The 54,948-nt window shown below is 72.4% G+C and carries 45 protein-coding genes and 1 pseudogene; 20 read left to right on the forward strand and 26 right to left on the reverse strand.

The features are described 5' to 3' along the window. Nucleotides 1–617: 617 nt before the first annotated feature. From AR3_RS14860 to AR3_RS14870, 3 genes are all read right to left on the reverse strand, one after another. A complete protein-coding gene (locus tag AR3_RS14860; protein ID WP_083951536.1) occupies nt 618–1,568 on the reverse strand; it encodes a beta-propeller fold lactonase family protein in 951 nt (316 codons plus the stop codon). Between the two features lie 547 nt (nt 1,569–2,115). After that, nucleotides 2,116–3,189 carry a YVTN family beta-propeller repeat protein gene (locus tag AR3_RS14865; RefSeq protein ID WP_390098855.1) on the reverse strand — a complete coding sequence of 358 codons (1,074 nt, stop codon included), beginning with the start codon at nt 3,187–3,189 and terminating at the stop codon, nt 2,116–2,118. Nucleotides 3,190–4,289: 1,100 nt separating this feature from the next. Further along, the gene (locus AR3_RS14870) at nt 4,290–5,297 is read right to left on the reverse strand and encodes a beta-propeller fold lactonase family protein (protein ID WP_067914603.1); all 1,008 of its coding nucleotides are present in this window, start codon (nt 5,295–5,297) and stop codon (nt 4,290–4,292) included. A 1,311-nt stretch (nt 5,298–6,608) separates the two neighbouring features. On the opposite strand from AR3_RS14870, the gene AR3_RS14875 reads away from it, so the two are divergent. Together AR3_RS14875 and AR3_RS14880 are read left to right on the forward strand one after the other, a co-directional pair. Then, nucleotides 6,609–7,382, forward strand: a complete 774-nt coding sequence (locus AR3_RS14875; RefSeq protein ID WP_067914605.1) for an IPT/TIG domain-containing protein — start codon at nt 6,609–6,611, stop codon at nt 7,380–7,382. A gap of 104 nt (nt 7,383–7,486) precedes the next feature. Next, on the forward strand, nt 7,487–8,254 hold the full coding sequence (locus AR3_RS14880; RefSeq protein ID WP_083951537.1) for an IPT/TIG domain-containing protein: 768 nt from the start codon (nt 7,487–7,489) through the stop codon (nt 8,252–8,254). Between the two features lie 501 nt (nt 8,255–8,755). Here AR3_RS14880 and AR3_RS14885 read toward each other — a convergent pair. Next, nucleotides 8,756–10,012, reverse strand: coding sequence for an NAD(P)-binding domain-containing protein (locus AR3_RS14885; protein WP_083951538.1), 1,257 nt, complete (start codon nt 10,010–10,012; stop codon nt 8,756–8,758). Nucleotides 10,013–10,042: 30 nt separating this feature from the next. After that, entirely contained in the window at nt 10,043–11,344 is a 1,302-nt protein-coding gene (locus AR3_RS14890) for a carboxylate--amine ligase (RefSeq protein WP_067914682.1), read from the reverse strand. A 131-nt stretch (nt 11,345–11,475) separates the two neighbouring features. On the opposite strand from AR3_RS14890, the gene AR3_RS14895 reads away from it, so the two are divergent. Next, nucleotides 11,476–12,690, forward strand: coding sequence for a glycoside hydrolase family 26 protein (locus AR3_RS14895; RefSeq protein WP_067914609.1), 1,215 nt, complete (start codon nt 11,476–11,478; stop codon nt 12,688–12,690). On the opposite strand, the gene AR3_RS14900 is transcribed toward AR3_RS14895, so the two are convergent. The 9 genes from AR3_RS14900 to AR3_RS31130 form a co-directional block, all read right to left on the reverse strand. Further along, a complete protein-coding gene (locus AR3_RS14900; protein WP_067914611.1) occupies nt 12,687–13,919 on the reverse strand; it encodes a glycosyltransferase in 1,233 nt (410 codons plus the stop codon). The genes AR3_RS14895 and AR3_RS14900 overlap by 4 nt on opposite strands. Then, entirely contained in the window at nt 13,916–14,665 is a 750-nt protein-coding gene (locus AR3_RS14905; RefSeq protein WP_067914613.1) for a YveK family protein, read from the reverse strand. The genes AR3_RS14900 and AR3_RS14905 overlap by 4 nt, the downstream gene beginning before the upstream one ends. A 181-nt stretch (nt 14,666–14,846) precedes the next feature. Then, nucleotides 14,847–16,010, reverse strand: a complete 1,164-nt coding sequence (locus AR3_RS14910) for a glycosyltransferase (protein WP_067914615.1) — start codon at nt 16,008–16,010, stop codon at nt 14,847–14,849. Continuing rightward, nucleotides 16,007–16,684, reverse strand: coding sequence for a polysaccharide deacetylase family protein (locus AR3_RS14915; protein WP_067914617.1), 678 nt, complete (start codon nt 16,682–16,684; stop codon nt 16,007–16,009). The genes AR3_RS14910 and AR3_RS14915 overlap by 4 nt, the downstream gene beginning before the upstream one ends. Beyond that, on the reverse strand, nt 16,656–18,383 hold the full coding sequence (gene murJ, locus AR3_RS14920; RefSeq protein WP_083951539.1) for a murein biosynthesis integral membrane protein MurJ: 1,728 nt from the start codon (nt 18,381–18,383) through the stop codon (nt 16,656–16,658). The genes AR3_RS14915 and murJ overlap by 29 nt, the downstream gene beginning before the upstream one ends. Further along, the gene (locus AR3_RS14925) at nt 18,370–19,887 is read right to left on the reverse strand and encodes an O-antigen ligase family protein (RefSeq protein ID WP_106258133.1); all 1,518 of its coding nucleotides are present in this window, start codon (nt 19,885–19,887) and stop codon (nt 18,370–18,372) included. Before AR3_RS14925 ends, murJ begins: the two co-directional genes overlap by 14 nt. Next, nucleotides 19,887–21,377, reverse strand: a complete 1,491-nt coding sequence (locus AR3_RS14930; protein ID WP_067914624.1) for a sugar transferase — start codon at nt 21,375–21,377, stop codon at nt 19,887–19,889. The genes AR3_RS14925 and AR3_RS14930 overlap by 1 nt, the downstream gene beginning before the upstream one ends. Before the next feature lie 62 nt (nt 21,378–21,439). Then, the gene (locus tag AR3_RS30600) at nt 21,440–21,592 is read right to left on the reverse strand and encodes a hypothetical protein (RefSeq protein ID WP_157406676.1); all 153 of its coding nucleotides are present in this window, start codon (nt 21,590–21,592) and stop codon (nt 21,440–21,442) included. 294 nt (nt 21,593–21,886) lie between these two features. Further along, nucleotides 21,887–22,120: a hypothetical protein gene (locus AR3_RS31130; RefSeq protein WP_169803841.1), complete on the reverse strand. Its 234-nt coding sequence runs from the start codon at nt 22,118–22,120 to the stop codon at nt 21,887–21,889. Between the two features lie 393 nt (nt 22,121–22,513). Here AR3_RS31130 and AR3_RS31135 point away from each other — a divergent pair, with 393 nt between their 5' ends. The 6 genes from AR3_RS31135 to AR3_RS14965 all read left to right on the forward strand — a co-directional run bounded on the left by AR3_RS31135 (nt 22,514) and on the right by AR3_RS14965 (nt 27,671). Continuing rightward, complete coding sequence (locus tag AR3_RS31135) at nt 22,514–23,080, forward strand: class E sortase (RefSeq protein ID WP_067914628.1); 567 nt, start codon at nt 22,514–22,516, stop codon at nt 23,078–23,080. Then, nucleotides 23,077–24,246, forward strand: coding sequence for a matrixin family metalloprotease (locus AR3_RS14945; RefSeq protein WP_067914630.1), 1,170 nt, complete (start codon nt 23,077–23,079; stop codon nt 24,244–24,246). Before AR3_RS31135 ends, AR3_RS14945 begins: the two co-directional genes overlap by 4 nt. Before the next feature lie 384 nt (nt 24,247–24,630). Then, nucleotides 24,631–24,864, forward strand: coding sequence for a hypothetical protein (locus tag AR3_RS14950; RefSeq protein ID WP_067914632.1), 234 nt, complete (start codon nt 24,631–24,633; stop codon nt 24,862–24,864). A 288-nt stretch (nt 24,865–25,152) separates the two neighbouring features. Further along, nucleotides 25,153–26,388, forward strand: a complete 1,236-nt coding sequence (locus AR3_RS14955) for a glycosyltransferase (protein ID WP_067914634.1) — start codon at nt 25,153–25,155, stop codon at nt 26,386–26,388. 238 nt (nt 26,389–26,626) lie between these two features. After that, nucleotides 26,627–26,854, forward strand: a complete 228-nt coding sequence (locus AR3_RS14960; RefSeq protein WP_146150161.1) for a DUF6401 family natural product biosynthesis protein — start codon at nt 26,627–26,629, stop codon at nt 26,852–26,854. A gap of 412 nt (nt 26,855–27,266) precedes the next feature. Next, nucleotides 27,267–27,671 (forward strand): ChaB family protein, encoded by a 405-nt coding sequence (locus AR3_RS14965; RefSeq protein WP_067914638.1) that lies wholly within the window; start codon nt 27,267–27,269, stop codon nt 27,669–27,671. 178 nt (nt 27,672–27,849) lie between these two features. Here the strand turns inward: AR3_RS14965 and AR3_RS14970 are convergent, their stop codons facing one another. From AR3_RS14970 to AR3_RS14990, 5 genes are read right to left on the reverse strand one after another with little or no spacing between them, the layout of a single operon-like run. Beyond that, nucleotides 27,850–29,346 carry a cytochrome P450 family protein gene (locus tag AR3_RS14970; RefSeq protein ID WP_217998562.1) on the reverse strand — a complete coding sequence of 499 codons (1,497 nt, stop codon included), beginning with the start codon at nt 29,344–29,346 and terminating at the stop codon, nt 27,850–27,852. Further along, complete coding sequence (locus tag AR3_RS14975) at nt 29,343–29,912, reverse strand: GTP-binding protein (protein WP_217998569.1); 570 nt, start codon at nt 29,910–29,912, stop codon at nt 29,343–29,345. The genes AR3_RS14970 and AR3_RS14975 overlap by 4 nt, the downstream gene beginning before the upstream one ends. Before the next feature lie 46 nt (nt 29,913–29,958). Next, entirely contained in the window at nt 29,959–30,315 is a 357-nt protein-coding gene (locus tag AR3_RS14980) for a DUF742 domain-containing protein (protein ID WP_227022939.1), read from the reverse strand. Further along, a complete protein-coding gene (locus AR3_RS14985; protein WP_067914644.1) occupies nt 30,312–30,716 on the reverse strand; it encodes a roadblock/LC7 domain-containing protein in 405 nt (134 codons plus the stop codon). The genes AR3_RS14980 and AR3_RS14985 overlap by 4 nt, the downstream gene beginning before the upstream one ends. Further along, nucleotides 30,713–32,089: an ATP-binding protein gene (locus tag AR3_RS14990; protein WP_067914647.1), complete on the reverse strand. Its 1,377-nt coding sequence runs from the start codon at nt 32,087–32,089 to the stop codon at nt 30,713–30,715. The genes AR3_RS14985 and AR3_RS14990 overlap by 4 nt, the downstream gene beginning before the upstream one ends. 1,460 nt (nt 32,090–33,549) lie before the next feature. Here AR3_RS14990 and AR3_RS14995 point away from each other — a divergent pair. The 3 genes from AR3_RS14995 (at nt 33,550) to AR3_RS15005 (ending at nt 35,238) form a co-directional block, all read left to right on the forward strand. Then, nucleotides 33,550–33,984: a hypothetical protein gene (locus tag AR3_RS14995; protein WP_106258126.1), complete on the forward strand. Its 435-nt coding sequence runs from the start codon at nt 33,550–33,552 to the stop codon at nt 33,982–33,984. 146 nt (nt 33,985–34,130) lie between these two features. After that, nucleotides 34,131–34,277, forward strand: a complete 147-nt coding sequence (locus AR3_RS15000) for a hypothetical protein (RefSeq protein ID WP_157406678.1) — start codon at nt 34,131–34,133, stop codon at nt 34,275–34,277. Nucleotides 34,278–34,371: 94 nt separating this feature from the next. Further along, entirely contained in the window at nt 34,372–35,238 is an 867-nt protein-coding gene (locus tag AR3_RS15005; protein ID WP_067914653.1) for a class I SAM-dependent methyltransferase, read from the forward strand. Nucleotides 35,239–35,816: 578 nt separating this feature from the next. Here the strand turns inward: AR3_RS15005 and AR3_RS15010 are convergent. Continuing rightward, a complete protein-coding gene (locus AR3_RS15010; protein ID WP_067914655.1) occupies nt 35,817–37,712 on the reverse strand; it encodes an ABC transporter ATP-binding protein in 1,896 nt (631 codons plus the stop codon). Between the two features lie 159 nt (nt 37,713–37,871). Between AR3_RS15010 and AR3_RS15015 the strand changes: the two genes are divergently transcribed. From AR3_RS15015 to AR3_RS32205, 3 genes are all read left to right on the forward strand, one after another. Continuing rightward, complete coding sequence (locus AR3_RS15015) at nt 37,872–39,044, forward strand: aminotransferase class V-fold PLP-dependent enzyme (protein ID WP_067914657.1); 1,173 nt, start codon at nt 37,872–37,874, stop codon at nt 39,042–39,044. A gap of 109 nt (nt 39,045–39,153) precedes the next feature. Continuing rightward, nucleotides 39,154–39,942, forward strand: a complete 789-nt coding sequence (locus AR3_RS15020; protein WP_067914658.1) for a bestrophin-like domain — start codon at nt 39,154–39,156, stop codon at nt 39,940–39,942. A 150-nt stretch (nt 39,943–40,092) separates the two neighbouring features. Continuing rightward, nucleotides 40,093–42,261, forward strand: coding sequence for a D-alanyl-D-alanine carboxypeptidase family protein (locus AR3_RS32205; RefSeq protein ID WP_067914660.1), 2,169 nt, complete (start codon nt 40,093–40,095; stop codon nt 42,259–42,261). Nucleotides 42,262–42,280: 19 nt separating this feature from the next. Here the strand turns inward: AR3_RS32205 and AR3_RS15030 are convergent, their stop codons facing one another. The 6 genes and pseudogenes from AR3_RS15030 to galE all read right to left on the reverse strand — a co-directional run bounded on the left by AR3_RS15030 (nt 42,281) and on the right by galE (nt 48,647). Beyond that, nucleotides 42,281–43,762: a pyridoxal phosphate-dependent decarboxylase family protein gene (locus AR3_RS15030; RefSeq protein ID WP_067914662.1), complete on the reverse strand. Its 1,482-nt coding sequence runs from the start codon at nt 43,760–43,762 to the stop codon at nt 42,281–42,283. Nucleotides 43,763–43,803: 41 nt separating this feature from the next. Beyond that, nucleotides 43,804–44,472 (reverse strand): TetR/AcrR family transcriptional regulator, encoded by a 669-nt coding sequence (locus AR3_RS15035; protein WP_227022938.1) that lies wholly within the window; start codon nt 44,470–44,472, stop codon nt 43,804–43,806. A gap of 56 nt (nt 44,473–44,528) precedes the next feature. Further along, the gene (locus AR3_RS15040) at nt 44,529–45,824 is read right to left on the reverse strand and encodes a PucR family transcriptional regulator (protein ID WP_106258124.1); all 1,296 of its coding nucleotides are present in this window, start codon (nt 45,822–45,824) and stop codon (nt 44,529–44,531) included. Nucleotides 45,825–45,958: 134 nt separating this feature from the next. Beyond that, entirely contained in the window at nt 45,959–46,585 is a 627-nt protein-coding gene (locus tag AR3_RS15045) for a LysE family translocator (RefSeq protein WP_067914666.1), read from the reverse strand. 96 nt (nt 46,586–46,681) lie between these two features. After that, nucleotides 46,682–47,332, reverse strand: a complete 651-nt coding sequence (locus tag AR3_RS15050; protein WP_067914668.1) for a TetR/AcrR family transcriptional regulator — start codon at nt 47,330–47,332, stop codon at nt 46,682–46,684. 298 nt (nt 47,333–47,630) lie between these two features. Continuing rightward, a pseudogene (gene galE / locus AR3_RS15055) lies at nt 47,631–48,647 on the reverse strand (UDP-glucose 4-epimerase GalE). Between the two features lie 314 nt (nt 48,648–48,961). On the opposite strand from galE, the gene AR3_RS15060 reads away from it, so the two are divergent. The 5 genes from AR3_RS15060 (at nt 48,962) to AR3_RS15080 (ending at nt 54,857) form a co-directional block, all read left to right on the forward strand. Further along, a complete protein-coding gene (locus AR3_RS15060) occupies nt 48,962–49,624 on the forward strand; it encodes a response regulator (protein ID WP_067914670.1) in 663 nt (220 codons plus the stop codon). Nucleotides 49,625–49,754: 130 nt separating this feature from the next. Then, the gene (locus tag AR3_RS15065) at nt 49,755–51,209 is read left to right on the forward strand and encodes a GumC domain-containing protein (protein WP_146150160.1); all 1,455 of its coding nucleotides are present in this window, start codon (nt 49,755–49,757) and stop codon (nt 51,207–51,209) included. Between the two features lie 8 nt (nt 51,210–51,217). Further along, nucleotides 51,218–52,381, forward strand: coding sequence for a DegT/DnrJ/EryC1/StrS family aminotransferase (locus AR3_RS15070; RefSeq protein WP_067914687.1), 1,164 nt, complete (start codon nt 51,218–51,220; stop codon nt 52,379–52,381). Between the two features lies 1 nt (nt 52,382). Next, nucleotides 52,383–53,579, forward strand: coding sequence for an SDR family NAD(P)-dependent oxidoreductase (locus AR3_RS15075; protein WP_067914674.1), 1,197 nt, complete (start codon nt 52,383–52,385; stop codon nt 53,577–53,579). A 39-nt stretch (nt 53,580–53,618) separates the two neighbouring features. Beyond that, nucleotides 53,619–54,857 (forward strand): glycosyltransferase, encoded by a 1,239-nt coding sequence (locus AR3_RS15080; protein ID WP_067914676.1) that lies wholly within the window; start codon nt 53,619–53,621, stop codon nt 54,855–54,857. The last annotated feature ends 91 nt before the right edge of the window (nt 54,858–54,948 follow it).

Below are 54,948 nucleotides of genomic sequence, written 5' to 3' on the forward strand. Positions count from 1 at the left end.
AACGTAGGTGACCTGCTGTTGCTGCTGCCGCTGGGCAGCGGTCGTGGCCGGCGCCGGCCCGGCCATCGCCATCGTCATGCCGACCAGAACGGCCACGGCGATCAGCAGGCGCCTGGGCCCAGACCGCCATCCCCGCCGGTGAAGGCGGCCCGAGCCGGCTTCCCCTCTCGCCACCTCGCGTGAACGTGCCATCTTGAAGACCTCCTTTGCGCCGGGGCACTTCCCGATTGGAAGGCCCATAGTCCGTTGATTTACATGCATGGGCTACGTTCTAGTCAATCGACAGGTCACATGTCGAATGGGACCGGGGAAGGTTGCAAATGATTGAGTTGAGCGAGACGGTCGACAGATTTCAACGACATCTGTCTAGCTCCGGTCCGAACTGTAGCGGCCTAGGTCGGTTTCCTGACTGTCCTTCCCGCAGCGGTGACACCTTCCGGCCCTGCGCCCCTCGAGACCTCGCGATCCCGATCTTTCGAGGGCCGGAAGGCCACCTTCCCCGCTGCGTCGGGGGCATTCGCCGACGGCTGGTGAGCTGAGATCAGTTCAGGATCTCCGTGTGCGTGCGCGGCGATGCTCGGGTGACGGGCTGCGGTACGCCAGCCGCCGCCGGCGGCTCATTCAGAAATGAGCCCGCTGTCCGCCGCGGTGGGCTCCGTGCCGACGGTGACGGTTCCGATCACCGTGTTCGACGCCGTACTGATCACCGACACATTGTCCGAGCCGAAATTGGGCACGTAGACGCGGGTGCTGCCCGGAGTGATCGCCAACATGCGCGGATTGATACCGACGGTGATCGTGTCGATCACGGTGTTCGACGCCGTACTGATCACCGACACATTGCCGGAATCGTGGTTGGCCACGTACACCCGAGTACCACCCGGAGTCACAGCCACACCCCCTGGCCGGTCACCCCCGGTGATTGTGTCGATCACCGTGTTCGACGCCGTACTGATCACCGATACATTGTCGGAATCGGTGTTGGTCACGTATACCCGAGTACCACCCGGAGTCACGGCCACCCCCACCGGGTTGGTGCCCACGGTGACCGTGTCGATCACGGCATTCGACGTCGTGCTGATCACAGACACGTTGTTCGAGGCGAAATTGCCCACGTAGACGCGGGTGCCCCCCGGAGTGACCGCCAACCCCTGTGGATTGGTACCGACGGTGATAGTGTCGATCACCGTGTTGGTCGCCGTGCTGATCACAGACACGTTGTTCGAGTTGAAATTGGTCACGTAGACGCGGGTGCCGCCCGGAGTGACTACCAGTCCTTGCGGATTGTCACCGACGCTGATCGTAGCCGTCACGGTGTTGGTCGAGGTGTCTATCACCGACACATTGTCCGAGTCGGAGTTGGCGACGTAGACCCGAGTGCCCCCAGGGGTGATCGCCAGTGCAGCAGGATTGTCGCCGACGGTAATCGTGTTGATGACCGTGTTGGTCACGTTGTCGATCACCGACACATTGTCCGAGCCGGAGTTGGCGACGTAGGTGACCTGCTGTTGCTGCTGCCGCTGCACAGCGGTCGTGGCAGGTGCCGGCGCGGCCATCACCATCGTCATTCCGGTCAGGACGGCCGCCGCGACCAGCAGGCACCTGGGACCGGACCGCCATCCCCGCCGCTGGAGACGGCCTGGGCCGGCCTCCCCTCTCGCGACCTCGCGTGAATGTGCCACCTTGAAGACCTCCTTTGCGAAGGGGACAGGACATTCTCTGATAGCAATGGATTTAGTTGGTTCAATGGAACGCGCGGGCGCGAATCACTCAATGGATGAAATGGACGGATCTGATGCCGTGAGACACAGAGATAGGGCACTACTGGTTGAGTTCGACCAGCCGATCGACGAAATCCACCACTTTCGTCTAGCTCCCGTTCCAGTTTATGGAGGCCAACTTCGGTTTCCTGACCGTCCTCCTGCAGCGGAGGTGCCTTCCGGCCCTGCGCCTCTCGAGACCTCGCGATGCCGTTTTGAGGGCCGGAAGGCCACCTTCCGCGCTGCGTCAGGGCATTCGCCGACCGCTGGTGAGCGAGATCAGGTCAGCTCTCGACGTCTGTGCGCAGGGGTGCACGAAGTGACGGGCTGCGGTACGCCAGCCGCCGTCGGCGGTTCACTCGGGAATGAGCCCGCTGTCCACCCCGATGGGGGCGTCCCCTACGGTGATGGTTCCGGTGACCGTGTTGGTCGCCGTACTGATCACTGACACATTGTCCGCGCCGGTGTTGGTCACGTAGACCCGCGTACCGCCCTGAGTCACCGCCACACCCTGCGGATTGTCACCCACGGTGATGGTCGTGGTGACCGTGTTGGTCGCCGTACTGATCACGGACACATCGTCCGTCCCCTGATTGGTCACGTAGACCCGCGTACCACCCGGAGTCACCGCGACCGCTCGCGGGGCGTCACCGACGGTGATCGTGTCGGTCACCGTGTTCGTCGCCGTACTGATCACCGACACGTTGTCCGAGCCGGAGTTGGCCACGTAGACCCGGGTGGCGCCCGGAGTGACCGCCAGCTCCTGCGGATTGTCACCGACGGTGATCGTGTCGGTCACCGTGTTCGTCGCCGTACTGATCACCGACACGTTGTCCGAGCCGGAGTTGGCCACGTAGACCCGGGTGGCGCCCGGAGTGACCGCCACCCCTATCGGGGCGTCACCGACGGTGATCGTGTCGATCACGGTGTTGGTCGAAGTGTCGATCACCGACACATTGTCCGTGTTGGTATTGGCCACGTAGACGCGGGTGCCGCCGGGAGTGACCGCCAGCCCCGTGGGATTGGCGCCAACGGTGATCGTGGCGATCACGGTGTTGGTCGAAGTGTCGATCACCGATACGGTGCCCGAGGTGGCGTTGGCCACGTAGACCCGAGTGCCCGCCGGGTTGATCGCCAGCGCGCTGGGACCGTCGCCGACGGTGATCGTGTCGATCACCGTGTTGGTCACGGTGTCGATCACCGAGACGCTGTCCCCTCCGCTGTTGGCGACGTAGGTGACCTGCTGTTGCTGCTGCTGCGTAGTGGTCTTGGCCGACGCCGGCGCGGCCGTCGCCATCGTCATGCCGGCCAGGACGATGACGGCGACGAGCAGGCGCTTGGGACCGGACCGCCATCCCCGCCAGTGGAGACGGCCTGGCGAGGCGGAGCCGGACGCCCCGCCCGCTTTCCTGATCGAAGGGGTCATCATGAGACCTCCTTTGTGGTAGGACAAATCGTTTGTACTCTTCGAATTAGAGTTCGCCATAGCTGATCTACCGAAAGCGGACCGTAATTTGGTCAAACCGTGTGGCGCATATGCCGCTTAACGAGCGTCACGGGCACAATCAACACATTGAGGGCATTTGGCGCAAAAAGTACAAATGTGTCGTCATCGGTTCGTTGCTCCGTGGACTCAGCGCGTCCGCTGAAGAGACGTCCGCATGATCCATTTCGCGGGTCGGGTCCACGCGCAGCGCTCAGTCGCGTGATCCGCAGATCATGGTTGCGACCTCTGCCCACGGCCATACCGTGAGCGAGCCGAGCCTGCCGGGACGCATTCCCAGCTTCGCCTCTTCCCGGCCACTCCCCCTGCCAAGGCGCTTCAGCCCGTGTCGTCTCGGTGCCATGGCCACGTGACGGGGCAGGTGGACGTGCTGCTTGGGAACCGGTGGTCTCGCAGCAGTGCGGGCGGGCTGCCACGCCCTACGTAAGTCGAGTTGAAGCAGCGTTCAAGCGTCCTCTGTGGTCGCAGGCCCGATGGATCACAGTGATCGGCCCGCTCCGAGAGCAGCCGCATCTCATGTCTTTCGGTGTCGGCGACGTGCCGGGCGTGCAACGACGCGTCGATGTTCTCTAGCTGCGTCGGCGCAGGCCCGGGCGGCCTGCGTCATTCGGCGGAGGTTGTGTCGAAAGCCCACCGGGAGAAGCGAGTGCGCAGGAGCCGCCACTCGGTGGCGCTCGGACACATCACACCAGCCACTGGGAGACGGTCCACTGGCCGCCTCTGGGCGGCTTGTCGTCCAGGCGGGTCACCCCAAGCGACGTCGATGCCGGCGGATCTACCTTCACCGCCTGGTTGTCCAGGGCCTCGGCAAAGCTGCTGTGGTGGTTGCAGAAGAGAGGCTTCCGGCCCTGGTGGTCTGAACTTCCGCGTTTGTGACACTCCAGGGCCGGAAGACCTCCATGAGGAGAAGGCTGGGGCTCTGCGCTCGCCGTCAGCGTGCCGAGGACGCTGTGATCTCCCAGCAGTCGAGAGCCCCGAGATCTACGTCGGTATTCGGGTGCTCCTGTCCCGCCGCGGTCGGCGGCTCATTCGGGGACGAGCCCGCTGTCCACCCCGAAGGGTCCGTTGCCGAGCGCGATGGTGCTCGTCACCGTGTTGGTCGACGTGCTGATCACTGACGCGTTCCCCGAGAGATCATTGGCCACGTAGACACGAGAGCCGCTGGGAGTGATCGCCAAACCTCGGGGGCTGTCGCCGACGGGGATCGTGGTGCCCACGGTGCCGGTCGCCGTGTTGATCACTGATACGTCGTTCGAGCCGCTGTTGGCGACGTAGACGCGAGTACCGCCCGGAGTGACATCCAGTGCACGGGGCGCGGCGCCGACGGGGATCGTTCCGGTCACGGTGTTGCTCGCAGTATTGATGATCGAGACGTCGTCAGAGATGAAGTTGGCGACGTACAGGCGCGTGCCGCCCGGGGTCACCGCGACCTCCACGGGGCCGTTCCCGACCGGGATCGTGGCCGTCACCGCATTGCTCGACGTGCTGATCACCGAGACGTCGCCCGACGAGAAGTTGGCGACGTACACACGAGTGCCGCCTGGAGTCACCGCCAGCCCGCTCGGAGCGCTGCCGACGGGGACGGTACCGATCACCGTGTTGGTCGACGTGTTGATCACGGACACGGTGTTCGAACTGAAGTCGGCGACGTAGACGCGCGCGCCGCCCGGGCTGACCGCGACGTCCAGGGGCGTGCCGCCGACGGGGATCGTGGCGATCACGGCATTGCTCGACGTGTCGATCACCGACACGTCGTTGGAGTCGGCGTTGGCGACGTAGACGCGTGTGCCGCCTGGGGTGAGCGCCAGGCCCGCGGGGCCGTCGCCGACGGGGATCGTGGCGGCCACGGTGTCGGTCGCCGCGTCGATCACCGAAACGGTGTCCGAGTCGGAGTTGGCGACGTAGGTCACCGTCCGCTGCTGCTGCCGCTCGGCGGACGCGGCCGACGTCGGCGGCGCCATCGTCGCCGTCATTCCGGCCAGGACGGCCGCGGCGACCAGCAGGCGCCCGGGACCGAAGCGCCGTCCCCGCAAGCGGAGACGGCCTGACGATCCGGGACGGGGCGCCCCGCCCGCTTTCCTTATCGAAGGGGCCACCTTGGAGACCTCCTTTGCGATGAGACGAATCTTTTGTACTCTCCAGATGACCTCAGGAACAGTCGATCTACCATAAGCGGATGAGAATTTACCTTGACACTGGACGCGGCGACCATGAGAAGTGAAGCGCGATTTGCGCCCGATCAGGACATACCCACATAAACATCAACTGCGATCTTCAACAGATCACGCGCCCGCCCGCTGTCTGCTGATTCACCTCGCAGCTGCCCCGAGAGCACACGCTGATCAGACCGCGCTGTTCGGCGACATCCGCTTTCGAGCGACCGCGTCCATGCAGCCTGCCGGTGAATGACCGGTACAGGAATTTTCGTCGCTCCCCTTATCAGCTCGACGGCTTCACGGACACGCCAACCGTCCATTTTCGGTTGAGACCTCGAGGGCTGCGGGATCGTAGTAGTCCGCACGATCTGCTCGGCGGTCTGGGACGCCCCGGCCGTCACAGCGTCGCGTCACCTCCGAGGACGACCATTTGCGGCGCCCGAATGTCCCTATGGTCGCCAGGCACCTGTCTGAGGCGCGATCTCTTCATGGGCGCGGACAGGACGGAGTGAACGCGGGGCGGCATGCATGACCTGCGCGGTGGCACCCGCGTCCGCCGGCGACGGCTTTTGGTCGGCGCTGAGGCGTGCCGGCCGCAGATCGCCGAGCGTGGGGGCTCGGCGGCCGGCAGACCGGGCACCGCCTTGGGACGCCGGGGGCTGAGACAGGCCGGCGCCGCCACAAAGATCGTTCAACCGCCCCCTCGAACGGACAGCACGGGCCATTCAATTGAGATCAATCGACCAGCGGGACGGAACGGCGCCGCATCAGGAAATGACCTTCATCTGAAGGTACGACGCTGTGATCAGATCACCCCGACCGATCAATATCCGATCCGGACGGAGGTTTTCAAGATTCATTTGCGGAATCTCAGAAGAATCAGTTTGCCCGCCTTCGGCGGCGGGAATGTCGCCGTCGTGGGCACACTGGTCCGATACGAGTTGAGGTGAGACTCTTCGATAGCAGGTGAACAAATCACCTCTCGCCCCTTCGGGGCGGTCTCATCCAACCGGCGGACGGCACAGACGACCCCCGCGTCCCGCCGCTCCGGCGGGATTCTCCGCCGATCAGTGCCGCGCGCCGGGTTCGCCGCGGCGGCGATCCCGGCGCATCGCCCCGAACAATTCCAGGACGCGTCATTCGATCGCGTTCGATCAGTTCCGTTCTACCGGAAAAGGAGAACCCCTCATGGCCGTCATCACATCCCTCGCCTGCGGGCCGCAGGCGACGAACCAGGGGAACGCGGGACAGACGCTGCTCATCAACGGCACCGATCTGACGGGAGCCACCACCGCCAGGATCGGCAGCAGGACGGTCCCCGCCACGGTCAACGGCGACGGCACCCAGGTCACCTGCACCGTCCCCGGCGGCTGCGGCATCCAGAACGTCACCGTCACCGCCACCAGCGGCACCAGCAACGCGCTGCCCTTCTACTACATCGCGGCCCCCGTCCTCAGCGGCGTCAGCCCGGCCGAGATCTCGGCCGAGACCCCGGGGTCCGTCACCATCTCCGGGAACGGCCTGCTCACCACCAACCAGGTGTCCTTCAACGGCGACCCGACCGCCGCCACGCCCACGATCAACAGCGACGGCTCGGTCACGGTGACACCGGACGCCCTCACCCCCGTGGGCGCCAACCCGTGGTTCCAGCCCGTGAGCGTGGCCGTCCGGACCGCGGGCGGCACGGCGACGCTGGCGAACGCGGCGACCGCCTACGACACCCCGGTGATCGACTCGCTGGACCCCGCCACCGGTCCCGCCGGGATCGAAGTCGAAATCGAGGGCGAGGCCTTCGTCAGCGACGCCATCCAGGTCACCTTCGACGGCGTCCAGGCCGCCTTCACCGCCGTCTCCGACACCCAACTCCTCGCCATCGCGCCCGCCGGGCCGACCGGAGCGGTCGACGTCGTGGTCATCACCCCCGGCGGGACCAGCGCCCCGGCCACCTTCACCTACACGTAGGCCACGGTCACCGGATCGTGCGCGAGCACAGAACCCGACGCAGCCGCGTCCCGGCCGCCCGCCGGCCGGGACGCCGGTTCCACGGACAGGACGCGAGGTGCAGCATGGCCCGACCCGTGGTCAGCGGGCTCGACCCCTCCCAGGGGCCGGTGAGCGGGGGCAACCTGGTCGTCATCACCGGCAGCGGATTCAGCACGGTGGGGCGGGTCGCCTTCGGCGCCGCCTCCGCCCCCTTCATCATCAACTCCGACACCCAGATCACCGCCGCCGCTCCGCCGGCCACCGGGCCGGCCACCGTCAACGTGACGGTCAGCGGCCCCCTCGGCACCAGCACGGACCAGGCGCCCTATACCTACGTCGCCGTGCCGCCCCAGCCCGTGGTCACTTTGATCGCCCCTGACGCGGGCCCGGAGCTGGGAGGCAACACCGTCACGATCCGCGGCGTCGGGCTGAGCCAGACCACCGCCGTTCACTTCGGGACGACGCCCGCGCAGTCGTTCGCGGTCGTGTCCGACAACGAGGTGACGGCGACGGCGCCCGCCGGAACGGGCACCGTCCAGGTGACGGTCACGACACCTGCCGGAACGAGCCGGACGGAACCGTTCACCCTCTACAGCTATCTGGGAATACCGACGGTCGTCAGCGTGCAGCCGACCCAGGGAAGCTCCTTGGGGGGCGAGTCGGTGCTCATCGTCGGCTCGTCGTTCACCCATGCCGCCGACGTTCTGTTCGGCAGCGCCCTGGCCGTCTTCACCGTCGTCTCCGACACGCAGATCGTCGCCAGGACTCCCGGCGGTACGGGCACGGTCGCCGTCACGGTGCTCAACGTCCTCGGCGAGGGGTCGTCCACGGCGACCTTCACCTACGTGTGAGCCGACGCCAAGGGCGGAAGCGGCGGCCGGTCGGGCGAAGTCCCGTGTCAACGCCGTGTCAATGTGCGTCCCGTGAGAGGCCCTCACGGTACAAGCCGGAAGAAACGACGTGCGTCCGTGGTGACAGGGTCGCGCCGCTCGGTGGCGTTCCGGCGCGCGCCCCAGGATGCTCTCGGGCAGATGGCGAAGATGCGGCTCTGCCCGAGAGCTGGGAAGTGACCGCTCCGGGACCCTGGTGTCGGGCACCCCTGCCCGGCCGAGAAGCCGTCCGCTGTAACGCACCGCGGACTCACCAGGCAGGGGCGCGTCACCGATGCACCTCCACGGCGGCCTCGCTGACCGGCGTGGCCGAGTAGCGGGTGGCAGCCTCGAGCCTCGTGAGATCCAGCGACCAAGCGATGTCAGTCACGTGCAGACGGACCTCCCTTGTCAGAACGCCTGCCTGCCTACGAGCGGCAGCACGGTACGGCATCACCAGGCAGGGGCGATACGTTCGACGCGTTACCGATGCACCTCCATCGCGGTTTCACCGACCGGTGTCATCGTGTCACCGGAAGGAGACCCGGCGTGCATCGTCGCGGTGAGGTGGCCGACGATGCGGCGGGCCGCGAAGTCGGCGCCGTAGACGAACCGCATGACCGGGCCGAACGTCGCCGCCGCGGTGAGCCCGGCGAAGTACAGGCCGGGCAGCGACGACTGGAAGTGGGCGTCGAGCGTCGGCGACAGCCCGGTGCGGCGCAGGCGCCGCCGCAGGTCCGGGTCGAGGAGAGCGATGCGGTTCACGTCGGGGACGTAGCCGGTCGCCGCGATGACGTGGTCGGCGCGCACCTCGGTGCGGTCGCCGTGGCGGTCCTCGGTGACGATCCGCACCCGCCCGTCGTCCAGCCTTGCCGCGTCCACCACGCGCCGCCCCAGCAGCCGCGTCACCCGTCCGTCCAGGCGGTCGCGAAGCCACCAGGCGCCGGCCGGGCCGAGCGTGTTCTCCACGAGCCGCTGCCGGGTGCGGACCGGCAGGTAGCGGACGACCTGCGGGCGTTCCGACAGCACCCAGCTGCGCCACCCGCGGCCCAGGCCGTGCCGGGGTCCGCGCACTACGGAGGTGAGACGTTCGGCGCCCTTCACCGGCAGGTCGTTCCAGGACAGCTTCGGAGTGCGGGCGAGCAGGACGGGCCGGGCGCCGCAGTCGGCGAGAAGCACGGCGGTCTCCAGGGCGGACTGCCCGGCGCCCACGACGACGACCTCCTTGCCGCTGAACCGGTCGAACTCCCGGTGGTCCATGCTGTGCGACACCAGTGACGGAGGCAGGGCCGCCAGCTCCGCCGGGACGTGGCAGAACGGGCCGACCCCCACGCTCACCACCACGGACCGGGCTCTGACCTCCTCGCCGGTGGACAGCATCACCCGGTAGCGGGGGCCCGGCGTGTGCTCGACGCGCAGCACTCGGGACGGCTCCGGTTCGGGAACGGCGTGCTCGGTGAACCACAGGCCGTAGGAGACGAAGGTGTCGACAGGAATGGGCAGCCCGTCCGGCCATCCGCCGCTGTACTCGCGGAAGCCGAGGCCGGGGACCGGACTTCCCAGGCTGGAGGCGAACGGTTCGGACTTCAGAAACATTCCGGCCGGCATGTTCTCGCGCCAGAACTGCATGGGAATGCCGATGACCCGCACCTGCAGGCCCGCTTGACGCGCGTAGGCGCCCACGGAGAGGCCATAGGGGCCCGCCCCGACGACGAGCACGTCAATGACCGAGTCGTCCATTGATTTCCCTCTATTTCCGATGTCGTCTTCTCAGTCGCCCGGAGGGTCGGATGCCGGGCACCGCCGCTTCTCGGGTGCCTTGCTCTTACCCCGGCGGGAACGGGCGATCCGCGAAGTGCGCAGCTTTTCCGCCGCGCGTACGACACTTTGCGCACCCATAACGAGGAATGGTGCGGGATCGTCTCGGCACAGCCACGCGTACTCGTCGGCCTTGCGCAATTCGTGTGCTCTGGACGCGCCTTTGAAGGAGCGCAGCACCGACGGGCGCAGATAGTGGTTCTCGACGACCATGGTGCGTCCGTAGTCGGGCCGGACGTACGGAACGGGCCGTCCGGACAGGTCCAGGTGCATGACGCGCGCCAGGTCGAGTCCGCGCCGGTCGGTGAACAGCCGGAACTGCGCGCCGAGCCGCGGGTTGAAGTCGAGCAGGAAATAGGTGCCGGTCTCGGGCAGCAGCCGGAAGTCGAGGTCGACCACGCCGCGGTAGCCGAGGACGCGCCCGAGGGTGCGGCCGATCTCCTCCAGTTCGGGATTGGGCGTCCATTCCCCCAGGACGGTGTGTCCCGACTGGGGCGGGCAGGCCAGCTTCTTGCGTCCGGTGCCGGCGAACAGGCATCGCGACGCGTCGTCGAAGTACCCGTGGAAGAACCAGTCGACGGCTCGCGGGGAGGCGATCCGCTGCTGCAGGATGAGCGGTCCGGCGCCGGACGGGTCCGCGGCCATGGACATGAGCTCGTGGGCCTGCTCCCGCGTGTTCACCACGGACGTGCTGCGCCGGCCCGGCCGAAGCCGCCAGGGGCGCGCCCATTTCGCGATGATCGGCAGCCCCCATTGTTTGAGCGCTTCGTCCACGTCGTGCGCGGACAGCGGCAGCCGGCTGTCGGGGCAGACGACGCCGGCCTCGGCGCATTTGTCCGCGAGGGTGGACTTGTCCGCCAGCGACCGGGGCAGCGCGGGCTCCTGGCGCGGGAACACGAAGTGCTCGGAGAGCGCGACGGAGTTCTCGGCGATGAAGATCGCGCCGCCGTCGTCCATGGGCACGAGCAGGGCGCGGCGGCCGATCCGCCGGGCGATGCGTTCCAGATGCGCGACCAGCGCGGCCGGGGCGCCGTCGGGGGCGGGCGGCCCCCAGGGATGCCGTTCCCGCAGATAGCGGGATGCGGCGGCGGGAGCGCCGGGCCCCTCCAGGACCGCGTGCACCGGCACGCCGGCGCGGCCGAGCGAGCGGATCACCCCCAGGGTGCCGTGGTGGAACATGTTCCGATCGGTCCGCAGCACCAGAACCGGGAGGTCGGCGTCGAATTCCCCGCCGACCGGGTCGCGGCCCCTCATCGCCACCACCCCGAACGGACAATTGCCGGACACTTCACATTCGGCCGCACATTCACTCCCAAAATGCTGGACGGACAGGGAATCGGCGTCGTGTTGTTTCGCGCCGTCGACGCCTAGGGCATAGATCAGTTATGACTTTCGGTACAGCCGGCCGTGACGACGGCTCTTTCCCGCGGACCCGCGCGCGGTACGTTCTGCCGAAACTCGGCTGCGCGGCGCTCGCCGCGGCGACGGCCGCCGTGGTCTGGGCGGCGTCGACGACCGCGATCCGCTACCACAGGCACGCGTCCGCAGTCCGCACCGGCGCCACCGGCACGCTGCCGCCGACCGAGCTGCCCCGCCCGCCCGTCCCGCTGGGCGCGTTCGTCGGCTCGGGACCGGAGGCGGTGGAGCGGCTGGAGGGTTTCGAGAAATGGCTCGGCACTCCGGTCACCGTGGGCCACACGTATCTGCCCGGGGAGACGTGGCGAGGCATCGAAGGACCGGCCGATCTCATCAAAGCCTGGGGGAAATGGCGCGCCGCCGACCCGCGGCGGATGCTGGTGATCAACGTGCCCATGCTGGCGCCGAACGAGGTGTGGATGCCGGACGTGGTGGTGTCCGCGCTGCTGCGCGGCGCCGCGTCCGGTTCCTACGACGTGCACTTCTCCCGGCTCGCCGAGCGGCTCGTCGCCGCGGGCGCCGGAGACGCGATCATCGTCCTCGGCTGGGAGATGAACGGCATCACCTACACCGGCCGCTGCGCGCCGAACCCGGCCATGTGGAAGATCTACTGGCGGCGCATCGTGGCGACGATGCGGTCGGTGGACGGGGCGCGTTTCCGGTTCGACTTCACGCCCAGCAGGGGACGGGACGCGATTCCCTGGACCGACTGCTATCCGGGCGACGACGTGGTCGACATCATCGGCATGGACTCCTACGACCAGCCGACCGGGATGACCTTCGCCGACTTCGTCACGGAACCCTACGGACTGCGGGCCCACGCCGACTTCGCCCGCGCGCACGGCAAGCCGATCTCCTTTCCGGAGTGGGGCCTGTTCCGCAATTCCGACAACCCCGAATACATCCAAGGAATGCACCGATGGTTCGCTTCCCATAACGTGGTCTACCAGACCATTTCCGACTACTGCCCGCACGGGGTGTGGCGGTGCGCCGACAATCCCCGGTCCTCGGCGATGTACCGGCTGCTGTTCGGCAAGCCGCCCCTCCCTTCGCCCGGCATGCCGCCCGTTCCTTCCCTCGGCGGCCCTTCCGGCCCGTCCTCGGGTCCGCGCGGCTCCGCCGCGTCGCCGACCGTGCCGACCGTCTCGCCGACCGTCTCGCCGACTGAGTCCGGCATCCGCTAAGGCCCGGGGTCCGCGTCCATGCCCGGCGCCGGCCCCGCCGCGGCGATAGCGGGGTCGGCGCCGGGCGCCCGCTCCGACAGGCGGGCGGTCCTTCGCGCGGTCGCCACCGGGTACGCGGCGGTGGCGAGGCCGTACGTGATGGCGGCCAGACGGGCGAAGGTGCGTGTGGCGTCGAACTCGAGGGCGCGGCGGGCCGCCGCCTGGCCCTCGGCTTCGGCGAGTTCCCGGACGAGCAGTCTGCGGGCCACCTCGGCGGCGAGCGCCGAGGGGTCTTCGGCGGGGACGAGCGCGCCCACGCGCGGGGTGACGACCTCGATGAGTCCTGGGATGGCGGTGCCGACCAGGGGGCGGCCCATGGCGAGGGCCTCCAGGGCGACCAGCGGCAGCCCTTCCCAGCGGGACGGCATGACCACCACGTCCGAGGCGGCGAGCCAGGGGCGGGGGTCCTCCACCGCGGGGACGAACCGTATGCCGTCGGTGGCGTACCCGCGGAGCCGGGGCAGCATGTCGCCGTCGCCGACCAGCACCAGTCGGGCGTCGGGGCAGCGCGCCCTGACGCGCGGCCACGCGGCGATGAGGACGTCCTGGCCCTTCTGGCGTGTGACGCGGCCCAGGCACACCGCCAGGGGCGCGTCGGACGGTACGTCCAGCAGCTTGCGCGCGGCGAGCCGTTCGGACGCGTCGGTCCGCGTGAACCGTTGCAGGTCCACGCCGTTGCGCACGACCGTGTAGAGGGCGTCGACTCCGGCCGTCTGCCCTTGGTGGAGTTCGCCTTGCCCCACGCAGATGACCGCGTGGGCGCGGCGTGCCGCGAAGCGTTCCCAGGCGATTCCCGCCGTGCGCTGCGCGCCGCGCGTCGCGAGCCAGGACCATCCATGCGGCTGGAACATCACCGGTATGTCGGGGCGGGGGCGCAGGCGGCCCGCCAGGCCGGCCTTGGACGAGTGCAGGTGGACAATGTGCGGGCGGTAGCGCCGGATGATGCGGTGCAGCCGTCTGCACTCCGCCAGTGTCCCCGGCCCCGGCGAGCGTCCCGCGGCCCAGGCGATGTGCGGCACTCCCTGGGCGTGCAGCCGCCCCGCCAGGGAGCCCTCTGCGGGGCATGCCACCGCCACTTCCCAGCCGCGCTGAAGCTGGTCTTGGGTCGCCTGGGCGATGTAGCCGGCGACACCGCCGTGCGTGGGCTGCGACACGTGGAGAACGCGGATCGGTTCGGCTCGGCCGGTCACTTCTGCCTCCTGGACTTGCGGGACTTCCGTGTCGGCGTGTGGCGCTGCCGTGCCGTCGCGCGGCCCACTCGTGTCGGCGTGGGGACCTCTCCTGCAGAAGTGTTGTCCCGCGGTGCCGTGGACGCGTCGACAGGCGGCTCAGGGCCCGTGTCGGACGACGGCCGGGGCTCCTCCGAGTGGAGGCGGCGGTATTCGCGGAACTGCCCGCGTATCCCGGACGCGATGGCGCCCGCCAGCCCGGCCAGGAGAACCCCGGCGGCCGTTCCGACCGCCAGGCTCAGCGGCAGGTCGGGCGACGTGGGGCGTGTCGGACGGTCCGCCGGGCTCATGAAGGCGACGCGGACGCCGGTCTCCCCGGAGAGGCTCGTGCCGTAGCGGACGAGCGCGTCGGCGGCCGCGTTGGCGTACTGGACGGCGCGCTCGGCGGTACGGGCGGACCCGGTGAGCTGGATCAGCGGGGTGTCCGGCGACGTCGACGCCTTCACGTGCTTGGGCGCGTCCGCCCCGCGGCTCGGCGGCACGGGGTCGACGGCCCAGGCGAGGGTCTGCCGTTTGGCGGCGAGCCGTCCGTACGCCTGGGCGAAGTTGACCGCCATCCGGTCGGGCCCCGAATTCGTCGGCACCACGATGACGTGGGCGGTCGCCGTGTACACCGGGGGCGCGTTGAGCGCGTAGACGAGCCCGCCCAGTGCGCCGAGCAGGACGATGAGCAGGTACGGGACGGCGCGCAGGGTCAGATGCAGCATGAACCTCCACGCGCCGGGCCGCCGCGCTCCGGAGCGTCTCGTCTTGCGGCGCGCGGACCGCCGCTCTTTCCGGCGCAGGGGCCTCGGCACCGTCGCCAGGCGCGGCCTCGGGACGTCGGTCGACTGCTTGGACGACGGGGTCGGCAACGGCTTGAAGGCGGCCAGTTTGAGGCCGAGTGACCTAATGTCCGGCATTCTGCGCCCTTTCCTGCTGCAGTGCCACGACGGGTTCCGGCCGCGGGCCGGTGGCCGACCGGTGGCTGCTCTCGTACAGTTCGGCGAGCGTCTTGGCGTGGACGCTGATGTCGTAGTGCCATACGGCATCGGGCGGGACCGTTCTTCTGCGGCCTTCGCTCATGCATCGGGCCAGCGCCTCCTGCCACTCAGGCAGCCGGGCGGGCACATGCCGGGCGCTGTCGGGGACCATGCCGGGCGGCAGGTCGGCCAGGGCGGGGCACTCGGTGTAGAGGACGGGGAGCCCCGCCGCGAGTCCTTCGACGACGGAGAGGCCGAACGTCTCCTGCTCGGAAGGCGCCGCCAGCGCGTCCATGGCGCTGAGCACGCCGGGCACGTGGCCCGACTCCCCCATGAAGATCGTCCGGGAGGCCGCGCCGGTGCGGGCGGCGAGCTCCTGCAGCTCGCCGCGCTGGGGCCCGTCCCCCACGATCAGCAGCGCTCCCTTCTCCAGCCGGGCGAACGCCCTGATGAGCAGGTCGAAGCGCTTGGTGGGGACGAGCCGTCCGACGGCGCCGAAGACGAACTCGTCGGGGGCGATGCCCAGTCGGCGGCGGACGCCCAGGCGGAGTCCGGGATCGAACGCGAACGCCGCGGCGTCGATGCCGTTCGGGATCACCACGATGCGGTCGGCGGGGACGCCCCAGTCGAGCAGGCGCCCGGCGACGGTCGGTGACACCGCGACGGTCACCGTGCCGAGGCGTTCGGTCGCGATGTACAGCCACCGCACCGCTGCCGATGTGGAGCGGCCTTCGATGTGTCCGTCTCCCAGAGAGTGCTCCGTCGCGACCACCGTCCGCACCCCTGCCAGCCGGGCGGCGATGCGGCCGAAGACACAGGCCCGGTAGAGATGGGTGTGGACGACGTCGTAGCGGCCGTCCCGCATGAGCCGCGCGAGTCTGGGCAGCGCCGACAGGTCCCGGTTGCCCCGCATGCCGATCTCGTGCACGCGCACCCCCTGCGCCCGCAGGGCGGCGGCGACGGGCCCCGGCCGGGTCAGCACCGCGACCTCGGTGTCGACCGAGCCCGGCATGTGCCGCACCAACTGCAGGAGCTGCTGCTCGGCGCCGCCGCGTCCGAGCCCGGTGATGACGTGCAGGACCCGCGTCATACCCGCGTCCTCCACCGCAACCGGTGCTGCCAGAGCTTGGCGTGCATCCGCAGCGCGCCGTCCCGCTGGCCGATGTAGGCGCGGGCCAGGGCGTGGTCTTGGGGCTCGTCGGGCCAGATGGCGCACGCGTACTCGTACCCGGCGGCCCGGACCGCCTCGATCTCGCGGCGGCCGGCGTGCCCGTACGGGTAGGCGAAGCCCGTCACCGGCTCGTCGAGGATGTCCTCGAGGAGGGCGCGGCTGCGGGTGAGTTCGATGGACAGCTCGTCGTCGTCCACGTCGGGCAGGGAGACGTGGCGCAGCCCGTGCGAGGCGACCTCCATGCCCACGCCGCGCACCTGGCGGAGCTGGTTCGCCGTCATGAGCGGCTTGCGCGGGCCGTCGTCCCAGACGTTGTGGGAGCCGATGCACTCGGCGACCACGAACACCGTGGCGGTGAACTGGAACCGCAGCAAGGTGGGCACCGCCCGGACGGCGAAATCGGCGTAACCGTCGTCGAACGTCAGGCCGACCAGGCCGCCCGCCTCGCCCTTCTCCTCGGCGGCCCGCAGCTCGCGGATGCTCACGCCGCGCAGCCCGCGCGAGGCGAGCCACCGCATCTGCCGCATGAACCGCGCGGGCGACACCGTGATCCGATGCGGATCCTCATTGGTGTGCGCCACCGAGTGGTACATCAGTACCCACGGCACCCTGTCGCGCGCTCTGCGCGTCGGCTGTGTCTGGATCACTGGTCTTCCCCCGATCGAAACGGCTGATGACACGGCTGGCGGAGCGGATGACGAGGGGGCAGAAGAGCTCCAACGGGCTCGCGTCCTGCCCCGCTGCCGTCGCCGCATGCCTCGCCTTGGTGAGCCCTCGGCACGCGCACGCCATCATGAGGGTCGTGCCGTACACCGCCAGGACGGCGATCCCGCCGATCGGCAGCACCAACGCGGGCGGTGCCTTGTCCGCGAGTCCGGCGTGGACGAGGAGCCCGGTCGCGGTGGCGACGGCGGCCGCCATGGCGAGCGTGAGCAGGTCGTGCGCGACGTGGCGCAGCGAGATGGCCGCCAGGCGTTTGCGCAGGCCCACCAGCAGCAGGGTGGCGGAGACGCTGACGCCCGCGGCGTTGGCGGCGGCGAGCCCGCCGACGCCGAAGCCCTTCACCGTGGCCACGCCGATGGCGGCGGTGGCGCCCAGCCCGAGGGCGACGCACGAGACCGGGTACCAGGACGGCGTGCCGCGGGCGAAGAAGCCGCGTCCGGCCACGGCGACCATGGCCTGGGCGAGCAGCCCCACCGCGTAGATGCGCATGATGGACGCGGTGCTCTGGGTGTCGCCGCCCGTGAAGCGGCCGTGTTCGAACAGCACCGTGATGATGGTCGGGGCGAACGCCACCACGAAGGCGGTGGCGCAGAGCACCATGCCCCCCACCGCGACGATGTCGCACTCCATCCGCCGGCGCACCATGGTCAGGTCGCCCGCGGCCGTCGCCCGCGCCAGCCGCGGGAACGTCACCGCGACCAGCAGCAGCGACAGCATCACCGGCGCCTGGGCCACCCGCTCGGCGTAGTTGAGGTGGGAGATCGACCCCTCGGACAGGGACGACCCCAGGAAGCGCTCCACCAGGACCTGCCCCTGACGGAGCAGGCTCCACAGCACGATGGGCGCGATGGCGGCCAGGCCGAGCGCCGCGGCCCGGCCGGCCTCGCCCTCCAGCGCCGCCCGGTGGGGCACGTGGGCGGGGGCCAGGCAGCGCGCGAAGACCGGGGCCTGCACGGCGATCATCAGCAGGCTGCCGAACGCGACGCCCAAGGCCGCGCTGGTGACGCCCAGCGGCTCGTGGAACACCGCGATCATCGTCAGGATGCCCGTGTTGTAGGCGGCGTAGATGCACGCGGGCGGCCCGAAGCGGTGGTGCGCGCGCAGCGTCGCGCTCATGAAGCCGACCACCCCGAACGTCAGGATGGTGAGCGAGGTGAGCCGCACGCAGCGCACCGCGTCGTCCGGTCGGCCGATGCCGGGGGCGAGCATGCCGACCAGGACCGGCGCCGCCAGCGCCGACAGCAGCGCCGCGACGGCCAGGACGGCGGCGAGGCGGGGCAGCGCCGAGGCCACGAACGCCCGGGCGTGGCCGCGCCGGTGCAGGGCGAGGCTGACGGCGGGCACCACCGCCAGCGCCATCGCGTCCTCGATCAGCAGCGACGACACCGTCTCGGGGATCGTCCAGCCGACCAGGAAGGCGTCGGTGCCGCCGCTGGCCCCGAACTGGTGCGCCATGACGAGATCGCGTACGAACCCCAGCGAGGTGCCCGAGGCCGTGAGGAGGGCGGTGACGGCCGTGGCGCGCCCGATCGACACTCTGCGCGCCGGGGCGGCCTCAACGGCTGTCATGGGCGCCTCCCGTCGTGCGGCGGCCGCGGGGCCGAGCGGATTCGGCGTCGGATGCGGGGACGGTTGCGGGGACGGTCTCGGGGACGGTCTCGGGGACGCGCGGGACGGGGCCGTCCGGGCCGCGCGACGGCCCGAGCGCGACCACGGCGGTCACACCAAGCATTACCGACGTCAGCACGGACGTCGGCCCGCCGAGGTCCCCGTACAGGAAGTCCACCAGCACCACCGTCATGAATCCCGTCGCCACAAGCCACACGGCGTCCCTCCGCGCGCTTCTCCCCGGCATCGCCGGCGGGCGCGCCAACCCCGCTAGCAAGAAACCCAAGAGCACGGCGAACCCGGCGATCCCCACAAGGCCCTGCTCGCTGAGGACGAGCAGGTACTGGTTGTGCGGGGACAGCAGCTCCTGCCGGACGTAGCCGTTGACCGGGTCGCTGGTGTCGCTGGCCCCCGACAGCTGGATCGGCGCGTATGTGTCGCGGTAGGCGGCGAAGTTCTTGACCCCGACGCCCGTGGCCCTGTGGTCGCGCCAGATGTGCAGGGCCGTGCTCCACAGGCTGTACCGGTCGACCACCGACTGGTCCGGCGTGCTCGTGGACGCGGTGATGGAGCGGGCGCGTTCGACGACCGTCTGCGCCCCCGGCCCGAGCGCGCCGCCCGCGACGACCGCGACCGCGCCCGCGGCGACCGCGACGCGCAGGGCCAGCATCCGGTCGCGCAGCACCGTCATCAGCGCCGCCGCCGCGCCGACGGCGATCCAGCTCCCCCTGCTCAGCGAGAGGACGAGCGCGGCGGCCTGCACGGCCAGGACCGCCCACAGCAGGGCCGTGACCGCGGCGGGTCGGCCGCGGGACGGCCTGGCCAGCAGGAACGCGAGCGTGACGACCGTCCCGTACCCGACGACGGTCGCCAACGCCATGACGTCCAGGGCGCCGAACGTCCCGACGGCGCGCACGTTGCGCCCCTCGTACGACGCCCCCGTCCCCGTCGCGGCCTGGACGATGCCGTACCCGGCCTCGAACACGGCGGCCGCGACGACGGCGGCGCAGACCGGCGTCAGGTCGCGGCGGTCCCGCACGAGCGTCATCACCGCCAGCGGCACCAGGACGAAGATCTGCAGGAAGCGGACCGCGCCGGGCAGGCTCGCGGCGACGTCCGTGGAGCACACCGTGGTCACGCCGACCGTGACGATCACCGGGCCGAACGCGAGGAGCGCGCGCGGGGGCAGCCGCCGGCGCGCCGCGACCACCGAGATCGCCGCGACCGCGACGACCACCGCGCTGGCCACGTCCGCCGGCGTCACCTTGACGGCGCCGTCCGAGGCGCCCCGCCCGGCGGGCGCGCACACGCACAGGACGGTGACGGCCACGAGCGCGCCGGGGCGGACGACCGGCGCGCGCAGCCGTCCCAGGCCGCGCCGCCGGACGCCCTCCGCGTTTCCCGCCGCCGGCGCCCGCGGCGGCGCCGGCATGCCGTGAGCGGACGGTGCGGACAGCGCTCCCATCACGGCGCCTTCACCATGAAGACCGCCTGGATGGTCAGCAAGAGGATCTTCAGATCGCCCCAGAAGGACCAGTTGTCGATGTAGTGGTTGTCGAATCTGGCGCGGAGGGCGATCGAGGTGTCGCCCCGGAGCCCGTGGACCTGCGACCAGCCGGTGATGCCGACCGGAACGCGGTGGCGCATGGCGTAGCCGCTGTACTCGTTGGAGAACCGCTCCACGAAGTGGGGGCGTTCGGGACGGGGCCCGACCAGGCTCATGTCGCCCCGCAGGACGTTCCACAGCTGCGGCAGTTCGTCGAGCGAGGTGCGCCGCAGGAAGCAGCCGACGGGCCCCATGCGCTCGTCGCCGTCCACGCTCCAGCGGGTGTCCGCCTCCTCCTCGTCCGCGGGCTTGAGCGTGCGGAACTTCAGCAGCACGAACGTTCGTCCTCCCATCCCCACGCGCCGCTGCCGGAACAGCACCCCCGGGCCGCCCTCGATCCGGACGGCGATGGCGCAGGCGACCATCAGCGGCCAGACGACGGCGAGGGCGAGAGCGGCCGCGACCACGTCGAAGGCGCGCTTGGCGTACCACGTCGGGCGTCCCTGCGGACCGTGCGCGAGGGTGACGCAGGGGATGCCGCACAGGTGCTCGGCGCGCTCCCCGGCCCCGGAGAGCAGCTCGACCGCCGTCGGCACCAGGAGCACCTCGCAGCCCAGGGCGCCGCAGAGGCGTGCGACGACCTCGACGTGACGGCGCGGCACCTCCTCGCCCACGATGACGACGTCGGTGACGCCGCGCGTCCGGATGACCCGGCGCAGCTCCGGGAGTCCGCCGAGGATCGGGCCGCTCGCCTCCCGGGGCGGCACCGATCCGGACGGATGGATCCGCCCCACCGGCTTGAGGCCGAGTTCCGTGTGCCGCCGCAGCATGTCCAGCACATGGCCGGTGAACGACCCGCCTCCGATGACGAGCGCGGACGGCGGGGCGTTGCGCCTCCTGCGCCAGGCGCGGACCGCGACGTAGCACAGGGACCGGCCGGTGAGCGCCGTTATGAAGTAGAGGACGGCGACCCAGAAACCGATGGCGCAGGAGTCCGCGAGGGGCGTCCACGGGCCGTCCAGGAACGCGAAGGCGACCAGCATCCCGGCGACGAGGGCGGGGATCAGCATCGCGCCCGCGTCGTCCAGAACGGAGAGCACGCGGCGGCGCCGGTAGAGGCCGCCCGACGCCGCTCCCGCGGCCACGGTCAGGGCGGCCGCGCCCAGCGCGGCGGCGGGGCGCCCGGCCCCCGCGGCGAGCGCGGCGGCCGCCATCGACGCGCCGTCGACCAGCGCGAGGACCAGCGGGAACGCGCCTCGTCCGCGGTGAGCGCCGCGCGGGGGGCGCGAGGCCTCCGGGACGGCGAGCGCCGGGACGTCGGTCTGGACGTCCTGCGGCGGCGCGGTCAGCGGGACCGCCTGGCCGGAGGGGTGGGGTCCGGTGCTCGCACTCAGCCCTTGGGCTCCCATCTCGCGCTTCCCTTCACAGACAAGAACTCACCGGCGAGTGACGTCCACAACCGAGTTCAAGATCACATACGAATGCCGTACAAAACGCTGCCGTCGCGCGTGTCCGGCGGTGCTCGCACCGTTTCGTTCGGCACCGTCGTCAGGATGACACCGGAGCGGCGAAGTACTCCTTCCGGCCAGGTTTCTTTAACAAGGAGAACCGTCTGTTTGATCAAGCGGACCGCCCGCTAAGGCGTCCGTTATCGGAGACTACGCCGACGGCCACGGCGCCCCTTTTCCAGATTTCTCGAAATCGAACCGTCGCCGCATGCTCCTCATTCTGGGTGAGCACGGCGGCTCCCCCTGGCACCGGACATTTTTCTCGCCGCCCCCGAGGCCGTCCAGCCGGACAGAAACGGAAATCCGCACAGCTCGCCGGATCTCCCGGAAAAGGGCGCGCCGGATCATTCCCGCCACGAATGCGAAGCCGCCGGAATTTGCTCGGCTGCGGACGCCCCGGACGCGTGCGCTCAGACCGGGCCGAGACCGTCCAGGTCGGCGACGTGCCCGTTGCCGTTCCACAGCACCCGGGCGGCCGTGCGTTCGACCAGCTCGGCGGCGAGCGCGCGGGCGAGCGGATCGTCGGCCGCGCCGATCGAGTCGAGGAACGCCAGCGCCTGCGCCAGCTCGTCGGCCGTCAGCCGCCGCAGCGGTTTGCGCGCCCAGCTGAAACGCTCCAACCGATCAGGGTCAAAGCCGTCCACGCCGCGTCCTTCCGCGCCTCGGCCGGGATCGCGTCCCCGCCTTTCCGTCGCCCGAGCGCAGATCGGTCCGACCCGCCCCAACATTTGTTCTCAGCTTCATTCGGCAACACCCGCCCCGCTCGTCGCGGCGCCATACGCTCCCCAACCCCGGCAATCAGTCCGCCAACAAGGCGCCAATGCGGCCGAGCCGCCCTGGATCATGGGTACGTCCATGCACGCCAGGTCCGGCGTTCGGGAACCGGCCGCCGGATTCCGGTCGGTTCCCGCGAACCGACGGACCATTTCAGGCTAGTGGCATCGCACCCCGTGATCGGCGACCCGGACGGCCGGTGCGTGCCGCCGCTTTCTTCTCGCGTTCGGGTTGGAAGTCCCCGGTTGGATGTCCCATTGTCTGTGCACTGGTTGGTCAGGCTCGGCGTCGCGGCCGCCCTGGTCTGCTCGGGCGCGGCGGTCGTCGCGCCGGCCGCGTCGGAGGCGGCCGCGCCGGCGGTGACCGCGGCGTCCGCGACACGGGCGGTCGCGCCGTCCCGCGGCGCGCCCCGCCGCGCCTCGAGGACGTTTCTCACCATTCCGCGGCTGCACGCGAGGCTGCGCGTCAGACGGGGCGTGTCGCAGCGCGTGCTCGCCAAGGGCCCGGGCTACTTTCCCGGCACCGCGCGGCCCGGGGAGATCGGCAACATGGTGATCCTCGGACACCGCACGACGCATTCGGCGCCGTTCCGGCGCCTCCACCGGCTGCGCCGCGGCGACCGGCTCATCGTGTCGGCGCGCGCGCGGCGGTACGTCTACCGGGTGGACGGGAAGCGGATCATCTCCGCGCGGCGCCGGTCGGTGCTCGCGCCGGTGCCGTTCCGGCCGCACGCCGAGCCGCACGCCCGGAGGCTCACGCTGATCACGTGCCATCCCCCGGGCTCCGACCGGCAGCGGCTGGTCGTCCTGGCCAGGATGGGCGCGCGATGAGCGGGGGCCTGACCGCGCGGCGGCGCCTCGGGGGCGCGCGGGGGCTCTCCATCGCGCTGGCCCTGACGGCGCTGGCGCCGGGCGGCGTCGCGGCGGCGTTGGGGCCGACGCCGCGCGCGCCGGCGACGGTCGGGTACGCGGCGCGGGCGCCGGGCGCCGCGGCGGGCTCCGCGGCCATCGCCACCGAGCCGTGCGCCGCGGGGACGCTGCTGGTCACCCGCGTGCCCTTCGTCATCGACATGACCCGGTGCGACCCGCGGTCGATCCTGCTGAAGGGGCCGAGCGGCCTGGGCGTGATGGTGCCGCCGGACGGCAGCTCGGTGGAGGCGTCCGTGCTCGGCGGGCGCGGCATGCAGTCGCTGGTCGTCGACGTCGACCTCACCGAGAAGCGGGTCACCGTGTCCGGCGACGAGCCCGGCGGCCCTTGGGACGCGCTGCCGACCACCCTGGACGATCCGACGGGCGGCAGGGCGCACGCTCCCCTGCCTCCGCCTCCGGCCCCCTCGGCCGCGTCCTCCCGTGAACGGTCGGCCGCCGCCCCCATTTCCCCGTGCCGGGACGCGGCGTACCGCAGCGACGGCGCCCCGCTCCCGTCCAAGGGGCGCCGCCGGCCGGTCCTGAAATGGTGGTACTACCCGGGGTGGGGCCCGGTGGCCTATCTGAACGCCAGGCAGCGCAAGCGGGCGTTCCTCCGCGGCACCCGCATCGCTGTGCGAGGACAGAACAACTGCCGTCTCGGACGGGTCTCCATCCGCCAGGTCTACAAAGGGTCGACGTGGCGTCCGCCCGGAGTCCTGAGGTCGGGCGCCTGCGGCAGGGCCGACGGACGCAACGTCCGAGGCTGGATGCGCTTCCGCCCCGGCGAGACCATGCTCGGCCTCACCTGCAAATGGTTCCGCAGGGGCAAGATGGTGGAAGGGGACATCGCGCTCAACGCCAGCGGAGCGCGCTGGGCGACCAGCAAGAAGCGCTGCCGCGCCGACGCCTATGACGCCGTCGGCGTCGCGGCCCACGAGACCCTGCATCACCTGGGCCTGGCCCATGTCAAGGGCGCCCGGCACCGCAAGCTCACGATGTTCCCGGCCATCGACACGTGCGAGTTCCACTGGCGCACGCTGGGCCTCGGGGACTTCCTCGGGCTGAAGAGGCTGTACGGCAGGCGCTGAGGAGGGCCGCCGCACCGGGCGCGTCACCGGCGGGTCACGCGCAGACCGATCACGTCCCAAGCGCCTGCCGAGAGGGACTCGCGGACCGGTTGCGCGTCCCCGCCGACCGGCGCGGCGACGCGAGGGGCGGAACCTGCCGGACCGCGCGGCGGGACGCCAGCACCCCCGCCCGCCCTTAACGAAGATCGGCCCGTAACCTGGCGCTCATTTTGATCCGTAACAGTTTGAACACGACCCGTCACAGAAAGGTATCTGGCGCGGGCCTCGTTCACTCTTCGATCTCGCTTGATCCCGGAACCGAGGCCGTAACCGTCCACTTCCGCCACGGGGGCGTGGCCGTCATGCCCTGCGTGCGGACAACCCTGCTCATGAAAGGGACGCGCGATGAAGGCGAACAAGGCACGCAAGTCGTCGAACCGGGCTCGCAGGCAAGGGAGGGCGTCGCGGTTCGGCAGGGCGGCCAAGTGGGGCGCCACGGCCGTCACCCTGGTCGGTTCCATCGCGGCGATCGCATTGCTCCGGTCCTGGTTCGCCCGGCCGAGCACGCAGCGCCGCGACTGGGCGGCGGCCACCACCCAGGGCGACCGGCGGGACGGCGCGCACCGCGCGTCCATGTGAGCGCACCGGACGGCGTCGCGGGACAGCGTCAATGCGCAGGGTCGGGTCGATGCGCAGGATCGGGTCGATGCGCAGGGTCGGGGTCGATGCGCAGGGTCGGGAGCGTCTTCCGTGGTTCCGTCGCGGTGCGCCGTCATCCGCACCCCCGCACATTGCGAAAGTCCTTTCCTTCCCCATCGCGGTGACCGGCCGACGGTGGCCGACCGGTCGGGCGGCCGCCGTCGGCCGGGCCGGCGGGTGACGGCCCGGGCCGCGCGACTGGGGCCGACTGCTCCCGGAGGTGACCCCGTGAAGATCGCCATGATTTCCGAACACGCCAGCCCGCTGGCCGCCCGCGCCCGCCCGGGCGAGCAGGACGACCCCGGCGACTGCGCCGCCGAGCTCGACGGGCTGAGCGTGTTCGTCGCCGATCTGGCGGCCGGCCTCGGCGCGCAGGGGCACCACGTCACCGTCTACACCCGCCGCGACGACCCGGACCTGCCCGCGCGGGTGCGGCTGGAGCCCGGGGTGACCGTCGAGCACGTGCCCGCCGGGCCGGCCAAGCCGATGCCGCGGGACGAGCTGCTGCCCTGGATCCCCGACTTCGGGCACTACCTGCGGGAGCGCTGGGCCGACGATCCCCCCGAGGTGGCCCACGCGCACTTCTGGATGAGCGGGCTCGCCACCGTCCAGGCCATCCGGCATCTCGACGGGCGCCGCGTGCCGATGGTGCAGGCCTACCACTCGCTCGGCACCGTCGAGCACCGCCACCACGGCGGCGCCGGACCGGCCGGACGCATCCGGTTGGAACGCGCCATCGGCCAGGCCGCCGACGCCGTGATCGCCGCCAGCTCCGAGGAGGCCGAGGAGGTGGTGCGCATGGGCGTGCCGCGCGACCGCGTCACCATCGTCCCCTGCGGGATCGACCTGGAGTTCTTCAGCCCCGACGGCCCGGCCGACCCGTCCGGGCGGGGGCGGCGGCTGCTCATGCTGACGCGGCTGCACGAACGGCAGGGGGTTGACACGGCGATCCAGGCGCTCGGCCGCGTGCCCGGCGCGGAGCTCATCATCGCCGGCGGCCCGCCGTTCGAGCGGCTCGACGAGGACCCGGACGTGCGGCGGCTGCGCCGGGTGGCGGAGGAGGCCGGGGTCGCCCGGCGCGTGGCGTTCCTGGGACGGGTGAGCCGGGCCGAGGTGCCCCGGCTCCTGCGGTCGGCGGACCTGGTGGTGGCCCTGCCCTGGTACGAGCCGTTCGGCATGGTCCCGCTGGAGGCGATGGCCTGCGGCGTGCCCGTCGTCGCCACCGCCGTCGGCGGCCACCTGGACACCATCATCGACGGCGTCACCGGCGTCCACGTCGCGCCCCGCACCCCCGAGCAGACCGCCCGCGTCATCCGCGCCCTGCTCGCCGACCCGACCCGCCGCGCCGCCATGGGATTCGCCAGCAGCGACCGCGCCCGCTCCCGCTACTCCTGGGACCGCATCGCCTTGGAGACCGTCAAGGTGTACCGTCGGGCCGTGGCCCGCTCGAGAGTGCCCGCCTGAGCCGCGCCACCCCGATCAGGTAAAAATTCAGGTAAAAATTGCCCCGGCCTCGGGGAGACGCGCAGAGCGCGCCATCCCCCGTCCGCACGGGGGCTTCGCACGCGGCGCCTCTGACACGCGCGCCGGAAAGTCGGTCAAGCGACGGACAAGACTTGCTAACGTCGACGCCATGCGAGACAAGCCGTCGCATGCCCTGGTCGACGTGGCCCGGAGCGTGGGGACAGCCGGGGTGACCGCCATGGCGAGCATACCCGGGCTGCTGGCCGCGGTGGACCAGCACGCCGCCGCGGTGCGCGACCTTCTCTCCGCATCCGGTCAGACGCTCGACGCCGAGTCGCTCGGCGAGTACCTGGTCAGCTTCACCGAGTCCGCGCTGCAACGCGGCTGGACCCCGGGCGACACGCGCGACTGGGAGTTCGTCCGCATCGTCGCCATCTGCTGGTTGATGACCCGCCACGACTACTGACGCGCCCGCCGGGCGGCGTCCGCTCCCCCCGACTCCGCCGCGCGATCACGCGACCGCTCGTCGCATGTTTTCATCCGCTCGTCGCACGTGACCGACACCGCGTAACCCTACCGGGGCGTAGTGCCTATGTTCGTGGCAGCCGCTCGGCGGCCCGGCCGCAGGGGCCCGCGGGGGGAGGCACCGCCGGCACCGCCGGCAGATGACCGTCCCACATCGGTGCCTACTGGGCCCGCAGGCCTGGTCGCCGCGGCCACGTAGGGGGGAGGGGGCACGTCCCGCACACCGACCCGCGGACGTGCCTCCTCCGCCGCAGCGCGGCGCGCCCCCGCCGACGCGCACGGTTTCCTCTGATCCCTCCCGGTTTATGCCCGTCTTTTGTGGATAGCGGGACGCTGAGGAGGAACGAGGAGTCATGCCGAAAACCACGAAGACCGGCAAACCGCGCAAGGACGAGTTGCCGAGCACCCTCCAGCGTTCCGACAAGGAGGCGCAGGAGACCTTCGCCAAGGCCCACGACAGCGCGGTCGAGACGTACGGCGAAGGGGAGCGGGCGCACCGCACCGCGTACGCGGCGCTCAAGCACAAGTTCGAGAAGAGGGGCGACCGGTGGGTCAAGAAGGCCCGCAAGGGCCCCTCCGACCCCCGCGCGAAGAACCCGAAGGCCCGAGAGAACAAGGGGAAGAGCTTCGGCGGCGTCGACGTCGAGGGCCGCTCCAAGCACGACCTGTACCAGCAGGCCGCCGAGCTGGACGTGCAGGGGCGCTCGCGGATGTCCAAGCAGGAGCTGGCGGAGGCCATCGCCCGCAAGCAGGGCTGAGAGCGGCCATGCCGATGGCCGAGCGCGCCAAGGCGGCGGTGCGCGCTCCTGGACCGCCACCCCCGCGGATGCGTCGCCGAGGAGACCGGCGCACGACCGCATCCGCAGGGCCGCCCGGGTCTGACCCCGGTCCGCCGTCCGGAGCCTCCGACCCGGGCGGACGCGCGGGACGAGGGTCCTACTCGCCGTTCCACCAGCGGGTGATGGCGTCCATCAACCGCCGGGGAACGGGACCGGACGGCGCGGGCGCCGCCTGCTGGGCGGCTCCCGCGGCGGCGGGCACGGCGGCGTGCTGCGCCGGCGTCGCCTCCGCCTCGGCCTCGCGGTCCTGCTCGTCGTTCTGCGCGTGCCACGCCTGGTCGGGGTCCCGGACCGGCGGGAACGTCACCGGAAGCGCCTTCAGCGACCGGTGGAAGGGGCCGGGCCGCCACTCCAGTCGGTGCTTGGGCACGGCGAGCTGCACGTCGGGCAGGCCGTCCAGGAGCCGTTCGATGGCCACCGACGCGATGAGCCGCGCGTGGCTCTTGGCGGGGCAGGCGTGCGGGCCCGCGCCCCACGAGACGTGGGCGCGGTTGCCGACCCGCTGGTCGGTGGCCTTGGACGGGTCGGTGTTGGCCGCGGCGAAGCTGATGACGATCGGCTGGTTGGCCGGCAGGACCGTGCCCATGTACTCGGTCTCGCGGTCCAGGAAGCGGGCCGCGTAGTTGGCGATGGGCGGGTCGGTCCACAGGACCTCTTCGATGGCGTCCTCGACGGGGACGCTGCCGCCGGACAGGTCGCCGGCGAACCGGTCGTCCGACAGGAGCAGCAGCAGCCCGTTGGCGATGAGGTTCTGGGTGGGCTCGGTGCCCGCGCCCAGCAGCAGCACCAGGTTGTGCAGCAGCTCCTCGTCGTTCAGCCGCGCCGGATGGGCGATCAGCCACGACGTGACGTCGGCGCCGGGCCGCTCCCGCTTCATCTCGATCAGCCGCCGGGCGCCGTCGCTCAGCGCCGCGTTGCCCTTCTGGACGTCCTCCACCTGGAAGATCGCGCTCACGCCGTACATCAGCTGCTGGGCGATGTCCGGCGGGCAGCCGAACAGCTCCATGAACACCAGCAGCGGCAGCACGACCGCGTAGTCCTTGAGCAGGTCCGCCTCGCCCATCGGGCCCATGAGGCGGATGAGCTTGTCGGCGTTGCGCTCGACGTAGCCGCGCAGGGTGGTGGTGTCGATCCGGGCCATCGCGTCGGTGATGGCGCCGCGCAGCCGCGCGTGGTGGGTGCCGTCGGTGTGCAGCGCGTTCGGCCGGTACCCCATCATCGGCAGCACCGGGCAGTCGGGCGGCACCGTCTTCTGCCAGCCGCGCGGGTCGTGCTTGAACGTCAGGTCGTCCCGCAGCACCTCGAGGACGGCGTCGTACCCGATGGCGAGCGTCGCGGGGACGCCGGGCGCCAGCTCCACGGGCGCGAACGACCCGTAGCGGCGCAGCTTGGCGTAGGTGGCGTGCGGGTCGGCCGCGAACTCGGGGCCGTACAGCGGCGTCCGGCCGGTCGTCGTGCGCGCCGCGCCCGCCTCGTCCCGCGTCGGCGCGACGGGCTGCGGCTGGGCGCCGGTCTGCGCCGCGGCGAACTCGGGCTCCCCTCCGGCGGGTTCGGACGCGGCGCCGGTCTCGTCGTCCAGGCGTTCGGTCGTCATGACTGCTCCCGTTCGGTGGCGATGAGATGGTCCACCAGGGCGATCAGCGCCCGCGCCGACGACGCGCGGTCGCGGGCGTCGCAGGTGACGAGCGGGGTGGCGGGATGCAGGTCGAGGGCCTCGCGGACCTCCTCGTCGGGGAACACCGGGGCGCCGTCGAAGGCGTTCACGGCCACCGCGTACGGCAGCCCGTGCCGCTCCACCAGGTCCATGATCTCGAAGGACTTCTCCAGGCGGCGGGTGTCGACCAGCACCAGCGCGCCCAGGGCGCCGAGCGACAGGTCCTCCCACAGCCGCTTGAAGCGGCCCTGCCCCGGCGTGCCGAACAGGTACAGCACCAGCCGGTCGCTGAGGGTGAGCCGCCCGAAGTCCATGGCGACGGTGGTGTGGGTCTTGTCGGGGACGCCGGTCAGGTCGTCGATGGGCGCCCCGGCCTGCGTCATCCGCTCCTCGGTGCGCAGCGGCCGGATCTCCGACAGCGTGCTCACGAACGTCGTCTTGCCGACCGCGAAGTGCCCCACGATCAGCAGCTTCACCGACCTGCGCACCGTGTCGCGCACGTACATGCCGCCCGCGGCGGCGCCCGCCCCGGGGGCCGCCGGGGCGGAGCTCTCAGAGGAGAGCACGGAGTCCATCGAGCACCTCCTGCAGGAGCTCCAGCTCCTCGGGCCGCGATTCCGGGCCCGCGGCCCGGGTGGTGATGTGGCCGCTGTCCACCAGGTCGGACAGCAGCACCTTGGTGACGCTGACGGGAAGCTGCAGATGGCCGGCCACCTCGGCCACCGACAGGGCCCCGCCCCGGCACAGCGTCACGATGCGGCGCTTCTCCGGGCTGAGCCCGGTCAGCGGCAGATCCCCCGCGGCCGTCACCAGCGTGACCAGGTCGAAGATGTTGCGGCTCGGACGCGCCCGACCGCCGGTCACCACGTGCGGCCGGACCAGCGCCCGCCTGTTGCGCGGCGTCATCATGCGTCGGCGCTCCGCGGCGGCGAGGACAGCTCCTTACCGAGCCGCTGCACCAGCTCCTGCAGCCGGAACGACACCGCCTCCATGTCCACGTTCGGGGTCGCCGAGACCGCCAGGTACGCGCCGGGCCCGGCGGCGACCAGGAACACGTACCCGTCGTCGAACTCGCTGACCGTCTGCCGCCACGTGGTGCTCGGGTTCCCGCAGAACTCGGCGGTGCTGCGGGCCAGCGACTGCAGGCCCGCCATCCCGGCGGCCTGCCGCTCCGCCTCGTCCCGGTCGATCCGCGCGGAATGGGCGATCAGCAGCCCGTCGGCCGACAGCAGGATCGCGTACCGGGTCTCCGGCATGCGCAGCGCGTCATCCAGCATCCAGCCGAGCTTGTTGTCCATGAAATCGGTCATGACCGGCTGTTCCCTTCACTGTCGGCTTCGTGCTGAGCGGACGGCCCCTCCGCCCCACCGGAGACGGACGCGGCGCGACCGGACCGGGTTCCGCGCTGCCAGGCGCCCAGGCCGGCGGCGCTGCGGCGCGACGGCGGCTCCGCCCCGACCCGCGCCTCGGGCGCGGCGCCGCTCCCGGCGGCGGGCTCGCGGGGCCCCTGCCCGGGCGCGGCGGCGCTGACCCGGCGGCGCTTGGGCAGCCCCCCGGCGGTGGTGGCCCCCACGGCGGCGGGCTCCTGCTGTCCGGCGGACGGGTCCGGCGCCGCGGCGCCGGGGGCGGACGACGCGTCAGGCTCGGGCGACACGGCGGGTCCCTCCTGCTCGTTCGTCGGGACGGCGGTCAAGAGCGCGTTCGGCAGGAACACCACCGCGCGCACGCCTCCGTACGGCGACCTGGTGTCCACCGACACGGTGAACCCGTAGCGGGCCGAGAGCACCCCGGCGACCGCGAAGCCGACCTGCGGCGGGTCGCCGATCCGGTTGATGTCGACGCTTTCGCGTCCGTTCAGCAGCCGGGTGGCGCGCTGGATCTCCTCCCCGTTCATCGCCACCCCGGCGTCGTCGATCATGATGGCCACGCCGTTGTGCGCCATCTGGAAGTTGACGTCGACCTTCGTGTTGGGCTGCGAGTGCCGCGTCGCGTTGTCCAGCAGCTCCGCCAGCACCAGCACCACCGGCTCCACGGCGCGGCTCACCACCGCGACGTTGACCTCCGAGCTGATCTGCACCCGCAGGTAGTCGCGGATCCGGGAGATCGCGCCGCGCACCACGTCCGACAGCGCCGACGCCTGGCGCTGCTGGCCCGGCCAGGACCCGCACAGCACCGCGGTGGCCTGGGCGCGCCGTCCCAGCTGGGCGTTCATGTGGTCCAGGCGCAGCAGGTCGGCGAGCACCTCGGGGTCGTCGTGCCGCTCCTGCATGTCGCTCAGCGCGAGCTGCTGCTCGTTGGCCAGGCTCTGCACGGTCCGCATCATCGACCGCAGCGTGACCTTCGCCGAGCGGTCGGCGCGGACCCGGGCGCGCTCCACGCTCTCGGTGAACAGATCCAGCACCGCCTGGACGTCCTGCCCGAACGGCGTGCCGGTCAGCCACTGCTCGTGCAGCGGCTTGGACACCGTCACCGGCCGCCCGTCGAGCTGGTCGCGCAGCTCGGGAAGCCGGGTACCGACCAGATGCCGCAGTTCCTCGTCCCGCCGCCGCAGATCGTCAAGCAGCGCCTCGACCTGCCCGCGGTACCGCTCGGTGATGTGCCGCTGGCGCATGTGCACGACCGCGAGGACGACGATGACGATAGCCGCGCCGGCGAGCGCCGCCACCAAGAGGGGTTGCTCCATCAGGTCCTCAGTAGGGGTGGAATGGTCCAACGTGGCGATTGGGCGATTATGTCGCGAATCACAGTGGTTCGCGGGCGAAACGGCGCGTGTCCTCGCCCAGGACCGCGAAGCGGTTCCGCGGTCCTCCCGCGGCCGGGCCGTGCCGCACCGCCCGTCCCCGCCTCGTTTGCGCATGTGACACCGATGTTCCGCGCGGTCGGCCGCGTCGCCGCAACGCTACCGATGCCACCTGTCTCCTTCCCGTGCCCGGGGTTCCGCCCATGACGTTGTACGGCCGCCCGCCGGAGTCCCGCCTCACAGGGCGCGGACGCGCTTCACCACGGCCGGGCGAGCCGGCGCGCCGCGGGGACGCCTTCCGATGACGCGCCCCGGGAACGCAGTTCGTCACCGTACCGGTCGCGGAACTCGTCCTCATATGCGCCCCACGCTTCCCCCGCCCTCCCCCACCCACATACCGCCCGACCACTCCCCCAAGCCCCGCCCCCAATCCCCCGCCGCACGCCCGTCCACTGCGCCAGCCCATCCGTGACGTTCGACGGCCCCGCCCGCGCTCGCCGCCCTGGCGCGAACCGGCAGAACCCGCATGCACGGGAAACAAGCCATAGGCCGCCGAGTCGAAGTTCTGACCGCCGCGCGCTGCTAACCGCAGCGAGACTTCGCCCACTCGGGGCGCACCACCCCCATACATGACCCACCTCATCAGCCGCGACCGCGTCCACACGTCAACCCCACATCCTGACGAGGCCAGTCCCCCGCCTACATGAGGAAGCCACCAACACTGTCCCGCGCCCGTCGACCGACCAATTCCATCCGTGACGTTCGACGGCCCCGCCCGCACTCGCCGTCTGGCGCGGACCAGCAGAACCCGCATGCACGGGGAGCAAGCCGTAAGCCGCCGTGTCGGGGTCTTGACTGCCGCGCTGCTCACCGCAGCGGGATTCAGTTGAACGGCGCAACCCCCCAGCGCGAGTCGACACAGCGACCGCGTTCAGACACGTCAAGCCCACATCTGGCCAGGGCCACTCCCGTGGTCGCGCGACCGAAACCACCGGCATCGTCTCGAGCCAGCCCACCAGGCGAGCCAATCCGTGACGTTCGACGACCACCACACGCGCTTGTCGGCCCCAGCGCGAAATCACACAGGCCGTACACACGATCGCCGGGAAGCAAGCCATAGGCCGCCGCGTCGAAGTTCTGACCGCCGCGCTGATCAACGCAGCGGGTCACCACCAGACCGGCACAACCACCCGTATACGCAACCCGCCGCATCGGCAAGCGCGTTCGGGCACATCAGTCCATGTTCCGCTCCACCCCGCCACGGATCGAAGCCCCGACATCGTCCGGCGCCCGTCAACTGGGCGGGCCGATCCGTGACGTTGGGCGCGTCTCCGCCTGTCACTGATCGTCGGCTTGGTGCGAGACTGGGGGATGCCGGACGGACGACCGCTGGGGAGCAGCCTTTGACCAGTCGCAGGCCGCGGGCCGCGTCGGTGATGTGGTGGATCGTGACCGCGGTGCTGCTCGCCGCGGCGGGATACTGCCTGACGGGCGCGATCACGCAGGGCACCGCCACCCGCAAAGCCGCCCACGGGCAGGGACGGCCGGGCACGTTCCTCGCCGAGACCTGGGAATGTTCCAAGACCTGCTCGTGGTACGGGACGTTCACACCGGACCTCGGCGATCGGGGCGTCGTCCGCCACATCGAACTGCGCGGCGCGGACGAGGACTCGATCGACGCGGGCCGCCGCGTGCGCGTGCGGAACGTCGGCGCCTTCGTCCAAGCGGAGAACGGCGCGCCCGAATGGGGCTCCACGATCGCCAACTCCATGGGCACGTTCATCCTCGCCCTGTTCGCGGTCGGGACGTGGTGGGCCTCGATCGCCAGACGGTCGTGACGTCGTGTCCGCCGCCCAGCCTCTTCTCGCGCCTCAACGCACATGACCGCGCTCCCCACCCGAGTGGACGCCGAGGGGCGGCGGGCCAGTACGGCGTGGACGCGGCGGCGCGCGACCGCTTTTCGTGCGCCGATCAAGGCTGCGTCATGCGTTGCAGAACGTTCAGCCTGACCGGTGGGTCGTTGACGCCGTCGATGACGGCGCCCCGGTTCAGCGTGCAGCAGGACTGCGGCGCCGCCGTGCGCCTTTCCGCCCACTACTCGTTCGACCGCGACAACATATTGACGCCGTAGTCATCGGCAATTTATTTTCTTCTGGTATCCTGGTTTCAGATTCTCTGATCTGTCATTTAGCATCGCGTTCCCCAAGGCAAGGGAAGGAACGACGATGCACGAGGGACAGCCCAGTCGGACCGCGCTGACGACCGCCGCGGCGCGCGCCGCGCACCTCATTGTCGACAGCGAGCCCCATATTCTCCATGACACCGTCGCGGCCGCACTGCTCGGCGGCAAGGCCGAGGAGATGCTCGGTTACCACCGCACGCACGGCGACCACCTGGTGCTCTCCGGCACCCGCGCGCTGGTGACCGCGCGCAGCGCCTACACCGAGCGGCTGCTGGCCGACAGCGGCGCGGACCAGTACGTGATCCTCGGGGCGGGACTGGACACCTTCGCCTATCGCAATTCCGGAATCCGCGTTTTCGAGGTCGATCACCCGGCCACGCAGGAATGGAAGCGCTCACTGCTCAAGGACGCGGGATTCGCCGTGCCCGAGCACCTCGCGTTCGTCCCGCTCGACCTCGAATCCGGCGGCCTCCTCGACGGGCTCACCGCCGCCGGCTTCGACCCCGGCCGCCCCGCCCTGGTCGGCTGGCTGGGCGTCGCCGTGTACCTCACCCGCGACGCCATCGCCTCGACGCTCGCCGAATTGGGCCGCATGGCTCCCGGCTCCGACGTCGTCATGGAGTACGCCCTGCCGCGGGAACTGCGGGACGAGACGGGCAAGGCGTACGGCGACATGACCGCCCAGGTGGTCCGCGAGAGCGGCGAGCCCCACCTGACCTTCTTCACCCCCGACGAGGTCACGGAGCTGATGAAGGAGCACGGCCTCGAGGTCGTGGAACACGTCGGCATGCACGACGCCGTCCCCGCGTCCTTCTGGGACCGGGCGGACGCCCTCCGTCCGTTCGACTCCATGCGCCTCGCCCACGCCGTCGTCCCCGCCCGTGACGGCGACGCCGTAACGAGCGACTGACCGGTCGATCGCAAGCCGGGCGCGGACCGAGTCCGCACCCGGCTCCCGACCTGGACGGCCCGGTCGGCTCGCGCGTGGTGCCAGCGCGAACCGACCGGGCCGTTGCGTGCACCTGGGTGTCACTGGGGCGGGGCCGCGGGCGGCGGCTTATCCGGTCGCGCTGCCGATTCGACACGACGTCGGAGTCAACCGGGCCGACATCGGTGGCTGAAGATCGAACACCGCGACGTCTCGGCTCGTTTCACCGGCTCGGCCCTGCTGTTCGCGCCGACCGTCGACGGCCGTGGTGCCCCGACCGTCCCTTCGCCGCCCGGTTCGTGTTCCGCCCGGTTCGTATTCCAAGCGATCGCACCGGACGACACGACGGCCGCCGAGCCGGGCCACCGCCTGGGCGCGTCCAAGCAGATCGCAGGAAAGACGATCGAGCGCCTGGAACACGGGCCGGCAGATCCGCCGCACCGGTACGTGGGTGCCGAAGGCGATGGTGGACACCGGGAGGTGGGCGGCGTCGACGACCTCGGGGACCAGTGGGGCCCTGGCCGGTCGACACCGGCGGGCTCAGTGGCGCTCCCAGCGCGTCAGGCGACCGGTTCGGCGGCGCAGCCGGCCTCGGGGTCGGCGTCGAACTGGGTGCGGTGCAGTTCCGTGTAGCGGCCTCCGGCGGCGAGCAGCTCGTCGTGGGTGCCGCGTTCGACGATGCGGCCGTCCTCGACCACGAGGATGAGGTCGGCGGCGCGGACCGTGGACAGGCGGTGGGCGATCACCACGGCGGTGCGGCCCTCCAGCGCCTCGGCCAGAGCCTCCTGGACGGCCGCTTCGGAGGTGGAGTCCAGGTGGGCGGTGGCCTCGTCCAGGACGACCACGCGGGGGCGGGCGAGCAGGAGGCGCGCGATGGTCAGGCGCTGACGTTCGCCGCCCGACAGGCGGTAGCCGCGTTCGCCGACGACGGTGTCCAGGCCGTCGGGCAGGCTCGCGACCAGGTCGTCCAGGCGGGCGCGGCGCAGGACGTCCCACAGTTCGTCGTCGGTGGCCTCGGGACGGGCGAGCAGGAGGTTCTCCCGGATCGACTCGTGGAACAGGTGGCCGTCCTGGGTGACCACGCCGACGGTGTCGCGGATGGAGGCGAAGGACAGGTCGCGCACGTCCACGCCGTTGAGGCGGACGGCGCCGGAGTCGACGTCGTACAGGCGCGGCAGCAGGCCCGCGATCGTGGACTTCCCCGCGCCGGAGGAGCCGACCAGGGCGACCATCTGCCCGGGCTCGGCGCGGAAGGAGATGCCGTGCAGGACCTCGGCGCCGCCGCGGGTGTCGAGGACGGCGACCTCCTCCAGCGACGCCAGGGAGACCTTGTCGGGCGAGGGGTAGGAGAAGCGGACGTCGTCGAACTCGACCGCCACCGGCCCCTCGGGCACCGGGCGGGCGTCCGGGCGTTCGGCGACCAGCGGCTCGAGGTCGAGGACCTCGAAGACGCGCTCGAAGCTGACCAGGGCGCTCATCACCTCGACCCGCGCGCCGGCCAGCGCGGTCAGCGGCGCGTACAGGCGGGTCAGCAGCAGCGCCAGCGCGACCACCGCGCCCGCGTCCAGCCGGCCGCGCAGGGCGAAGTAGCCGCCGAGGCCGTAGACCAGGGCGAGGGCCAGGGCGGACACCATGGTGAGGGCCGTGATGAAGACGTGCTGCACCATCGCGGTGCGCACGCCGATGTCGTGGACCCGCCGGGCCCGGACGGCGAACTCGCGCGACTCGCGGGAGGGCCGTCCGAACAGCTTCACCAGCGTCGCGCCGGGCGCGGAGAACCGCTCGGTCATCTGGGTGCTCATGGCGGCGTCGTGCGCCGCGGCCTCGCGCTGCAGCCGCGCCAGGCGGGTGCCCATGCGCCGGGCGGGCAGCACGAACACCGGCAGCAGCAGGAGCGCCAGCAGCGTGATCTGCCAGGAGAGGCCCACCATGACCGCGAGCGTCAGCGCCAGGGTGACCAGGTTGCCGACCACTCCGGACAGGGTGTCGCTGAAGGCGCGCTGCGCGCCGATCACGTCGTTGTTGAGGCGGCTGACCAGGGCGCCGGTGCGGGTGCGGGTGAAGAAGGCGACCGGCATGCGCTGGACGTGGTCGAACACGGCGGTGCGCAGGTCGAGGATGAGGCCCTCGCCGATGCGCGCCGACAGCCACCGGTTGAGCAGCCCGATCCCGCCCTCGGCGACGGCGATCACGGCGATCAGCACGGCCAGGCCGACCACGGTGCCGGTGGCGGCGCCCTCGCCGATCGCGTCGACGACGCGTCCGGCCAGCACCGGCGTGGCCACCGCCAGGACGGCCAGGACGACGCTCAGCAGCAGGAACCACGCGAGCTGCACGCGGCGCGGCCGCGCGAACGCCCAGATGCGGCGGAGCGTGGCGCGGGAGAAGGGCCGCCGGTCGTCTTTGGCGTTCATCGCGTGGTGCAGGGACATCCACGCGGTGACTTCCATGCTCATGGGGGGCACCGCCGATCTGGTCGGAGAAGAGTCGTCCGACCTCCGATGATGGAACCTCAACCAGACTTGAGGTCAATCTCGCCGTCGCGGGGCATCCTCTCGTACGGGTCCGACTTTTTGCGCGGCCGGGGCCGCGCGGTTCGAGCGACGGGAGCGAGCGTGGGCATCGACATCGACAAGGCACGGGCCGACACGCCGGGGTGCGCGCGGGTCGCGCACTTCAACAACGCGGGCGCGGCGCTGCCGCCGCAGCCGGTGATCGACGCGGTCGCGGCGCATCTGGAGCTGGAGGCGCTGACCGGCGGCTATGAGGCGTACGAGCAGGCGTCGGCGGCGGTGGAGCGGTTCTACGACGCGGTCGCCGGGCTGCTGGGCGCGGATCGCGACGAGATCGCCTTCGTGGAGAACGCCACGCGGGCGTGGGACATGGCGTTCTACGCGATCCCGTTCCGGCGCGGCGACCGGATCCTCACCACGACCAGCGAGTACGCCAGCAACGGCGTCGCCTACCTGCAGGTCGCGCGGGCCCGGGGCGTCCGCGTCGAGGTGGTGCCGGACGACGCCGACGGCCAGATCTCCCTGGAGGCGCTGGAGGCCATGCTGGCCGAGGGCGGCGTGCGGCTGGTGTCGATCAACCACGTCCCGACGCACAACGGCCTGGTGAACCCGGCGGCGGAGGTGGGACGGCTGGCGCGGGCGGCGGGCGCGCTGTACCTGCTGGACGCGTGCCAGTCGGTCGGGCAGCTGCGCGTGGACGTCCGCGAAATCGGATGCGACATGCTGTCGGCTACCGGCCGCAAGTTCCTCCGCGGGCCGCGCGGAACGGGCCTGCTGTACGTGCGGCGGGACGTCCTGCGCACGCTGGAGCCGCCGTTCCTCGACCTGCTCTCGGCCGCCTGGACGGCCCCGGACGAGTACGTCGTCCGCGACGACGCGCGGCGCTTCGAGACCTGGGAACGCCATGTCGCGGGGCAGATCGGGCTGGGCGTTGCCGCCGACTACGCCGTCGCGCTGGGCCTGGAGGCCATCGAGGAACGCGTGACGTCCCTCGCCGCGACGCTGCGGGACGAGCTGTCGGCCCGCCCGGGGGTGAGGGTCCTGGACCGCGGGGCGCGTCGGTCCGGCATCGTCACGTTCACCGTGGACGGTCACGATCCCGCCGACGTCAAGCGCGCGCTGCGGGAGCACGGCGTCAACGTGAGCGTCACCAACGTCGGGCAGCAACGGTTCGAGCCTCGCGGCGCCGCCACCGCCGTACGCGCGTCGGTGCACTACTACAACACCGAGGACGAGGTGGAGCGCCTGCTGCGCGCTCTGCCACGCCCCGCGTGACCCTGCGCGGCCGCCCACGAGCCCGGTCGATTCCCAGGGAAACGCCCTTAGTCGGCAAAAGGCTCGCCTCGGCCCGCGATCCGCCGAAGGACGCGGGAAGGCCGAGCGCATGACCACCGTGCTCCAGGGCTGCCTGGCGATCTTCGGGACGGGAGCTGCGGCGGTCGCGGTGGCGCTGCTGCTCCAGCGGTCGGTCCCCGCGCGGACGCGGTACGACTTCGGAAGGTACGGGACGGTCACCTCCGTCCTGGTGGCGTCGGTGTTCATGCTGGCGGTCATCACGAGCGCCCTGTTCGTCTGGACGGCCTTCAACCAGGCGGGCCGGGCGGTGCGGCAGGAGGCGAACGCGGTCACGGAGCTGTACTGGTTCTCCCGCACGATCGGCGGCGCGCAGGCGTTACCGCTGCGCACCGACGTCCGCGACTACGTCACCAACGTCGTCCGCCTGGAATGGCCGGCCATGGCCGAGACGAATCAGATGAGCCCCCGCTCCTGGCAGTTGGCGAACCAGCTGCGCTACGACGTCGAGCGGCTCTCCCCCAGGGAGGGCGGGGAGACGGCGCGCTACCAGGACGCGCTGCGAGCGGTGGACGGACTGTTCGCCGCCCGGCGCGCACGCGCCTCGGCGGCGGCGACCCGCATCCCGACGCTGATGTGGGCGGCGGTGGTGTCCACCGGGCTGCTGGTGGTGCTGCTGCCGATGCTGCTGGGCGATCCGCGTCCGGCGGTTCGCATCGTGTTGTCGTTCGTCGGCGCGACCACGGTCGCGTTCGTGGTATTCCTCCTCTACGAGGTCAACGTGCCCTTCGCCGGCAGCGTCAAGGTCACCCCGGTGCCGTTGGAGGACGCGCTGCGCTCGTTCGCCGACATCGACGCGCTGTGGGGCGACCGGCCCTGACGAGCGTTCGGACCGAGGGTGTGAGGGTGTGAACCTGGGGGCCGGACCGCGCATCTCCACAGAGGCACGGGGGTCGTCGGCGAGACCGTTCCGCCCGCCTGCCCGGTGGTTTCTCCGTCTGCCCGGTCGAGATGTCGAGGAGGTCGCGCCGTGAAGGACGCGTCGGGTGTGCTGGACGACGACGCAGAGCACGAGGCCGCCGGGGCGTCCCCGCAGGACGACCCCGACAGCGGCGCCGAGGCGAGACCGGACACCGGCTCCGATACCGCACCGGACACCGCCCGCGACCAGGAAGAATCGTCGGAAACCCCGCAATCTCCGCAAACCGCGGACGGGGCGGAGGAAGCGCCGGAGGCGACGACGGAAGAAGAGCCGTCCGCGTCCGAGGATGACGAGTCCTCAGCGGGCGGAGACGGCGAACGCGCCCAGGACGACGCGCAGGCGGACACGGGCCACGACGACGACCAGGACGAGGACGAGACGCCGGCCGAGCCGTCCTCTGAGTCCGCCGGCTCCCCTGATGCCGCCGAGGCGGCCGAACGGGTCGGCGAGACGACGTCCGACGACGTCCCTGACGACGCTCCAGAGGACCGTTCGCACGACGCCTCGTCCGACGAGCAGGCGGACGAGCCCGAAGCCCCCGAACCCGAGGACGAGTCCCGCCCCGCCGGAACCGACGGGCATGAAGCCGGCAGGGACGAGGGGAGGACGCCCACCGCGGAGTTTCGGCTGCCCGAGCGGGAGTCCACGCCCGCTTCCGGCCAGGTCACCGTCCCGGACCTGCCGCGCCCGGTGTTCCCCGAGAGATGGGCGGGCGACACGGAATTCGGGACGGGCGCCACCCGTGGCCGAGTTTCTGAAGAGAAGCCGCGGCCCGCGCCCCAGGCCGCCGCACCGCCTCGGCCGGCGTCCGAACGCCCCTCCGCCCGCGTCTCGTTCTCGGCTCACCCGACGGTCGAGGACAAGCTCCCCGAGCGCCCCTTCGCACCCGGGGACACGTCTCCCGAGCCGACTGCGCCGACGTACGCGGCGGCTCCCCCTCAGACGGCTCCGGCCCCGCCGTCGGCGGCGCCGCCCGCGCCCGCACAGCCGCCGATCGACGGGGCGCCCGCCGAGGCGCCGCAGCGCAAGCGGCGGCGCGGTCCGGTCATCGCCATCGCGGCGCTCGTGCTGCTGGCGGGACTGGTGACCGGCCAGCTCGTGCGGCCCGTGCCCGAGCCGACGCTGCACCTGACGCTGCCGACGACCCGGTACACGTTCCAGGGCGCCGCCCCTGTGCTCCCCTGGCCCCAGCACGGGCAGGCGGCCGTGTACGTGGAGGGGCTGGGGACGATGGGGTCGTCCGGCGGGCAGGCGCCGACCCCGACCGCCAGCGTCGCCAAGGTGATGACCGCGTACGTCTTCCTGCGCGACCATCCGCTGCGGCCGGGCGAGCAGGGGCCCACGTTCCGGATCTCGGCGGAGGAGGCCGCGCAGCTCCCCGCGCGCAAACGGCGGGGCGAGTCGCTCGTCGAGGTCGTCGCGGGGCAGCCGTTCACCGAGCGCAAGGCGCTGGAGGCGCTGATGATCGTCTCGGCGAACAACATCGCGCACGAGCTGGCCCGCTGGGACTCGGGCGACGAGCGGGCGTTCGTCCGGAAGATGAACGAGACGGCGCGGTCGCTCGGCATGACCAGCACCACCTACACCGACCCCAGCGGCTACGACCGGGGCACCGTCAGCACCGCCGCCGACCAGGTCAAGCTGCTGACCGCGGCGATGAAGATCCCGGCCTTCGCGGAGATCGTGAGCAACCGCACCTACGTGCCCAACGACGGGCGGCCGCCGCGGCCGGGCGGCAACATCCTGGTCGGACGGTACGGGGTGATCGGCGGCAAGACCGGCTACACCGACGCGGCGGGCGGCAACTTCGTCTTCGCCGCCCGCAAGCAGGTCGGGAACGTCCCGACCATGATCGTGGGCGCGGTGATGGGGCAGCGGTCGTCCAGCGCGATGGGCGCGCTGGTGGTCGCGCAGCGGCTGGTCGTCGCCGCGCAGAACGCGCTGACCTCGGCGACGCTGGCGCCGGCCGGGGCGGAGGTCGCGGCGGTGGACGACGGGTTGGGCGGGCGCACGCCGCTGCGGGCCGCCGCGCCCGTCACGGTGGTCGGCTGGGGCGGGCTCAGCGTGCCGGTCCGCGTCACCGGCGATCCGCCGCGCCGCGCCGCCGACGGCACGCGGGTCGGCGCCGTGACGGCGGGCGCGGCGAGCACTCCGCTGGCGGTGCACGGCGAGCTGAAGGAGCCGTCCCTCTTCAAGCGGCTCCTGCGCCTGGCCTAGGCGGCGGCCGCCGGGGACGTCACACCGTGCCCGCGTAGAGGGCGGAGAGGAAGCGGACGAGCAGCGCCTCCCGCGTGCTCGGGGGCAGGGAGTCCAGGACGGTGTTCACCACGGCCATGCCGGGGCCGCCGTCCAGGTCCACGCCCGCCGAGGCCAGCAGCGCCCCGAATCCGGCGTCGTCCAGCGCGTCGAGCGCGGCGGGGTCGAGGTCGGCCAGCACGGCGGCCAGCCCGTCGGGGATCTTCGGGGGGCCGGCGGCGCGGGCGGCGGCCGCGGCGTCGGCGAGGACGCTCAGCAGCGCGTCCACGCCCGCGAGGCTGACGCCGGTGAGGGTGAAGTGCAGGTTCGGCGGGATGCCGCGGTACGACAGCTGCGGCTGGAAGAACCAGCCGCGCGCACGGGCCTCGTCGGCGACGACGAACACGTCGAGCGCGGGGTCGTCGGACGCGATCGCGACGAGCGGCGCGTCCGGGTCGCCCAGCACCCGCAGCCCGGGGATGTCGGCGACGCCGTCGATCAGCCGGCGCGCCGCGGCCATCGCGGAGGCGGCCAGCTCGCGGTAGCCCTGCGCGCCCAGGGCCATGAGCGTCGCCCACGCGGCGCCGAGCGGACCGGCGCCGCGGCTGCTCTGCGCGGTGGCGTTGATGACGGTGTAGCCGGGCCATTCGGCGGAGGCGAAGTAGGCGTTCCTGCGCATCGCCTCGTCGGCGAACAGCACCACCGAGGCGCCCTTGGGGGCGTAGCCGTACTTGTGCAGGTCGCAGGAGATGGACGTCACGCCCGGCACGGACAGGTCGAACGGCGGCACGGGCCGGCCGGTGTCGCGCAGCCACGGCAGCACCCAGCCGCCCACGCACGCGTCCACGTGGCACGGCACGCCCGCCTGGGACGCCACCGCGGCGATGTCGGCGACCGGGTCCACGACGCCCTGCGGGTAGGACGGGGCGGACGCGACGACCAGCGCCGTGCGGGGTGTCAGCGCCCGCTCCACCGCCCGCGGGTCGGCCCGGAACGTCTCCGGGTCCACCGGCACGCTCACCAGGTCCAGGCCGAGGTAGTGCGCGGCCTTGTGGAAGGCGGGGTGCGCGGTCACCGGCGCGACGATCTCCAGCCGGTCGGGTCCCGGGCGGGCGTCGCGGGCGGCCTTGACGGCGAGCAGGATCGACTCGGTGCCGCCGGAGGTGAAGACGCCGGGGGTGCCGGCGTGGCCGCCGAGCCGTTCGGCGACGGCGGCGACGACCTGGCGCTCCAGGGCGACGACGCTGGGGAACGCGGTCGGGTCCAGGCAGTTGACCTCCAGCATCTCCAGGTAGGCGCGGGCGGCCGCGTCGTGGACCTCGGGACGTCCGGCGTCGTAGACGTAGGCGGCGACCTTGCCGCCGCGCACGGGCAGGTCCCCGGCCCTGAGCCGGGCGAGGTCGGCGAGCACGTCGGCGGTGGGGCGGCCCGTTTCCGGCAGGGCGCCTTCCAGGGGTGCGGTAGGGGGCGTCTCGTGCGGCATCTGCGGACTCCTGTGTGCGGGGGGGCGGCCTCGGGGGGCGTTCATTCAGGGAGCCGCAGCATGGCGGCGACGAGCCGGTGCAGGTGGGCGCGGAACCGGGCGACGGCCCTCGGGTCGTCCAGGCCGCGGCGCCGGCCCTCGGCGTCCAGGACCCCGCCGGTGCCGAAGCCGTGGGTGCACCAGATGACCGTGGCGACGGCGAAGTCCACGTCCACGTCGTCGCCGACGGCGCCGCGGACGCGCTCCCCGATCTCGTCGAGCAGCGGCCGGACGTAGCGGCTCTCCAGGTGCGCGATGTCGGCGGCGTCCGACAGCCAGCGGTGCATCCACAGCGCGGGGATCTCCGGGCGTTCGACGCAGAAGTCCAGGTAGCGGTCGACGAGCCGGTGCACCCCCGCGGCGTCGGGGGTGAAGTCCGCGAGGGCCCGCTCCAGCGCGGCGCGTTCGGCCCGGTGGGCGCGTTCCATGACGGCCAGGTAGAGGTCGCGTTTGCCGCCGACGTGGTAGGCGACGGTGGCGACGTTGAGGCCGGCGGCCTCGGCGATGAGCCGGGTGGACGTCCCGTCGTAGCCGAGCGCCGCGAACAGCCGGGCGGCCGCCTCCAGGATCCGCTCCCGCGCCGGCTCGTCGGAGCCCTCGCCGGACGCGGCGCCGGAGGGGAGCCCGTCGGTCGCGCCTCCGGTCATGCCGCCGGGGGTGTCGCTGCGCACCGCTCCACGCTAGGTGACGCCCCGTGCACCGGTCAATCGTTTGATGGAGAGGGCCGTCAGGTGTCGGCGGCGGCGCGGGCGGCGGGCGCCCCGCGGCGCGGGCGCTCCAGCGCGATGACGTTCTCCCGGTCCTCCTCGGCGGTGTCCGGCGGGCTGAGCCAGACGGTCAGGACCATCTCCAGCTCCAGCCGGGCCTCGGGCGCGTACAGCCGGTCGCCGAACAGCTGCTCCAGCTGGTGCAGGCGGTAGCGCACGGTCTGCGGGTGGACGTGCAGCCGGGCGGCCACCTCGGTGGCGTTGAACCCGTTCTGCAGGCAGGCCAGCAGGGTGCGCGCGAGGCGCTCGCGGTGCCGGGGGCGCACCGCCTGCAGCGGCGCGAGCCGCTGGTCGGCGATGGCGCGCACCAGCTCCTCGTCCTTGAACACCACCAGGGTGGGCATGTGGTCGGCGCAGCGGATGAGCCGGTCGGACGGCAGGATGCCGCGCCGCGCCAGCGGCAGCGCCTCGCGTGCCCAGCGCAGCGACTTGGCCGCGTCCTCGGTGCGCACGGTGGGTCCGAGGGCGGCCACCCAGTTGCGCAGGGCGTTCTCCAGCATGCGGGCGCGGCCGGGGCCGTCCGGGTCCGGGACGAGCAGGCAGGGTTCGCGCCGGTTGACGTCCGACAGCACGTCCGGCGGCAGCGACGGCTGGCGGAACGGTCCGCGGCCCCGCTCGTGCAGCACCACCGCCGCGACCGTGCGCGGGACCCGCCACCGCGCCAGGCGGGCCATGTCGGCGATGGCCTGCGGCGCCGCGGGCGGCTCGGCCAGCAGCAGGTCCAGCAGGCGACGGCGGCGGTGCTCCAGCTCCCCCGCCTCCTGCTCGCGCGCCTTGGTGTAGCCCTCGGCGGCGGCGCGGGCGATCTCGTCCAGGAACGCGAAGACCGCCTCGGCGAGGCTGGCCAGGGCGCGGCGGGGGATGTTGTAGTGCTCGGACTCGGCGGCCAGCCGCCGCCAGGCCACCCGGGCGCCCAGGCGCAGCGAGGTCTGCAGCACGTCCAGGCTCCGCCCCTCGCGCGCCTCGGCCATGCCGATCTCCCGGTAGACGGCGGCGACCGGCTCCCACGACGCGTCGGGGTCGACGATCAGGTCGACGAACTGCCGCAGCGCGCCCTCCACGGCCAGCCGCACCAGCCGGGCGTACGTCTCGTCCTGCGGCCGGGCGTACTCGGGCACGCCGCGCAGGATCTCGTCGATCATCTCCTCGGCCAGGGCGTCGAGATGCGGGCGGAACACTTCCCCGATCTCCGGGGGGACCCCGGCCCAGGGTTTGAGGGGTGAGCGCTCTTCGATGGGCGTGGTCACCGTCCGCACCTCCGGCCCGTGCTGAAGCAGGGACCATCGAAGGTAGTCGGCCGCATGGGAGAAGACTTCTGCCGGATCGCACCATTGGACCGGGCCGTTTGTCAGCGGAATGACAAACGGCCCGGCGCCGTGCCGCGGAGGCGTCAGAGGGGCCGCGGCCCGGTGAGCACGGCGGCGGCGCCGAGGCCGAGGTAGACGACACCCGAGGCGTGCCGTTGGCGCCGCCGGAACGCCGGGCGCTTCCGCAACCAGGCGCCGACGGACCCCGCGGCCAGCGCGTACGCCATGTCGCCGACCGTTCCGATCAGGGCGGTGACGAGGCCCATCACGGCGATCTGCGCGGGCACGGGGACGGCGGCGCCGCGGTCGATGAACTGCGGCAGGAACGCCAGGAAGAACAGCACCACCTTGGGGTTGAGCAGGTTGACGAGCAGACCGTCGAGGTAGGCGCGGTGGGGCGGCCGCGGCGGCGGCGCCGGGGCGTCCCGGTCGTCGCGGGCCCGGAAGGCGCGCACCGCCAGGTACACAAGGTAGGCGGCGCCCGCGTAGCGCAGCGCGGAGAACGCGGTGGCGGACGCGGCGATGAGCGCGGACAGCCCGGCGGTGGCCGCGGCGACGTGCAGCAGCGTGCCGGTCTCGACGCCGAGCGCGGAGGCGACCGCGGCGCGCCGTCCGTCGGCGACGCCGCAGGTGACGATGTACAGGTGGTTGGGGCCGGGGATGACGACGAGGATCGTTGCGGCCAGCAGGAACAGCAGCGGATGACTCACGTCATGGACGCTAGGGCCGTCCCGCGGTCCGGCTGAAGGTCCAATCAGACTCCGCGAAAGTGGTCCAAACGGGGCAGATCGGGCACATCCGGGCCGCTAGGCGGGCGGCGGCGTCGGGACGTCGTCGCCGACCCCGGGGCCGGCGGGCTCGGACGCGAGCGCCCCGGTGAGCACCAGGCGGCCCGCGGTGCGCACCATCGCGGCGACCTCGTCGACCGGGCGGCGCAGCAGCGCCAGGCTGACCAGCGCGGCCAGCAGGACGTGCCCGAGCACGACCTCGACGTCGCCGCGCTCGGGCAGCGGCTCGCCGATCGCCGCCGACAGCCGGTCCCGCACGAACAGGAACAGCACCGTGCGCGCGTCGTCGACGCTGGAGTCGTCCGAGGTCACGGCCTGGATGATGGCCGAGGTGAGGGAGAGCTCCTCGGCGGCCGTGCGCACGATCCGCTCCAGCAGCGCGGTCAGCCGCTCCACCGGCGTCTCCCCGACCGCCAGCGCGTCGATGTCGGCGGTGACGCGGTGCGCCCACGTGGCGGCCACCTCGGTGAGCAGGTGGTCCTTGGTGGCGAAGTACCGGTACACGGTGGCGCGGGCCACTCCGGCCAGGTCGGCGACATCGTGCATGGTCACGGCCTGGTAGCCGCCCTCGTGCGCGAGCCGGCGGGCCGCGTCGAGCAGCCGTTCCCGGCGGGCCTGCTGGTCCTTGCTCAAGGTCCGCGTCACGGTGATCCGCACATCGCCGGTCAAGGGCGCCTCCTCGGGTGGGACTCCCCCATCCTCTCGCATCCGCGGCGCGGCGGATCTCCGGTGCCGTCGGCGCATCGGGCGGTCGGCGAAGCCGTCCGAACGGCGGCGCGAGAGGTCTCCCCGAGGAGGCCGTGACACGGACGAGGAGCAAGGAGACGGGACGCCGAAAAAGGCCGGCACGGTCCGCGCACAGGGTCGCCGGGCCGCGATCGCGGGTTTCCGAGGGCTCTTCTCTCGCGGCGGCTCCCGGCGTCCCGATCAGCTTGAGCGGACCCGGCGGAGCACCACCGGAAAAATGTCAGGAGACGTCGATCCGGTCGCGCCGACGCGCCCATTCCAGAGAATGGCGGATGGCGTCCTCGATGCTGTATTCGGGCTTCCAGCCCAGCAGTTCTTCGGCCTTCGCGGGATCGACGTAAGCGCCGACCACGTCGCCCGGTCGCCTGGCGGCGTGGCGCACCTGGAATTCGTCACCGACGACGTTCCGGAAGGCGTCGACCAGCTCCCGGACGGTGGTCCCCTCGCCGGTGCCGAGATTGATGGCCTCCTAGCCGCCGGAGGGCCGGTCGGAATCGCCCGGCGGAATGATCGAATCGAAGCGCACCGCCGCCTCGTAGAACGCGCGGGCGATGTCCCAGACGTGAATGTAGTCGCGGACCGCCGTGCCGTCGCGGGTGGGCCAGTCGACCCCGGTGATGGTGAACGGCTCCCCGTTCTCGTAGCATTCGATCATCTTGCCGAGGGCGTGCGTCGGCTTGCGATGCTGCAGGCCGGTGCGCAGCTGGGGGTCCGCCCCGATCGGGTTGAGATAGCGCAGGGAGATGACCCGCAGCCGGTAGGCGGCGGCGAAGTCGGCCAATGCCGTCTCCGCCATCATCTTCGACCGGGTATAGGGGTTCTGCGGTTCCAGCGGAGAGGTCTCCCGGACCGACAGGTCGTCCTCGGGCCGGTACATTCCGGCGGTGGAGGCGAATATCATCCGGTCGCAGCCGTTGCGCACCAGATGCCCGGCGAACTCGATGGTCTTCGACAGATTGACCTGGTAGTACCGGAGCGGATCGGCCATCGACTCGGGCACCACGATGAGCGCCGCGCAGTGCACCGCCGCCGCGATGTCGGGATGGTCGAGGAAGATCTGGTCGATCAGCGCGCCGTCGCCCACGTCGCCGCGGTAGAAGATCCGGCCGTCGGCGAATTCCCGCCGCCCGGTGACGAGGCTGTCCAGCACGACGGGCGTGATGTCGCGTTCGACGAATACCGAGGCGATCGTACTGCCGATGAAACCGGCGCCGCCGGTGATCAGAATTTTCCCCATCGCATCCCCCAGACTCGTGCGCTTTTCGACACGAGAAAGCTTCGGCGGGCGCCCGCGCGGGGGTCAATGTCGCTCTTCGCGCCTGACCGGCTTCGGACCGCCGTCAACCTCCGGGCCGCCTCAGGCGTCCGCGCGGATTCTCTCCCCGCGCGCCCGGGCGGGTGCGCGGCACGCCGCCGCCCTGGTTACGCCCCGCTTCTGACCCGCCGCACGGCATGCCCAGAACCCGGTCCGCGGGGCGTCACTGTGCGTACTCGCGCATAGTACGGCGTTCACAGGATTCGCGCGGGCCGCCGAGCGGGCATCGTCCTGCCATGCAGCCCATCCGCGTCCTGATCGTGGACGATCACGCAGTGTTCGCCGAGGCGCTCGCCGCCCGGCTGCGCCGGGAACCGGACCTGGTCGTGCTGCCGGTCGCCCCCGACGGGCGGCGCGCGCTCGCGCTCACCGCCACCGAACGCCCCCACGTGCTGGTGCTGGACCTGGCCCTCGGCGCCGAGAACGGCCTGGACGTGCTGGACCGGGTGCGCGAGCGGCATCCGCACGTCCGCGTGGTCGTGCTGTCGGCGACCGACGAGGTGGACGCGATCGTGCAGGCGGTGCGGCGCGGCGCGGTCGGCTTCCTGGCCAAGACCGAGAGCGCGGAGCTGGTGGCGCGGGTGGTCCGCGGCGCCGCCCGGCGCGGCGGCTGGCTCCCCCCGGACGTGCTCGGCGACGTGCTGCGGCGGCTGCTCGACGGCGGCGCCGAGCGGGACGGCACGCGGCTGCCGGCCGGGCTCACCCCGCGCGAGCGCGAGGTGCTGCAGTGCATGGTGGACGGGCTGAACCGCGCGCAGATCGCCGAACGGCTGGGCCTGTCGGCCAACACCGTGCGCACCCACACCCAGAACCTGCTGGCCAAGCTGGACGTCCACTCGGTGCTGGAGGCCATCACGCTGGCGATGCGCGCCGGCATGCGGCCCGGCCGCCGCGACTGACCGCCCGCGCCCGCACCCCGCGAATCCCCCCAAGCCCCTGCAAAAGACGTAGTCGGCGCTCGTATCGATGGGTGATCCACCGCGCGGCGACCGCTGAGACGCTCGGCGCAACGACGCCGAGGGGATGATCGTGGAAATCGACGAAGTCGCCGCGCGGATCGTCCGCGGCTACTGGATGCTCCTGCTGGGCATGCTGGTGGTCCCGCTGGTCGTGACGGCGGTCGTGGTGGGACGGCAGGACCCGCAGCACACCGCGACGGCGCGGCTGCAGGCGAGCGGCCGGGCCGCCGACGCCGCCGCCGGCGACGCGGGCGTCAGCATGGTCGTCAGCCAGGTCAAGGCGTTCGCGACCAGCCGGCCCCTGCTGGAACGGGTGCTCGCCGAGCAGCGCGTCGCCCGGACGCCGGACGCGGTCGCCAAGCGCGTCTCGGCCTCCGGCCTGGGCGCCTCGACGGTGGTCGAACTGTCGGTCAGCGACACCGACCCCCGCGTGGCGCGGCGGCTGACCGACGCGCTGGGCCGCGCCGTCGTCGACGAGATCAACCAGTCCAACCGGGGCGCGATCACCGCGGAGATCGCCGACGTCGAGCGGCGGATGCGCGACCTGCAGCAGCGGCTCGGCCCGCTGTCGCGGCGCGCCGCGGCCACGCCGCCCGACATCGACGCCGCCAACGAACGCGAACGCGTCCAGGCCGAGCTGAGCGACCTGCGCACCACCCGCACCGAGCTGCGCGCCCAGCTGTCCGCCGCGGGAGCCGCGTCGCTCGTGCAGCCCGCGGTGCTGGAGCCGCGGTCGGACCCGGCGGTGATGATGTCGGCGGTCGCGGGCCTGACCGGCCTGGTCGCCGGGGTGCTCGTCGCGGTCGCCGTCGAGATCTTCCGGCCCACCGTGCCGGGCCAGCGTCGGGTGGCGCGGCGGCTGGGCGTGCCGCTGCTCGGATGGGCCGACCGCGGTCCCGCGGCGCTGGCCGATCTGGGCCGCCGGACGCGGCTGTCGGCCCGGCGGCAGCTGGTCCGCCGGGTCGTCCTGGTCACCACCGGCTCCCGCCCGCTGCCCGCCGACCTGGTCTCCGCGGTCGCCGCGGCGGTGTCCGGGGACAGGGCGGGCACCGCCGCGGCCGCGCCGACCGCGCCCAACGGCCGCGTCGCCGGCGACGGCTCCGGGGCCCCGTCCGGCGCGGACGACCGCGAGGAAGGCCCCGGCGCGGGCGCGGCCGCGCCGGTCGCGCGCGGCGGCACCGCGCTGAAGAGCAAGCCCGCCGCGACCACGGCGCCGAGCGAGGCGGCCCTGCCCGGTCCGTCTCCCGACGCGTGCCGCGTCCACGCCTTCGAGGACGTCGACGTCGGCGCCGACGAGCGGACGGGCGTGATCGCGGTGGTCGGGCCGCTGACGCCGCTGTCGGCGCTGGAGTCGCTGCGCGACCTGGTCGACGCGTCCGGCTGGCCGCTGCTCGGAGTCGTCGCCGTCTCCCGCGCCTCGTCCCTGTCCCGCGGCCCGTCCCGCGGCACGTCCCGCGGCACGTCCCGCGGCACGCGTCGGATCACCGCGCCGGACCACCACGCGCCGGATCACAGCAAGGGGTGACGCACAGCATGAGCACCAGCAGCGGTCAGACCGCCGTCCCGTTCTCCCTGCCCTCGTTCGCCGCCGACGTCGGCGACGCCGTCGTCAAGGTGCTGGACTCGGGGTGGGTGACCACCGGGCCGCAGACCGCCGAGTTCGAGCAGGAGTTCGCCGACTTCCTCGGCGCCGCGCACGTCGTCGCGGTGGCGTCCTGCACCGCGGCGATCGAGCTGAGCCTGCGCGCCCTGGAGCTGCCGCCCGGCTCGCCGGTGCTCACCCCGAGCCTGACGTTCTGCGGCGCGATCAACGCGATCCTGCACGCCGGGCACCGCCCCGTGCTGGTGGACATCGACGAGGACACCCTGGTGCCGTCCCCCGCGACGGTCGAGGAGGCCGCGGGCCGCGTCAAGCCCGCCGCGATGGTCGTGCAGAACCAGGGCGGCTTCCCGGTGGACGTGCCGGCGCTGGCGGAGGCGGCCGGGCTGGACCGGTCGCGCGTGGTGGAGGACGTCGCGCACGGCCCCGGAGGGGCGCGCGGCGGCGTGCCCGTCGGCGCCGAGTCGCAGGCGGCGTGCTTCTCCTTCTACGCCACCAAGAACCTGCCGATCGGCGAGGGCGGCGCCGTGGCCACCCGCGACGCCGAGTTCGCCGACCGGCTGCGCGCGCTGCGGCTGCACGGCATGAGCAAGGACTCCTGGCGCCGGTACCTGCCCGGCGGCAGCTGGTCGTACGACGTGAAGCGGCTCGGCCTCAAGGCCAACATGACCGACGTCCAGGCCGCCATCGGACGCGCCCAGCTGCGCCTGCTGCCCGAGTGGCAGCGCCGCCGCGCCGAGCTGGCCGCCCGCTACGACGAGGCGCTGCGCGACCTGCCCGGGCTGGTGCTGCCCCGCCGCGACCTCGGCGAGGACGTCCGGCACGCCTGGCACCTGTACCAGGTCCGCGTGCCCGAGCGCGAGGCGGTCATCGCCGACCTGGAGAAGGCGGGGGTGTCGACGTCGGTGCACTTCATCCCGGCGCACCAGCTCAGCGTGTACCGGGAGCTGCTGGACGAGCGCGAGCTCGGCTCGCTGCCCGCCACCGACCGGGTGGCGGACGGGCTGCTGTCGCTGCCGCTGTATCCGCGGCTCAGCGACGCCGCGCAGGACCGGGTGATCGACGCGCTGGCCGACGCGCTGCGGTCCCGGGGCTGACATGTGGAGGTTCGCGCGCCGCCGTCCCGCCGCCTCCCGCGGCGGTCCCGGCGCCGCCGAACGGCGGGCCGATCCGCTGGCCGCGCTCATGGGCCGCGCGGAGGTCGCCGTGCCGGACGCGCGGGCGCGGCGGCACGTGCGCGGGCGCCGGGTGCTGGTCACCGGGGCGTGCGGGACCGTCGGGTCGGCCCTGGTCCGCCGCGTCGCCGCGCTCGGACCGGCGGCGCTGTGCCTGGTCGACAAGGACGCCGGCGGCCTGGCCCGGCTCGCCCGGGAGCTCGCGGCCCCGACCGGCCCGCGGGTGCGCGCGGTGCGCGCCGACGTGCGCGACGGCGACGCCGTCGCGCGGATCCTCGGCGACGCCGAACCCGAGCTGGTGTTCCACGCCGCGCGGCGCAACGACCTGGCCGGCGTCGAACGCGACCCGTGCCGCGGCGTGCTGGACAACGTGGTCGGCGCCCGGCACGTGGTGGAGTCGGCGCTGCGAAGGGAGGCGGCGCGGCTGGTGCTGGTGTCGTCGGACAAGGCCGCGGACCCGACGTCGGTCTTCGGCGCGACGATGCGCCTCGGGGAGCTGCTGCTCCAGGCGGCGGCCGGCGGCCCCACCCGCTTCGCCGCCGTGCGCGTCGGCCACGTGATCGGCGCGCGCGGGACGCTGCTGGACGTGCTGGCGCACCGCATCCGCTGCGGCGAGGTCGTCACGGTCGCCCATCCGGAGGTGGCGCGGCACTTCATGACCGCGGCCGAGGCGGCCGGGCTGGTGCTGGAGGCCGCCGCGCTCGCCGAGGAGGCCGAGACGTTCGCGTTGGACGTGGGCGCGGTGCCGGTCGTGGAGCTGGTGCACCGGTACGCGGCGCAGCTGCGGCGGCCCGACGTGACGATCCGGTTCGGCGGGCTGGGGCCGGGCGAGAAGCTGACCGAGAAGTCGTTCGGCGACGGCGAGCGCCGCGTCCCCACCGCGCATCCGCGGATCTGGGGCACCCGGCCGCCGCCCCCGCCCGCCGGCCTGCCGCCGCTGCTGGACGAGCTCGCCGACGCGGCCGCGCGCGGCGACGAGGCGCGGGTGCGGCTGCTGCTGCGGCGCCTGCTGCCCGAGTACCGGCCCGCGCGGCGCCCGTGCCCGCCCGGCGAGCACCTGCCCGACGGCCCGTCGCCGCTGTGCGCGGCGGGCCGCGGTCCCCATCCGCCCGGCCGGTGAGCCGCCTCCGGTGAACCGGCCCTGCCCTGTGAGGTGCCCGTGCGAACCGACCGCAAGCTGAGAGTGGCGACGGTGATCACCCGCTTCAACGGCGGGGCGGGTCATGTCGCGTTGAACGGGCTGCTCGCGCTGGCCCCGGACGCCTACGAACGCACCGTGTTCACCGGCGGCGTGGGCATCGACGGCCAGGCGGGCGACGCGTCCGGATACCGGCGCGGGGTGCGGTACGGCAAGGACGCGGTGGCGGGCGCCTCGACCGGCGACCTCATCGAGCGCGCCTACGCGGCGGGCATGCAGGTGGCGCAGGTGCGGCCGCTGGTGCCGCAGATCTCCCCGCGCGACGACGTCGCCGCGCTGCACACCCTCACCCGCGTCCTCGCCGAGGGGCGGTACGACGTCGTGCACACCCACAGCTCCAAGGCCGGATTCGTGGGGCGGCTCGCGGCGGCGCGGGCGGGCGTGCCGCGCATCGTGCACACCTGGCACGGGTTCCCGTTCCACGACTACCAGTCGTGGGCGCGGCGCCGCGCCTACATACGGCTGGAGCGCATCGCGGCCAAGCACACCGACGCCTTCCTCGCCGTCGGGTCCCAGACCGCGGTCACCGCGCTGCGGCTCGGCCTGGCCACGCCCGAGCGGATCCGGCTGACGTGGCCGGCCGTGGACGTCGACGCGTACACCGCCGACTCGGGCGCGCGCGCCCGGGCCCGCCGCCGGCTCGACCTGCCGCTGGGCGTCAAGGTCGTCGGGGCGGTGGGCCGGCTCACCCGGACCAAGGGGCCGCACCTGCTGGCCAAGGCGCTGGCGCGGCTGCCGGAGGACGTGTTCGGGCTGTGGGCGGGCGGCGGCCCGCTCGCCGAGGAGATGCCCCGGCTCAGCGCCGACCTCGGCGTCGCCGACCGGATGCGCTGGCTCGGCCACCGCGACGACGTGGCGGAGGTGCTGCCCGCCTTCGACGTCATGGCGCTGCCGACCTACACCGAGGGCCTGCCGTGCGTGCTGGTCGAGGCGATCTGCGCGGGCGTCCCGCTGGTCACCACGGCGGTGTCGTCCAACCACGACCTGGTGCTGCCGGGCGAGACCGGGCTGCTCGTGCCGCCGGACGATCCCGCGTCGCTGGCCGCCGCGATCACCGCGCTGCTGGACGACCCGGCCGCCGCCGCGCGCATGGCGGAACGCGCCCGCGCCGCCCTGGGCGACCGGTTCAGCCCCGGGTACCTGGGCGCGGTGCTCGACGAGACCTACCGCGGCGCGTCCGTCCGGCCCCACCGGCGGTGACGGGGGCGACGCCACGGTGATCACGACGACGAGGGCGGCCGGGCCGGCGGCGGCGCGGGCGTCGCGCGCGGGCGGGGCGCCCGACGCGCCG

Origin of the sequence: Actinomadura rubrobrunea NBRC 15275 (genome assembly GCF_001552235.1) — a bacterium.
GTDB classification, from domain to species: Bacteria; Actinomycetota; Actinomycetes; order Streptosporangiales; family Streptosporangiaceae; genus Spirillospora; species Spirillospora viridilutea.

What these genes read in the sequence shown, in the direction of transcription:
- AR3_RS14860 (WP_083951536.1), bottom strand. Translation starts at nt 1,568, where the DNA reads ATGACGATGGTGATGGCCGCGCCGGCACCTGCCACGACCGCTGTGCAG.
- AR3_RS14865 (WP_390098855.1), bottom strand. Translation starts at nt 3,189, where the DNA reads ATGATGACCCCTTCGATCAGGAAAGCGGGCGGGGCGTCCGGCTCCGCC.
- AR3_RS14875 (WP_067914605.1), top strand. Translation starts at nt 6,609, where the DNA reads ATGGCCGTCATCACATCCCTCGCCTGCGGGCCGCAGGCGACGAACCAG.
- AR3_RS14880 (WP_083951537.1), top strand. Translation starts at nt 7,487, where the DNA reads ATGGCCCGACCCGTGGTCAGCGGGCTCGACCCCTCCCAGGGGCCGGTG.
- AR3_RS14885 (WP_083951538.1), bottom strand. Translation starts at nt 10,012, where the DNA reads ATGGACGACTCGGTCATTGACGTGCTCGTCGTCGGGGCGGGCCCCTAT.
- AR3_RS14890 (WP_067914682.1), bottom strand. Translation starts at nt 11,344, where the DNA reads ATGAGGGGCCGCGACCCGGTCGGCGGGGAATTCGACGCCGACCTCCCG.
- AR3_RS14895 (WP_067914609.1), top strand. Translation starts at nt 11,476, where the DNA reads ATGACTTTCGGTACAGCCGGCCGTGACGACGGCTCTTTCCCGCGGACC.
- AR3_RS14905 (WP_067914613.1), bottom strand. Translation starts at nt 14,665, where the DNA reads ATGCTGCATCTGACCCTGCGCGCCGTCCCGTACCTGCTCATCGTCCTG.
- AR3_RS14910 (WP_067914615.1), bottom strand. Translation starts at nt 16,010, where the DNA reads ATGACGCGGGTCCTGCACGTCATCACCGGGCTCGGACGCGGCGGCGCC.
- AR3_RS14915 (WP_067914617.1), bottom strand. Translation starts at nt 16,684, where the DNA reads ATGTACCACTCGGTGGCGCACACCAATGAGGATCCGCATCGGATCACG.
- murJ (WP_083951539.1), bottom strand. Translation starts at nt 18,383, where the DNA reads ATGACAGCCGTTGAGGCCGCCCCGGCGCGCAGAGTGTCGATCGGGCGC.
- AR3_RS14925 (WP_106258133.1), bottom strand. Translation starts at nt 19,887, where the DNA reads ATGGGAGCGCTGTCCGCACCGTCCGCTCACGGCATGCCGGCGCCGCCG.
- AR3_RS14930 (WP_067914624.1), bottom strand. Translation starts at nt 21,377, where the DNA reads ATGGGAGCCCAAGGGCTGAGTGCGAGCACCGGACCCCACCCCTCCGGC.
- AR3_RS14945 (WP_067914630.1), top strand. Translation starts at nt 23,077, where the DNA reads ATGAGCGGGGGCCTGACCGCGCGGCGGCGCCTCGGGGGCGCGCGGGGG.
- AR3_RS14950 (WP_067914632.1), top strand. Translation starts at nt 24,631, where the DNA reads ATGAAGGCGAACAAGGCACGCAAGTCGTCGAACCGGGCTCGCAGGCAA.
- AR3_RS14960 (WP_146150161.1), top strand. Translation starts at nt 26,627, where the DNA reads ATGGCGAGCATACCCGGGCTGCTGGCCGCGGTGGACCAGCACGCCGCC.
- AR3_RS14965 (WP_067914638.1), top strand. Translation starts at nt 27,267, where the DNA reads ATGCCGAAAACCACGAAGACCGGCAAACCGCGCAAGGACGAGTTGCCG.
- AR3_RS14970 (WP_217998562.1), bottom strand. Translation starts at nt 29,346, where the DNA reads ATGACGACCGAACGCCTGGACGACGAGACCGGCGCCGCGTCCGAACCC.
- AR3_RS14975 (WP_217998569.1), bottom strand. Translation starts at nt 29,912, where the DNA reads ATGTACGTGCGCGACACGGTGCGCAGGTCGGTGAAGCTGCTGATCGTG.
- AR3_RS14980 (WP_227022939.1), bottom strand. Translation starts at nt 30,315, where the DNA reads ATGATGACGCCGCGCAACAGGCGGGCGCTGGTCCGGCCGCACGTGGTG.
- AR3_RS14985 (WP_067914644.1), bottom strand. Translation starts at nt 30,716, where the DNA reads ATGACCGATTTCATGGACAACAAGCTCGGCTGGATGCTGGATGACGCG.
- AR3_RS14990 (WP_067914647.1), bottom strand. Translation starts at nt 32,089, where the DNA reads ATGGAGCAACCCCTCTTGGTGGCGGCGCTCGCCGGCGCGGCTATCGTC.
- AR3_RS15000 (WP_157406678.1), top strand. Translation starts at nt 34,131, where the DNA reads ATGCGTTGCAGAACGTTCAGCCTGACCGGTGGGTCGTTGACGCCGTCG.
- AR3_RS15005 (WP_067914653.1), top strand. Translation starts at nt 34,372, where the DNA reads ATGCACGAGGGACAGCCCAGTCGGACCGCGCTGACGACCGCCGCGGCG.
- AR3_RS15010 (WP_067914655.1), bottom strand. Translation starts at nt 37,712, where the DNA reads ATGAGCATGGAAGTCACCGCGTGGATGTCCCTGCACCACGCGATGAAC.
- AR3_RS15020 (WP_067914658.1), top strand. Translation starts at nt 39,154, where the DNA reads ATGACCACCGTGCTCCAGGGCTGCCTGGCGATCTTCGGGACGGGAGCT.
- AR3_RS15030 (WP_067914662.1), bottom strand. Translation starts at nt 43,762, where the DNA reads ATGCCGCACGAGACGCCCCCTACCGCACCCCTGGAAGGCGCCCTGCCG.
- AR3_RS15060 (WP_067914670.1), top strand. Translation starts at nt 48,962, where the DNA reads ATGCAGCCCATCCGCGTCCTGATCGTGGACGATCACGCAGTGTTCGCC.
- AR3_RS15070 (WP_067914687.1), top strand. Translation starts at nt 51,218, where the DNA reads ATGAGCACCAGCAGCGGTCAGACCGCCGTCCCGTTCTCCCTGCCCTCG.
- AR3_RS15075 (WP_067914674.1), top strand. Translation starts at nt 52,383, where the DNA reads ATGTGGAGGTTCGCGCGCCGCCGTCCCGCCGCCTCCCGCGGCGGTCCC.